Annotated in this window: 51 protein-coding genes and 5 tRNA genes (1 of these 56 running past the window's edge); 23 read left to right on the top strand and 33 right to left on the bottom strand. The window is 52.1% G+C overall.

Annotated elements, in window-relative coordinates; translation table 11 throughout:
* A protein-coding gene (locus H5T67_08720; protein MBC7245398.1) for a helix-turn-helix transcriptional regulator crosses the window boundary here: on the top strand, window positions 1–268 show its 3' portion. It extends 212 nt beyond the left edge of the window; the window shows 268 of its 480 coding nt (coding positions 213–480); its start codon lies beyond the left edge, outside the window; the stop codon is at window positions 266–268.
* A gap of 86 nt (window positions 269–354) precedes the next feature.
* Here the strand turns inward: H5T67_08720 and fusA are convergent, their stop codons facing one another.
* Window positions 355–2,427, bottom strand: a complete 2,073-nt coding sequence (fusA, locus tag H5T67_08715; protein MBC7245397.1) for an elongation factor G — start codon at window positions 2,425–2,427, stop codon at window positions 355–357.
* A 405-nt stretch (window positions 2,428–2,832) separates the two neighbouring features.
* Here fusA and H5T67_08710 point away from each other — a divergent pair, with 405 nt between their 5' ends.
* The 6 genes from H5T67_08710 to H5T67_08685 all read left to right on the top strand — a co-directional run bounded on the left by H5T67_08710 (window position 2,833) and on the right by H5T67_08685 (window position 11,114).
* Window positions 2,833–3,753: an ABC transporter permease gene (locus H5T67_08710; protein ID MBC7245396.1), complete on the top strand. Its 921-nt coding sequence runs from the start codon at window positions 2,833–2,835 to the stop codon at window positions 3,751–3,753.
* A gap of 11 nt (window positions 3,754–3,764) precedes the next feature.
* The gene (locus H5T67_08705; GenBank protein MBC7245395.1) at window positions 3,765–4,820 is read left to right on the top strand and encodes an ABC transporter permease; all 1,056 of its coding nucleotides are present in this window, start codon (window positions 3,765–3,767) and stop codon (window positions 4,818–4,820) included.
* A gap of 233 nt (window positions 4,821–5,053) precedes the next feature.
* Complete coding sequence (locus H5T67_08700; GenBank protein ID MBC7245394.1) at window positions 5,054–6,559, top strand: peptide ABC transporter substrate-binding protein; 1,506 nt, start codon at window positions 5,054–5,056, stop codon at window positions 6,557–6,559.
* Between the two features lie 82 nt (window positions 6,560–6,641).
* On the top strand, window positions 6,642–7,625 hold the full coding sequence (locus H5T67_08695; protein MBC7245393.1) for an ABC transporter ATP-binding protein: 984 nt from the start codon (window positions 6,642–6,644) through the stop codon (window positions 7,623–7,625).
* 1 nt (window position 7,626) lies between these two features.
* Entirely contained in the window at window positions 7,627–8,613 is a 987-nt protein-coding gene (locus H5T67_08690) for an ATP-binding cassette domain-containing protein (protein MBC7245392.1), read from the top strand.
* A gap of 158 nt (window positions 8,614–8,771) precedes the next feature.
* Window positions 8,772–11,114: an alpha-galactosidase gene (locus H5T67_08685; protein ID MBC7245391.1), complete on the top strand. Its 2,343-nt coding sequence runs from the start codon at window positions 8,772–8,774 to the stop codon at window positions 11,112–11,114.
* Here the strand turns inward: H5T67_08685 and H5T67_08680 are convergent.
* The 3 genes from H5T67_08680 to H5T67_08670 are packed head-to-tail and all read right to left on the bottom strand — an operon-like array spanning window position 11,100 to window position 13,551.
* Window positions 11,100–11,981, bottom strand: a complete 882-nt coding sequence (locus H5T67_08680; protein ID MBC7245390.1) for a hypothetical protein — start codon at window positions 11,979–11,981, stop codon at window positions 11,100–11,102. The genes H5T67_08685 and H5T67_08680 overlap by 15 nt on opposite strands.
* Before the next feature lie 2 nt (window positions 11,982–11,983).
* Window positions 11,984–13,024: an AmmeMemoRadiSam system radical SAM enzyme gene (gene amrS, locus H5T67_08675; protein ID MBC7245389.1), complete on the bottom strand. Its 1,041-nt coding sequence runs from the start codon at window positions 13,022–13,024 to the stop codon at window positions 11,984–11,986.
* The gene (locus H5T67_08670) at window positions 13,024–13,551 is read right to left on the bottom strand and encodes a gamma carbonic anhydrase family protein (protein ID MBC7245388.1); all 528 of its coding nucleotides are present in this window, start codon (window positions 13,549–13,551) and stop codon (window positions 13,024–13,026) included. The genes amrS and H5T67_08670 overlap by 1 nt, the downstream gene beginning before the upstream one ends.
* A 197-nt stretch (window positions 13,552–13,748) precedes the next feature.
* Between H5T67_08670 and lon the strand changes: the two genes are divergently transcribed.
* Both lon and H5T67_08660 read left to right on the top strand, forming a co-directional pair.
* Entirely contained in the window at window positions 13,749–16,193 is a 2,445-nt protein-coding gene (gene lon / locus H5T67_08665; protein MBC7245387.1) for an endopeptidase La, read from the top strand.
* Window positions 16,168–17,280 carry a hypothetical protein gene (locus tag H5T67_08660; protein ID MBC7245386.1) on the top strand — a complete coding sequence of 371 codons (1,113 nt, stop codon included), beginning with the start codon at window positions 16,168–16,170 and terminating at the stop codon, window positions 17,278–17,280. Before lon ends, H5T67_08660 begins: the two co-directional genes overlap by 26 nt.
* Here H5T67_08660 and rsmD read toward each other — a convergent pair.
* From rsmD to H5T67_08645, 3 genes are read right to left on the bottom strand one after another with little or no spacing between them, the layout of a single operon-like run.
* Entirely contained in the window at window positions 17,277–17,840 is a 564-nt protein-coding gene (rsmD, locus tag H5T67_08655) for a 16S rRNA (guanine(966)-N(2))-methyltransferase RsmD (GenBank protein MBC7245385.1), read from the bottom strand. The two genes, H5T67_08660 and rsmD, sit on opposite strands and share 4 nt — an antisense overlap.
* 13 nt (window positions 17,841–17,853) lie before the next feature.
* Complete coding sequence (locus tag H5T67_08650) at window positions 17,854–18,534, bottom strand: 1-acyl-sn-glycerol-3-phosphate acyltransferase (protein ID MBC7245384.1); 681 nt, start codon at window positions 18,532–18,534, stop codon at window positions 17,854–17,856.
* A 9-nt stretch (window positions 18,535–18,543) separates the two neighbouring features.
* On the bottom strand, window positions 18,544–19,431 hold the full coding sequence (locus H5T67_08645; protein MBC7245383.1) for a glycosyltransferase: 888 nt from the start codon (window positions 19,429–19,431) through the stop codon (window positions 18,544–18,546).
* A 114-nt stretch (window positions 19,432–19,545) separates the two neighbouring features.
* Between H5T67_08645 and H5T67_08640 the strand changes: the two genes are divergently transcribed.
* Window positions 19,546–20,172, top strand: coding sequence for a hypothetical protein (locus H5T67_08640; protein MBC7245382.1), 627 nt, complete (start codon window positions 19,546–19,548; stop codon window positions 20,170–20,172).
* Between the two features lie 69 nt (window positions 20,173–20,241).
* Here the strand turns inward: H5T67_08640 and H5T67_08635 are convergent, their stop codons facing one another.
* Together H5T67_08635 and H5T67_08630 are read right to left on the bottom strand one after the other, a co-directional pair.
* Window positions 20,242–20,877, bottom strand: coding sequence for a deoxynucleoside kinase (locus H5T67_08635; GenBank protein MBC7245381.1), 636 nt, complete (start codon window positions 20,875–20,877; stop codon window positions 20,242–20,244).
* A gap of 15 nt (window positions 20,878–20,892) precedes the next feature.
* Entirely contained in the window at window positions 20,893–21,918 is a 1,026-nt protein-coding gene (locus tag H5T67_08630) for a deoxynucleoside kinase (protein ID MBC7245380.1), read from the bottom strand.
* Between the two features lie 306 nt (window positions 21,919–22,224).
* On the opposite strand from H5T67_08630, the gene H5T67_08625 reads away from it, so the two are divergent.
* From H5T67_08625 to H5T67_08600, 6 genes are all read left to right on the top strand, one after another.
* Window positions 22,225–22,632, top strand: a complete 408-nt coding sequence (locus tag H5T67_08625) for an SCP2 sterol-binding domain-containing protein (GenBank protein MBC7245379.1) — start codon at window positions 22,225–22,227, stop codon at window positions 22,630–22,632.
* A 115-nt stretch (window positions 22,633–22,747) separates the two neighbouring features.
* Window positions 22,748–23,911, top strand: a complete 1,164-nt coding sequence (locus tag H5T67_08620; GenBank protein MBC7245378.1) for an iron-containing alcohol dehydrogenase — start codon at window positions 22,748–22,750, stop codon at window positions 23,909–23,911.
* Between the two features lie 94 nt (window positions 23,912–24,005).
* Complete coding sequence (locus H5T67_08615; GenBank protein MBC7245377.1) at window positions 24,006–25,835, top strand: aldehyde ferredoxin oxidoreductase family protein; 1,830 nt, start codon at window positions 24,006–24,008, stop codon at window positions 25,833–25,835.
* A 49-nt stretch (window positions 25,836–25,884) separates the two neighbouring features.
* A tRNA-Glu gene (locus tag H5T67_08610) sits at window positions 25,885–25,957 on the top strand.
* A gap of 42 nt (window positions 25,958–25,999) precedes the next feature.
* A complete protein-coding gene (locus tag H5T67_08605; GenBank protein MBC7245376.1) occupies window positions 26,000–26,866 on the top strand; it encodes a thermonuclease family protein in 867 nt (288 codons plus the stop codon).
* A gap of 64 nt (window positions 26,867–26,930) precedes the next feature.
* Window positions 26,931–27,212, top strand: coding sequence for a hypothetical protein (locus tag H5T67_08600; protein MBC7245375.1), 282 nt, complete (start codon window positions 26,931–26,933; stop codon window positions 27,210–27,212).
* A 24-nt stretch (window positions 27,213–27,236) separates the two neighbouring features.
* On the opposite strand, the gene H5T67_08595 is transcribed toward H5T67_08600, so the two are convergent.
* Window positions 27,237–27,986: a lysoplasmalogenase gene (locus tag H5T67_08595; GenBank protein MBC7245374.1), complete on the bottom strand. Its 750-nt coding sequence runs from the start codon at window positions 27,984–27,986 to the stop codon at window positions 27,237–27,239.
* A 387-nt stretch (window positions 27,987–28,373) separates the two neighbouring features.
* Between H5T67_08595 and rpsF the strand changes: the two genes are divergently transcribed.
* The 7 genes from rpsF to H5T67_08560 all read left to right on the top strand — a co-directional run bounded on the left by rpsF (window position 28,374) and on the right by H5T67_08560 (window position 30,811).
* Window positions 28,374–28,673, top strand: coding sequence for a 30S ribosomal protein S6 (gene rpsF, locus H5T67_08590; GenBank protein ID MBC7245373.1), 300 nt, complete (start codon window positions 28,374–28,376; stop codon window positions 28,671–28,673).
* A 100-nt stretch (window positions 28,674–28,773) separates the two neighbouring features.
* Window positions 28,774–29,031 (top strand): 30S ribosomal protein S18, encoded by a 258-nt coding sequence (locus H5T67_08585; protein MBC7245372.1) that lies wholly within the window; start codon window positions 28,774–28,776, stop codon window positions 29,029–29,031.
* A gap of 469 nt (window positions 29,032–29,500) precedes the next feature.
* Window positions 29,501–30,271 carry a peptidylprolyl isomerase gene (locus tag H5T67_08580; GenBank protein MBC7245371.1) on the top strand — a complete coding sequence of 257 codons (771 nt, stop codon included), beginning with the start codon at window positions 29,501–29,503 and terminating at the stop codon, window positions 30,269–30,271.
* Window positions 30,272–30,403: 132 nt separating this feature from the next.
* Window positions 30,404–30,476, top strand: a tRNA-Phe gene (locus H5T67_08575).
* A 5-nt stretch (window positions 30,477–30,481) separates the two neighbouring features.
* Window positions 30,482–30,556: transfer RNA gene (locus tag H5T67_08570), tRNA-Gly, on the top strand.
* 54 nt (window positions 30,557–30,610) lie between these two features.
* A tRNA-Cys gene (locus H5T67_08565) sits at window positions 30,611–30,682 on the top strand.
* Window positions 30,683–30,727: 45 nt separating this feature from the next.
* Window positions 30,728–30,811: transfer RNA gene (locus H5T67_08560), tRNA-Leu, on the top strand.
* Window positions 30,812–30,825: 14 nt separating this feature from the next.
* Here H5T67_08560 and H5T67_08555 read toward each other — a convergent pair.
* The 23 genes from H5T67_08555 to H5T67_08445 form a co-directional block, all read right to left on the bottom strand.
* Window positions 30,826–32,097 carry an iron-containing alcohol dehydrogenase gene (locus tag H5T67_08555; GenBank protein ID MBC7245370.1) on the bottom strand — a complete coding sequence of 424 codons (1,272 nt, stop codon included), beginning with the start codon at window positions 32,095–32,097 and terminating at the stop codon, window positions 30,826–30,828.
* Between the two features lie 22 nt (window positions 32,098–32,119).
* Entirely contained in the window at window positions 32,120–33,847 is a 1,728-nt protein-coding gene (locus H5T67_08550; GenBank protein ID MBC7245369.1) for a hypothetical protein, read from the bottom strand.
* Between the two features lie 52 nt (window positions 33,848–33,899).
* The gene (locus tag H5T67_08545; protein MBC7245368.1) at window positions 33,900–35,372 is read right to left on the bottom strand and encodes a tagaturonate epimerase family protein; all 1,473 of its coding nucleotides are present in this window, start codon (window positions 35,370–35,372) and stop codon (window positions 33,900–33,902) included.
* 1 nt (window position 35,373) lies between these two features.
* Window positions 35,374–36,810, bottom strand: coding sequence for a glucuronate isomerase (gene uxaC, locus H5T67_08540; GenBank protein ID MBC7245367.1), 1,437 nt, complete (start codon window positions 36,808–36,810; stop codon window positions 35,374–35,376).
* Window positions 36,807–37,859, bottom strand: a complete 1,053-nt coding sequence (locus tag H5T67_08535) for a uroporphyrinogen decarboxylase family protein (protein ID MBC7245366.1) — start codon at window positions 37,857–37,859, stop codon at window positions 36,807–36,809. The genes uxaC and H5T67_08535 overlap by 4 nt, the downstream gene beginning before the upstream one ends.
* Before the next feature lie 5 nt (window positions 37,860–37,864).
* Window positions 37,865–38,932, bottom strand: coding sequence for a hypothetical protein (locus H5T67_08530; GenBank protein MBC7245365.1), 1,068 nt, complete (start codon window positions 38,930–38,932; stop codon window positions 37,865–37,867).
* Between the two features lie 21 nt (window positions 38,933–38,953).
* Window positions 38,954–40,108 (bottom strand): hypothetical protein, encoded by a 1,155-nt coding sequence (locus tag H5T67_08525; protein MBC7245364.1) that lies wholly within the window; start codon window positions 40,106–40,108, stop codon window positions 38,954–38,956.
* 20 nt (window positions 40,109–40,128) lie between these two features.
* Window positions 40,129–41,313 carry an AGE family epimerase/isomerase gene (locus H5T67_08520; GenBank protein MBC7245363.1) on the bottom strand — a complete coding sequence of 395 codons (1,185 nt, stop codon included), beginning with the start codon at window positions 41,311–41,313 and terminating at the stop codon, window positions 40,129–40,131.
* 29 nt (window positions 41,314–41,342) lie between these two features.
* Window positions 41,343–42,128, bottom strand: coding sequence for a glucosamine-6-phosphate deaminase (locus tag H5T67_08515; protein MBC7245362.1), 786 nt, complete (start codon window positions 42,126–42,128; stop codon window positions 41,343–41,345).
* An 18-nt stretch (window positions 42,129–42,146) separates the two neighbouring features.
* Window positions 42,147–42,494: an AraC family ligand binding domain-containing protein gene (locus H5T67_08510; protein MBC7245361.1), complete on the bottom strand. Its 348-nt coding sequence runs from the start codon at window positions 42,492–42,494 to the stop codon at window positions 42,147–42,149.
* A 107-nt stretch (window positions 42,495–42,601) separates the two neighbouring features.
* Complete coding sequence (nagA, locus tag H5T67_08505; GenBank protein ID MBC7245360.1) at window positions 42,602–43,801, bottom strand: N-acetylglucosamine-6-phosphate deacetylase; 1,200 nt, start codon at window positions 43,799–43,801, stop codon at window positions 42,602–42,604.
* A gap of 25 nt (window positions 43,802–43,826) precedes the next feature.
* A complete protein-coding gene (locus tag H5T67_08500; GenBank protein ID MBC7245359.1) occupies window positions 43,827–45,098 on the bottom strand; it encodes an anaerobic sulfatase maturase in 1,272 nt (423 codons plus the stop codon).
* A 59-nt stretch (window positions 45,099–45,157) separates the two neighbouring features.
* Window positions 45,158–46,549, bottom strand: a complete 1,392-nt coding sequence (locus H5T67_08495; protein ID MBC7245358.1) for a sulfatase — start codon at window positions 46,547–46,549, stop codon at window positions 45,158–45,160.
* Window positions 46,546–47,763 carry an AGE family epimerase/isomerase gene (locus H5T67_08490; protein ID MBC7245357.1) on the bottom strand — a complete coding sequence of 406 codons (1,218 nt, stop codon included), beginning with the start codon at window positions 47,761–47,763 and terminating at the stop codon, window positions 46,546–46,548. The genes H5T67_08495 and H5T67_08490 overlap by 4 nt, the downstream gene beginning before the upstream one ends.
* A gap of 16 nt (window positions 47,764–47,779) precedes the next feature.
* Window positions 47,780–49,273 (bottom strand): DUF3604 domain-containing protein, encoded by a 1,494-nt coding sequence (locus tag H5T67_08485; protein ID MBC7245356.1) that lies wholly within the window; start codon window positions 49,271–49,273, stop codon window positions 47,780–47,782.
* Between the two features lie 4 nt (window positions 49,274–49,277).
* Window positions 49,278–50,330, bottom strand: coding sequence for an ATP-binding cassette domain-containing protein (locus H5T67_08480; GenBank protein ID MBC7245355.1), 1,053 nt, complete (start codon window positions 50,328–50,330; stop codon window positions 49,278–49,280).
* Window positions 50,327–51,370 (bottom strand): ABC transporter ATP-binding protein, encoded by a 1,044-nt coding sequence (locus tag H5T67_08475; protein ID MBC7245354.1) that lies wholly within the window; start codon window positions 51,368–51,370, stop codon window positions 50,327–50,329. The genes H5T67_08480 and H5T67_08475 overlap by 4 nt, the downstream gene beginning before the upstream one ends.
* A gap of 61 nt (window positions 51,371–51,431) precedes the next feature.
* On the bottom strand, window positions 51,432–52,568 hold the full coding sequence (locus H5T67_08470; protein MBC7245353.1) for an ABC transporter permease: 1,137 nt from the start codon (window positions 52,566–52,568) through the stop codon (window positions 51,432–51,434).
* 40 nt (window positions 52,569–52,608) lie between these two features.
* Window positions 52,609–53,598 carry an ABC transporter permease gene (locus H5T67_08465; protein ID MBC7245352.1) on the bottom strand — a complete coding sequence of 330 codons (990 nt, stop codon included), beginning with the start codon at window positions 53,596–53,598 and terminating at the stop codon, window positions 52,609–52,611.
* Between the two features lie 96 nt (window positions 53,599–53,694).
* Window positions 53,695–55,710 carry an ABC transporter substrate-binding protein gene (locus tag H5T67_08460; protein MBC7245351.1) on the bottom strand — a complete coding sequence of 672 codons (2,016 nt, stop codon included), beginning with the start codon at window positions 55,708–55,710 and terminating at the stop codon, window positions 53,695–53,697.
* A 118-nt stretch (window positions 55,711–55,828) separates the two neighbouring features.
* Complete coding sequence (locus H5T67_08455) at window positions 55,829–56,290, bottom strand: cupin domain-containing protein (GenBank protein MBC7245350.1); 462 nt, start codon at window positions 56,288–56,290, stop codon at window positions 55,829–55,831.
* A gap of 48 nt (window positions 56,291–56,338) precedes the next feature.
* Window positions 56,339–57,340, bottom strand: a complete 1,002-nt coding sequence (locus H5T67_08450) for a LacI family DNA-binding transcriptional regulator (GenBank protein MBC7245349.1) — start codon at window positions 57,338–57,340, stop codon at window positions 56,339–56,341.
* A 139-nt stretch (window positions 57,341–57,479) separates the two neighbouring features.
* Window positions 57,480–57,671 (bottom strand): transposase (locus H5T67_08445; protein ID MBC7245348.1); only part of this gene is annotated, 192 nt, incomplete at its 5' end.

The following is a 57,671-nucleotide window of genomic DNA, read 5'->3' as shown; positions in this document are numbered from 1 at the left end:
TTTCTTTGACGATGAAAGCACAGTGGAAGATGAGGATATGGAGATGGTTTATCGAGCTGTCCCGCGCATCCAGCGCAAGATCATCGGAGCATTGCTACGCCAGGCAAGGCAGCAAGCAGGCAAAACGCAAAAAGAATGTGCGGAAAAGTTGGGCATCTCCGCCCGGCGCATCGCGCAATACGAGGAGGGCGAACGCGATATCCCTCCCGCCGAGTTCGAGGTTTTAGGCCCCTATCTTGGCGTTGACCCAGGCTATTTCACCGTTTGAGCCGGACTAGCTGAATATTACGAGTTCCAAAAGAAAAACAGCCACTGCTTGCAGACAGTGGCTGTTTCCCCCTCCTGAATAGGGCGTTAGGCCCCTTCTTCTTTTTCTTTCCTGGCTTGTTCGATAATGGTCTGCGCGATATGGGCAGGGACTTGGTCATAGCGCACAAACTCCATGCTGAAGTAGCCTCGACCCTGCGTCATCGAACGCAAATCGGCAGCATACCGTTGCATCTCAGCCAATGGGGCCTCTGCACTGATGATGCTGTTCCCCTTTTGCTGTTCCATGCCCAGAACCCGTGCCCGTTTCGTGTTCAGGTCGCCCAACACATCGCCCATGAACTGCTCCGGCACGATAATCGTCACCCTCATGATGGGTTCCAACAGGATTGGGTTGCCTTCCTCCATGCCTTTCTTGAAAGCCAGATGTGCCGCGAGTTTGAAAGCGATTTCCGAAGAGTCCACAGGGTGGGAGGAACCATCGTACAATGCGGCGCGGAAGTCGGTGACTGGATAGCCAGCCAACACTCCTTTTGTCATCGCTTCACGCAAACCCTTTTCCACAGCCGGGATGAAATTGCGTGGCACATGCCCGCCAAAAACTTCATCTACAAACTCGAAACCGGCGCCGCGCGGCAATGGTTCAAAGCGAATCCACACATCACCAAACTGACCACGCCCGCCCGTTTGCTTCTTGTGTCGCCCCTGCACTTGTACTGTCTTGGTGATCGTCTCTTTATAAGGTACTTTGGGCACGGAGGTAACCACGTCAACGCCAAACTTTTGCTGAAGACGCTTGACGGCAATGTCAATATGTGAATCCCCCATGCCCGAAATAACGGTCTCACCGGTATCCGGGTCGCGACTCACCACCAAGGTTGGGTCTTCCTCGACCAATCGTGCCAGCGCGCTGCCCATCTTGTCCAAGTCGGCTTTGGTCTTTGGGCTAACTGCAGCGAAAGCCACTGGGTGCGGGAAAGTAATACCTGGCAGAATGAGAGGATGATCCTTATCGCAAAGCGTATCACCCGTCGTGGTAAACTGAAGTTTTGTTACCGCACCAATGTCTCCAGCGATAACCTCCTTCGTAGGCGTCTGCTCTTTGCCGAGAAGGAAGAAAAGCTGTCCGATCCGCTCTTCTTCGCCCTTGTTGGCATTCCAAACACGAGAATCGCTCTGGAGAACGCCAGAATATACACGGAAATAAGTGAGTTTCCCTACATATGGATCTGCCATGGTCTTGAAAACTAGCGCAGCAAAAGGCTCTACCATCGTAGCCCTAATAACTGCTTCGCTATTATCGCGTACATTCGTGGCTCTTGCTTCGGTCGCAGCCGGCGAAGGCAGATAACGCACAATAGCGTCTTGCAGCAGACGGACGCCGATATTCTGAGTCGCTGAGCCGCATAGTACCAGCACAATCTTACCAGATGCAACGGCTATGGCTAGGCCTCGTTGGATCTCCTGAATACTGAGATCTTCGCCATCGAGGTACTTCACGATCAGCTCATCATCCGTTTCAGCAGCCACTTCAACAAGCTGTTGGCGCATAGCTTGTGCTTCATCGCGCAACTCGGCAGGGATATCGCTCCCTTTCTTTCCATCGCCAAGAAAAGCTTGCATAGACAGCAGGTCTACTACGCCTTTGAAATTAGCCTGAGAGCCAATCGGCAATTGCAGGGGAACAAAGTTAGCAGAGAACTTGGCCCTCATCTGCTCAAGAGTTCGTTGGAAACTGGCGTTTTCGCGATCCATCTTGTTGATGAATGCCAAGCGCGGCAATTTGAGCTCATCCGCATATTGCCACACCAGTTCGGTGCCTACTTCAACTCCTGAAGCTGCGCACAGCGTGACAACCACTGCGTCGGAAACCCGGATTGCACCCTTGACCTCGCCAACAAAATCAGCATAACCAGGAGTATCCAGCAGGTTTACCTTGTGTCCCTCCCATTCCCAGGGGGTAACCGATGTATTAACCGAGATCTTGCGCCGGATTTCTTCAGGGTCGTAGTCGGACACTGTGTTGCCCTCATCCACTCTGCCCAAGCGAGTGATCACCCCAGCATTGTACAACATCGCTTCGGTCAGGGAAGTTTTGCCTGCCCCACTGTGTGCGATGAGGCTGACGTTTCTCAATTCCTCGACCTTGTAACTCTTCATCTATCCTCCTGAATTATGAGGGTGATGCTTCGATGACTCCTCAGCACCCTCTAGATAATGTAACTTGCAAAACTGGCCCATTGTCAACTCGCATCTCGCTCTACAATGGCTTCCTTGCACAGCAACTCTTACCAACTCAGCTTTTCACAACAGGGCTATTGTATGATAGAATTATAGAGGTGTCAATTTACACCTCTCCTGCAAGTGTTAAAAAGGAGAAAAGCGCCCTCTAACAAGGATAGATATTGTGTGGACTGGTGAACGCTTCTGGTGAGGAATTCTAGGGCTAGATGTGATCTAGTAGTGTAAAAGGGCACTCTTGGTTATGGTTTACAATGAGAATTTGACTATATGCGTTTTTGATATACAATTTACTAAGTTAGGGTTATTTAAGAGGAGGAACGAATGATCCGTTATATTGCGCGTCGGTTGCTGTGGATGATTCCCGTGTTGTTTTTCATCTCAGTGATCACATTCGCTTTGGCACATGCTGTTCCAGGGGGGCCCTTTGACCGCGAAAAAGCATTGCCCGCTGAAATCATCGCGAACCTAAACAAGTACTACGGGTTGGATCAACCAGTCTGGAAGCAATACGTGAAATATATAAGCGACATTATATTCCATTTTGACTTCGGACCAGTGTATTCTTCCCGCAGTCGTAGGGTGAACGATATCTTTGCTGACCATTTGCCAATCTCGGCGCAGTTAGGAATTTTGGCCTTGCTCATTGCACTGGGCATCGGGGTACCTTTGGGCATTCTGTCAGCGTTAAAGCAAAATTCGTTCTGGGACTATTTGGGTATGGCTGTGGCTATCTTTGGCGTCTCAGTGCCTGGTATTGTCCTAGGGCCATTGCTGATACTGATCTTTGCCTTGACATTGAGATGGTTTCCAGTGGCTGGTTGGGGCACGCCTGCCAAGATGGTTTTGCCTTCTCTTGCACTGGGAATGCGCGAGTCGGCCATTATTGCACGCCTGACAAGGGCGAGCATGTTGCAGGTAATCCGCGAGGATTACATCCGCACAGCGCGAGCTAAGGGCCTAACTGAGCGAGCAGTCATGGTCCGTCATGCGTTGAAAAATGCCTTTATCCCAGTAGCGACTATCCTAGGTCCTATGTTTGCAGTACTGGTGACAGGGACATTCGTTGTTGAACAGATATTCGCTATACCAGGAATGGGCAAGTACTTTATTACCAGCATTACGAACCGCGATTATCCAGTAGTGATGGGCACAATTTTGCTCTACGCAGTGTTTCTGGTCATTGCCAATTTGGCTGTAGACATTACTTATGCCTTTCTGGATCCGCGTATTCGTTACACGTGAGGTTTAGTTATATGGCAATACAAGAACTAACAGCACAACAGAAAGCCGCATTGCGCCTGAGCGAGCGGCAAGGTAAGCCAGCTAACCTGTGGCGGGATGCGTGGGAGAGGCTGATACGCAACCGGGCTGCAGTCTTGGGCGGTGTCGTTGTGATCTTGCTCATCCTTACCGCGATTATGGCTCCCGTCATTGCGCCTTACCATTACGCTAAAGGAGATTCGGCCGAAGCGTATACCGTTCCTGAGTGGTTGATCGGCCTGTTGCCGGGGAACATCTCTGCCTATGCCAAAACGAGTTCCAAGTTCCTGCTCGGTTCGGATTACCTCGGACGTGATATGCTCAGCCGGCTGATCTATGGCACGCGCGTTTCACTGCCTGTCGGGTTTATGGGTGCCTTTACTGCGCTGATCATTGGCTTGGTCTATGGCTGTATCTCAGGCTACTACGGCGGTAAAGTGGACAACATCATGATGCGCATTGTGGATATCATGTACGCTTTTCCTACGATGTTGTTGATCATCTTGATGATGGCTTTCTTCAAATCCACCTTTGCTAAAGTAGAACCTGGGACAGTGGCCTATACGTTCAATCAGGTGAACCGCGTGGTAGACCGCATCCTAGGTCTGCAGGGCGGTGGGATGCTGTTCATCTTCATGGGCATTGGTATCACGGCCTGGATGGGCATGGCGCGGCTAGCGCGGGGCCAGATTTTGTCGCTGAAAGAGAAAGAGTTCATCGAAGCAGCGCATATGATCGGGGCTGGCGACATACGGATTATTGTACGCCATATCCTGCCCAATATCATTGGCCCATGCATCGTAGCGGAAACGCTGGCTATTCCAGGCTATATCACCACGGAGGTGTTCCTCAGTTTTATTGGGCTGGGGGTGGATCCACCAACACCAAGCTGGGGCGCAATGATTTCAGAGGGCGCACAATCCATCCGTGCCTATCCACACATGGTATTGTTCCCAGCATTGGCCCTGTCTCTGACCATGTTCGCCTTCAATTTCCTGGGCGATGGTCTGCGGGATGCGCTCGATCCTAAGATGAAAGGCACCAGTTAGTGCACATTGGATGCCATCGCGTTGTCGTTCAAGCGTCGTCCCTCAGTCCAACGGGATTGAAGAGGAATAGAGATACTGCCCCTCTATGGAAGAGCAGGGACAGATTCTTTTATTGAGCCTAGGCAAGAATGTTGCAAAAGCACTGGCCTATTCTTGTGATTGTTCTGCTGCTCTGCCTTGCGTTGTTTCTGTGCCTTGGCTGTGCAGCAGTGGCATGGTTCTGGATACGCTCTGTGCCGAGCTCTGGGATAGCCCCGATCGTGCGCTCTACCGATGGCGGCACATTGCGCCTTTTTGGCAGCGAACCGCTCACACTGGACCCGGCACTGGTTGAGGATGCCATATCTGCAGAGTACGTGGTGGAGATCTTTGGCGGGCTGGTAACGTTGAACGAGAAGCTCGAAGTTATACCAGACCTGGCCAAGCGCTGGGAAATCAGCGAAGATGGGAAAACCTATACATTCTTTCTACAGGAAGGAGCTCGTTTTCACAATGGGCGCCCTGTCACAGCTGCTGACTTCAAGTATTCTCTGGAGCGTGCCTGTGACCCGCGCACGGGCTCCACTGTGGCTGAAGTTTATTTAGGTGATATTGTTGGTGCTAAGGAGAAGCTGGCAGGACAAGCAAATGAGATCCGCGGTGTCGAAGTATTGGATGAGCGCACACTACGGATCACAATTGATGCACCGAAGGCGTACTTCTTAGCTAAGCTGACTTATTCCACCGCATTCGTGGTGGATCAGGAAACCGTGGACCAAGCTGATTGGTTCAAGCGGCCTAATGGCACTGGGCCATTCAAGTTGCAGGAGTATAGCAAGCAGCGGATTGTGTTGCAGCGTAATGACTATTATCATCGCGGCAAACCCAAGCTAGCACAGGTGGTTTTCTTGCTTACCGGTGGCTCACCCATGAGCATGTATGAAAATGGCGAACTGGATATCGTTGGCGTAGGCCCCGCGGATATTGAGCGCGTGCGCGATCCGACCAATCCCTTACATGCCGAGTTATCTATTGTGCCACAATTAGATATACAATACCTTGGTTTCGACGTGAGACAGCCGCCATTTGATGATGTGAAGATCCGCCAAGCGTTTAACTTGACGGTTGACCGACAAAAGATATGCGATGTGGTGTGGAAAGGCATGAGAACGCCTGCGCAAGGCATTGTACCTCCGGGCATGCCTGATTACAAGCGCGAGACTTCGCTACTAAGTTATGATCCACAACGGGCGAAGCAACTCATTGTGGAATCCCGATACGGAGATGTAACACATCTGCCTCCGATAACGCTCAGTATCAGCGGACGTGAGGGGCAGCTTCCTAGTTACATGGAAGCCATCGTGGCTATGTATCGTGAGAACCTCGGTATCGAGATCGCCGTGGAACAATCGGAGGATGTGCTTGCAGCGGAGCCGCAGTTCTTCAACCTAGGTTGGATAGCCGATTATCCAGACCCAGAGAATTTTTTGGATATTCTCTTCCATAGTCAGAGCGGACTGAACCATACTCGCTACGCAAATTCCCAAGTGGATCGGCTCTTAGAAGAGGCACGTATCGAAACAACTACACCGCGTCGTATGGAATTGTACAGGCAGGCAGAAGAAATTATTGTCGCCGAGGCGCCTTGGGTGCCTTTATGGCATAGCGTGGACTATGTACTGACCAAGCCCTATGTCAAGGGGGCACTCTATGCTCCAGCCATTTTCCCGTGGCTGAGCAACGTGTATATTGAACGATAGGGAACAGCAACCGGGTTGTTCCCTCCAGAAAGTTTTTCACGTCTCGCAATAATTGGATTATAGTTGGAAGGGAGGATGTGTTATGGGTACGTTGTTGCAGGTGAAGGGGCTCAAAACACAGTTTTTCACGCAGGATGGCGTGGTCAATGCTGTCAATGGAATTGACTTCGACCTGAACGAAGGCGAGACTTTAGGCATTGTAGGCGAAAGCGGTTGTGGAAAGAGCGTCAGTGTTCTGTCTCTGATGCGTCTAGTCCCTTCACCGCCAGGCCGAATCGTAGGCGGAGAAGCCTGGTTTCAAGGACGAGACTTGTTGAAGATGAGCGATGAGGAGATTCGCTCCGTGCGGGGCAACAAAATAGCCATGATTTTTCAAGACCCCATGACTTCTCTGAATCCAGTTCTCACCATCAATCAGCAGGTAAGCGAAGCACTGGAGTTGCACCTTGGCATGGATAAACGGCAAGCCCGCAAACGCACGATTGAACTTCTGGAAATGGTGAGAATTCCTGACGCGGCCAATCGCATTGATGACTATCCTCATCAGTTCTCTGGAGGCATGCGCCAGAGAGTCATGATTGCCATGGGCCTGTCCTGTAACCCACAATTGCTGATTGCTGATGAGCCGACCACCGCTCTGGACGTTACAATTCAGGCCCAAATTACGGATCTTGTCAGGCAACTGAAAAAGGAAATCGGCATGGCGGTGATTTGGATCACCCATGATTTGGGTGTTATCGCTGGACTAGCCGATCGTGTCAATGTGATGTACGCTGGCTACATTATCGAAACAGCGGATGTGAAGGATCTGTATGCGGATCCGCGACACCCTTATACGCTTGGACTTTTGCAATCCATACCGCGATTGGATGCCGAGCGTAAGAAGAAACTGACACCTATAGAGGGCTTACCACCAGACTTGATTGATATGCCTCCAGGGTGTCCATTCGCACCGCGTTGTCGTTATGCTATTGATCGGTGTCTCGAGGAGAACCCCAAATTGGAAACGGTCGCTCGGCGACACAGCGTTGCCTGTTGGGTTGATGTTACTGGAGGGAAAAGATAACATGCCTGAGAATGAGATTCTACTGGATGTCAAGAATCTAAAGATGTGGTTCCCAATCACCCAAGGGATCATATTCCAGCGCCATATTGGTGATATCAAGGCGGTGGATGGAATTAGCTTTTTCATTCGCCGAGGCGAGACCCTGGGCTTGGTAGGTGAAAGCGGTTGTGGCAAGTCTACTACTGGTCGCGCTATTCTGCAACTATATCGCCCTACGGCGGGGGAAGTGTACTTCGAGGGCAAAGACCTATGCAAACTTAAAGGTGAAGAGTTGCGTCGCATGCGACGCAAGATGCAGATGATTTTCCAAGACCCGTACGCTTCGTTGAATCCGCGCATGACGGTGGGCGATATCATTGGCGAGCCCCTCGAGGTGCACAATATCATGAAAGGCAAGGAACTGCGCGAACGCGTAATGGACCTGCTGGAAATCGTCGGACTGAATCGCTACTTCATCAACCGCTATCCCCATGAATTCTCCGGCGGACAACGTCAGCGTATCGGTGTGGCCAGGGCTTTAGCAGTACAACCCGATTTCATAGTCTGCGATGAGCCCATTTCAGCGTTGGATGTGTCCATTCAGGCACAGATTATCAATCTATTGGAAGAACTGCAGGCCAAGTTCCACCTGACTTATTTATTCATTGCCCATGACCTATCGGTAGTACGACATATCAGCGACCGAGTGGCTGTCATGTACCTAGGCAAAATCGTGGAACTGACTTCACGGGATAAGCTATATGCGGATGCACGCCATCCTTATACCCAGGCATTGCTATCTGCTGTACCCATTCCAGACCCCGTGGTGGAGGAAAAACGCAAACGCATTATCCTGGTTGGCGATGTACCTAGCCCAGCGAACCCACCTAAAGGATGTCATTTCCACACACGATGCGGGCTCAAGATCGAAGGAGTATGCGATGTCGTCGAGCCCGAATTCAAGGACATCGGTGGAGAACACTGGGTAGCGTGCCATAGAGTAACGTAGTGGATGCGTCTCGATGCGTCCAACTGCAGCCTTTATGGTGATAGGAAGAACATGATTTTCTCGAGAGAGGCCAGTCAAATCATCTGGCCTCTTTTTATCTATTTGTACATAGCTAAACCCAATACAGCAATAGGCCAAAGACTAGAAGGAGGGTTATGATGTCTGAGCGGGAGATTTACATTCGTGATCAAGTTGTTTTGCAGCCCGGCGTTGGCCTAGTCAAATTTGTTCATCAAGGCAAGGTATTGCTCGATCGAGCCACAGCCAAAGTGATCTATACCGGCACAAAGGGGCAGAAGAAAAGCCTCGCTCTAGCTGGCCATGCTGTATCTTACGGACTGGCTCAGGACAGTGTTAGCTTGAGCGCTGCCAATGACGAAGTGCAGCTAACCTGGCAATTGTGGCTTGGTAAAGAGATGCGCCTAAGCCTCGAAGTCGAGAATGTCGGCTCTCAAACAATTCGCATCGCTGAGTTGCACGTGCTCGATGTGGACGCGCAGCGCGGTGCTTCGCTGAACTTTGCCTCCCCACCCCGAAACTGGCGTTGCTACCAGAATGGCTGGCAATCATGGACACCCACATTTGCTCGGCAGGTAGCGGATGGCCTGTGGGTTGATCCAAACACCGATGATTATCGTACAAAGCACCAACCTCATTCCCTACTGCAAGCCAGAAAGACCATCAGCAGCGAATGGTTTACAGTCATCGTGCCGGCTGTAGAAAGTGTAGCCCCTACCACGATTTCCGCGAGGAGCTCCGCAGGCGTTTCATTGGATCCTTCTCTGCTACTGGGTTTTATCACGACCGCAGATCAACTTGCTGAGTTGCGCCTGGAGGTCTCAGATAGATACCAATTCCAAAGACTAGAAGCCATTTCTTACGCGGATGGAGTTTCCTTGGCTCCGAGCGAAAAGCTGTGCTCAGAGACACTCCTTTTTACCGTTGACCCTGATCCTCTGAGGCTCATAGAATTGTACGCCACACGCTTGGGGGAAACCATGCATGCACGAGTGGCAACTGATATCCCCACTGGCTGGTGCACTTGGTACTACTTCTTTGGTGAAGATACGGAGAATGATGTCTTGGCCAATTTGAACTGGATTGAGAGAAGGCAATTACCTCTGGATGTTATCTTGATTGACGATGGCTATGAGACGGCCATTGGTGATTGGTTAGATGTCAACAGTGCCAAGTATCCGCAAGGCATGAAACACATCGCCGAACAAATCGCTGCAACGGGCCATCGGCCAGGTATCTGGACAGCGCCGTTTGCAGCGAGTTCCGCTTCCAAGCTATATGCTAAGCATCCTGATTGGGTGCTGCGCAACGAGCAGGGCGAGCCAATTGTTGCTTGGCAGCACTGGGGTATGGATATCTATGGGCTAGACCTATCCTTGCCCGCCGTACAGGATTGGCTGCGGGATCTATTCCATATCCTCAGTGATGAGTGGGGCTTTCGCTTTTTCAAAGTGGATTTCTTGTATGCGGCAGCCCTCCCTGGAGTGCGTCATAATGACCACATCACCCGGGCCCAGGCAGTGCGACGAGGATTGGAGATTATCCGTTCTGCCATTGGTGATCATGTCCTGCTGGGCTGTGGTGCACCTCTTGGGCCCTCTGTGGGCATAGTGGATACCATGCGCATAGGCCCTGATGTCCACGTGGATTGGGAGCCATTTTGGCAAGATTTATCGGCGCCATCAGCCGCAAATGCCATCCTCAACGTCATCACCCGCAGTTTCTTGCATGGCAAGCTCTGGTTAAATGATCCGGATTGCTTGGTGCTTAGGCCACGGGGCGATGATTCCAACCTGGTCCTGAATGAGATGCGCACCCTAACAACTATTGTTGGATTGAGTGGTGGTCTAGTGCTGAGCAGCGACAATTTGCCGACCATTCGTCGTGGACGGCCTAAATATTTGCAGCGAGTCCTGCCACCCTATGGCCGCAGTGCTATCCCACTAGACCTCTTTCAAAACGAACGCCCTCAGGTATTGGTTCTCCCGATAGAGACCCCTTGGGATTCTTGGGTGATTGTCGCTTTGCTCAACTGGGATGACCATTCACGTGTTACCAAGCTCGATCTAGCTCAGCTTGGACTGCCCACCAGATCCTATCACGTGTTCAATTATTGGCGGCAACGCTATTTGGGTGTAGCGCAAAACCAGGTGGTTATTGAGCCGCATCAACCGCACGAAACGGTGTTATTGCTGTTAAAACCTGTATCTGAACAACCGCAATTGTTAACCTCGACGTTTCATGTATTGCAGGGAGCGATGGAAGTGAAAGAGGTGTATGCCTCACCCCACAGGCTTGTCGTAGAGTTGGAGAAGCCCGGAAGACAGTTCGGCCGATTGGTTTTCTCCGTTCCTGGTAAGCATGTTGTGTCCAAAGCGCTGGTCAACGGCCGTCCACAGCGTCCGCGCCAGATAGCCGCTGGCATTTGGCAAACCGGCTTCCTGCTGAACGAGAGAGCTACCGTAGAGCTATTGCTCGGTTGAGATCCTGTTCACAAACAGTGCCTTCTGAATCTGTGTAGCAAACACGCCCCATAGTGTGGGGGGCAACTGTGCGCCAATAGCAGCCATCACTTGACTGCTCGCCTGGCGGTCCTGTTCCTCTTTGCTTAACTCAGGCCATGAGCCGAGAGTGAAAGGTGGACCAAAGCTAGCGGTTAGCACCCCATCCACCTCTGCTACGCCAACAGGCAACACTTTCAGCCCCAAATTGGCCATATGCAGCAAGAGCCGCCCACTGCCTGGCGGGGGTTCGATCAAGCTACCATCAGGGCTATCGCGCCCTTCAGGGGCAAGACCAATCAACGGTTTACGTTCGCTATGCGCATTGCTGAGCAAAAAGAGCACTTGCCTCACAGAGCGCACCCCCTCTTGCAGGTACTGTGGCTGGGGTGGCATAGGCGGCATGGAGACAAAACCGTAAATTTGGGCGAGTCTAGTGAAGAGCAAGTGCGTTATCGGAGTCAACAGCCGACGGCGCAGAGCATCGGGATAAGTCCAGCGATTGGTCATTAGCCAAATCACTTCATCGGATGTAGCGCGCGCTTGGACAATGGCTGCTGTGATGAGAGCAATGCCCCACCATACTCCGTAGCCCGGCTTGTAGTAATGATTGGTGACGACGACAAAGGCATCCTCTGGAGGGATCAGATGCGCATTTTCCACGCGGGGTTCCGGTTGGATCCCAACAAGCAATTGCTTTGCATCGGCGCTGAACGCACGCTTTTGGCCCAAGAGGATGGATGCAGCGATTGATAATGCCAGCCGAGGCGAATAGGAGTAGCGTGTCCCGGTCTCAGCGGTTTTAGTGCGCGGCAATAGACGAGGCAAGGATATTGCTCGCCAGCTCATCTTCAGCCTTTAAACGCGCTTTTGTTAGATAATCCTACTCCGTCAATCGTAGTGCCGCAATGAGGGCATTTGGAATCCGGGAGGACGAGGTTTGCCAGGACATTAAAGCCAAAACGGCGGATCAATAGGTTGTGGCAGTTGTAACAGTAGGTGTTCTCACCTTCGCTTCCGGGCACGTTGCCTTCATACACATAACGCAGGCCCGCTTGCAGACCGATCTCACGGGCACGGTGTAAGGTTGACAGCGGTGTAGGGCCTACATTGTGCATCTTGTAATCGGGACGAAAGCGGCTAACATGCCAGGGGGTGTCCACCCCCGCTTCTTTGGCAATGAACTCTGCCAACTGGCGGAGTTCTTCTTCTGAATCGTTCTGTCCTGGTACTACTAGAGTGGTGATCTCCACCCAGATGCCTCTCTTCTTCATTGCCTTGATGGCATCGAGCACCGGTTGCAGCCGTGCCCCGCAGATCTTGCGGTAAAAACTATCGCTGAAGGATTTGAGATCCACATTCGCCGCATGTAGATAGCGTCCGAATGCATCAAGCATTTCCTCCGTCATATAGCCATTGGTGACGTAGATGCTTTTGATGCCCCATCTATCTGCCCTTACCGCAGTGTCATAGGCGTATTCGAAAAAGATAGTAGGCTCGGTGTAGGTGTAGGCGATGCTCTTGCAGCCGTAATGGCGCGCAGCAGCGGCAAGGTGGTCTGGTGAGGCTTCATGTCCCTCAATCTGTCCCCCATCCCGCACTGTCTGTGAGATTTGCCAATTCTGACAAAAGGAACAACGGAAATTACAACCCACTGTAGCAAAGGAAAAGGTGGACGACCCAGGATAGAAGTGGAAAAGAGGCTTCTTTTCCACAGGATCAATAGCTTGGGAGATGGACAAGCCGTACACCAGTGTGTAGAGCGTGCCATCTCTGTTCTCGCGCACCAAGCAAACCCCTCGTTTCCCCTCAGCGATAGTACAGCGGTGTGCGCACAAATGGCATTGTACCTTCCTGTCCTCTAGTTTCTCATAGAGCCTTGCTTCTTGCATCACGAGACCTCCTTTAGACCCAGCGGATACCTTCGTGCCAGGTCCTGGTAGATGCTCTTGAACCTTGACCACTCAGCCTTGTATTCCTCGCTGACCTGTTTGTCCAGCAATCTAGCCGGAACGCCCACAGCAATACAGCCGTCAGGAACCTCTTGCTCCTGTCTGACAACTGCTCCCTCACCAACTACGGCCCACTCTCCGACCTTTGCCCAATCGCTGACAACCGAACCCATGCCAATCACAGCGTGGTCTTGAATAGTCGCATTGTGAATCACGCAGCCATGTCCTATCGTTACATTTTTGCCGATGCTCGTGACCTCATCAGGGCGAGCATGTATTACACAGTTATCCTCAATGCTGGTACCATCCCCGATGATGATCATGCCATAGTCGCCACGCAGGCGTGCTCCTGGCCCAATCCAGCAGTTATCACCGATAGACACAGCACCGATAATATCTGCGGAAGGATGGACATAAGTCCCCTGGCCCAGCTTTGGTTTGCGCCCTTCAAATTCGTAGACGGACATTCTCCGCGCTCCTTTGACTCACTAGATTTCTCTTTGTCTCATTTTAGCGCACAGCCCCTAGGGAAGCAAGTTGCTCCGTGCGATGGTGTACCTGTCCGAATATGGCTAGAAGCTTGCCCTTCTTTCAACGTAGCTATGCATTTGACACAAAATGTGGTATAGTAAAATAAAGTTCTGCGGAGGCTGCTTTAGTTATGATGGATGATTGGGAACCTGGTCCTTTTCCAACGAAACCCGCATTTGATGACAATATGGAACCCGAGGCTCTTCCGTTATTGCCTGTACGGGATACTGTGTTGTTTCCGTATGTGGCTGCTCCTCTCTTTGTGAGCCGCGATCGCTCTATGAAAGCCGTGGAAGCGGCAGTTGCCGGTGATCAGCGCATTGCTGTTTTCACCCAAAGAGATCCCGAGGTGCAGGAACCTGGCATTGACGATCTCTATGAATTAGGCACGGAAGCAGTTATAGGTCGTGTCTGGCGCATGCCGGATCAAACTACTAGTGTCTTTGTCCATGGGCGCAGGCGCTTGCGCCTTTTGAAGCTAATCAAGACAGAGCCGTATTTGATCGCATACGTGCAGCCCGTTCTCAAGAACGTTGAGCCTTCCATCGCCACGGAAGCGCTTATGCGTGCTGTATTGACACTGTTTGAGAAGGTAGTACGGCTGAGCCGGAACATACCAGATGATGCTTTCGTCATGGCGATGAATGTCAATGAGCCAAATTGGCTGGCCGACCTGGTGGCCTCAAATCTAGATCTGGATGTAGCCAGCCGGCAAGAGCTATTGGAAACCGTTGACCCCTTGGCCAGGCTGGAGAAAATCAGTGTGTTATTAGCGAAGGAACTGGATGTGCTGGAACTAGAAAGCCGCATCCATTCGCAGGTGCAGCAAGAGGTGGACAAGAGCCAGCGTGAATACTTCCTGCGCGAGCAGATGCGCGTCATCCAGAGCGAACTAGGCGAAAGCGACCCCCTGGCTCGCGAAACTGCTGAATTGCAGCAGAGGATAGCCACAGCCCAAATGCCCGACGAAGTGCGCGAGAGGGCGGAAAAGGAACTCAGCCGCCTGGCAAGCATGCCCTCTGTCGCTCCAGAAGCCAGCATCATCCACACCTATATTGACTGGCTGCTCGATCTGCCGTGGGCCCAATGTACGGAAGATAATCTGGACATTGCCCATGCTACCGAAGTGCTAAACAAGAATCACTATGGATTGACAAGGGCCAAGGAGCGTATTCTGGAGTACATCGCAGTGCGCAAGCTTGCGCCAGAAAAGATCGGCACCACTATTCTCTGTTTTGTAGGGCCACCGGGAACTGGCAAGACCTCATTGGGCAAGTCCATTGCCGAGGCCCTTGGGCGAAATTTTGTGCGCGTTAGCCTGGGAGGAATCCGCGACGAAGCCGAAATTCGAGGCCATCGTCGTACCTACATCGGAGCATTGCCAGGTCGCATTATCCAGACGATGCGCCGCGCAGGCACAATCAATCCTGTCTTTATGTTGGATGAGATAGATAAATTGGGCATTGATTTCCGAGGTGATCCATCGGCAGCATTGCTAGAGGTCCTGGATCCAGAGCAAAATTATGCTTTCTCCGATCACTATCTGGAGGTGCCCTACAATTTATCCAAAGTGATGTTCATCACGACGGCGAACATTCTCGATCCCATTCCACCTGCGCTGAGGGATCGCCTGGAAGTCATTGAGTTTCCAGGGTACATTGAGGAAGAGAAGATCGAAATCGCGAGACAGTTCCTCGTGCCACGCCAGCTTGAGCAGCACGGGTTAAGTGGCCTTCACTTCCCTCGTCAGACATTGCGGCGCATGATCCGGGAGTATACATTTGAGGCTGGCGTGCGCAATCTCGAACGCGGAATCGCGACTATTTGCCGTAAAATCGCAAGACGGGTAGCAGAAGGCAAACAGCCGCCGCGTTATATCCTACCACAGAGTTTGCACAAGTACCTGGGCCCACCAGAGTTCTTGTATGGCGAGGCCGAAAAAGCGGATGAGGTAGGGGTAGCTACCGGTCTTTCCTGGACCGAAGCGGGTGGAGATACCATGGCCGTTGAGGTAACCGTAATGCCCGGTAAGGGCAATCTGCTGCTCACTGGCCAATTGGGAGAGGTGATGCAGGAATCTGCTCAGGCTGCATTGAGTTATGCGCGAGCACATGCGCAGGAATTGGGCATCAAGAACGTTGACTTTGATAAAGTAGATATCCATGTGCATGTACCCGAAGGCGCTATCCCCAAAGATGGGCCGTCCGCTGGCATCACTATTGCCACGGCGATGATCTCTGCCTTGACGCGACGGCCTGTCCATCGTGAAGTGGCGATGACTGGTGAGATCACCCTGCGTGGTCACGTATTGCCCATTGGTGGCTTACGTGAGAAGGTGCTTGCCGCATATCGAGCTGGACTAAAAACTGTGCTTCTGCCAAAGCGCAACCGAAAAGACCTCGTTGATATCCCGCGCAAAGTACAACGGGGATTGAATTTTGTTTTCGTGGAACGGATGGAAGAGGTTGTGCCAATAGCGCTAGTTTCATTAGAGCAGGACCAGAGACAGAAGCGCGTTGCTTCAGCTAAGAATAGGCGGAGTGTGGAAAGACATGATGCAGAGAGCAAGCCGTCGTAATCAGCCTTTGCGATCCATCCTTACCATCGTGCGGTTGACCAGTTGTGCTATGTTCCTTCTTGTTCTCACACTGACAGCCTGCGGCACAACGCCCACGCCAACCCCGCCAGCGAAGACGATTAGCTTTCCCGAGGACGTATTTGGCAGAGGCTTCTTGCCTGGCAAGACCTATTTGGACATCAAGCGAGAAGACACTGATTCCGATGGTCAGTTAGAGTGGGTGGTCTTCTATCGCTTTGATCAGGTGGGAGGGGGCGGACCGGTAGCAGCCCTGATTTACGATATTGTCGTTGACCCCGAAGTGCAATTGCCCATTGCTTACCCGTACAAATTGCGCACGCCCGATCAGAACTATCTGTCGCAGGATATACCTAACCTATCTTTAGCTGAGATTGTCCGAGAAGACGGCAATGTTCGTAAGGAGTTGGTTTTTAGCACCGAGACGGAACTCGTCTTTTTCCGTGTAACTCGTGACCCGAAGGGCCCGCCTGTGGACAACCCTCCTTTGTATCGCTGTATTGGCTTTTTCCGCAGCGATGGCGGCGTGAGTTTCAACCCTGGGAATCTCCAAGTTACTGTCACCAGTCGCGCTGGCTACGAGCGCAGTCAATTGGTTACAAGGCGTGAGTACAAGCCAGGCACTTTACCAGAAGCGGATGGCTATTTCCTGGCCAATACCACGACCTTGGTAGCGCCATTTGAATCGCGTGTTGACTTCCCAGAAGGGATACCAGCCACGATTCTAGATACCCCATACCCGGAGAAAATCGTCCTCGCTTTCTACCAGACGCTGGGCAAGAGCGATGCCCAGCCGGCTCTTGCGGACTATCTGAGTCCCCAGGCGGCAACCGAATTGACGCAGCTCAAGCTCAGATATGGCTCGCCGCTTCCTCCGGATCAAATACAGCGCGCGATCGTGCAGGAACTCAGTTATTACCCCACCCAGGAAGATTCCACGACGGCTCTTGTGACTGCTAAGGTCATCTTCCAGCCTAAGACCGGCCAGCCCAGCCCACTTATTGAGGTACGCTGGAGACTGGTCCGTATTGGGAATCGCTGGAAGATGGACTATGCTGAGCCTTCTTAACCGTCAGCGTGGTTTGGACGCATTTCATAGAAACAGAGCAATGTGCTCCCATACTTGCGCTGATCGGATAAGACTAGTTGGCTCAATTCGAGTGACGCGTATTCCTTGGGATGAATTTGTGCTATGACCAGTGCGCCCGGCGCCAATAGTGCCGAATTGTCCAACGCGTGGAGTGTCCTTGCCCACAATCCCTGGTATTGGGGTGGCGCAACGTAGATGATGTCAAAGGGGTCGCCCTTGTAGCTAGCGATGAACTTGAAGACATCGCGCCGCACCACCTGAGCGAGACTGGCTAGTTGCGTAGCGGCCAGATTGCGGTGGAGAGTAGCCAAAGCACGTTCGTCTCGCTCGACAAAGGTTGCCTCCTGTGCTCCACGGCTCAGCGCTTCAATGCCAACGCTCCCCGTTCCAGCGAACAAATCAAGGAAGCGTGCCTGCTGCACTCGTTCTGCTAGGATATCGAACAAGGCTTCCTTAACCCTGTCCGTGATGGGTCGTGTGGATTGCCTCGGCACGGAGAAAAGTCGCCGTCCTTTTGCTTCCCCCCCAATTACTCTCATTGCTTTTCGCTCTTTACTCTATGTCACTGGGAAAACGCAGATAATGCTTGGTAGCTGCCGAGTTGCTGTACACGCCGCGGTACTCGGGCGGGAGCAGCGCCGCGATCTGAGCCATGATTTCATCGGTTATCTCTTGGCGTATTTGGTGGGTTATCTGTGCGTTTCCAGGATTCAGGTAGAATCCCTGTCCTGCTACGATTCGCACCTCGGTACGGCGCAGATGACGTAAGTTCTGGAAGAACCGCTCTTGCCCATACACAACCAGGGGCAGGATAAGCATGCCAGGCGCACGGGAGGCAAGAAGCACGATGCCTGGGCGACCTCTTTGTAGACGGCCATGATGGCTGCGCGTGCCTTCTGGTGCCAATCCCAGCATCCCACCTCCGCGCAGCACGCGAAGCGCACTGCGCACGGCATTGAGGTCCAACTCGCCACGACGTATCGGGATAGTTCCCCAGGAATCGGCAATGAGCCTGGTAAAGGGGTTGGACCAGAGCTCTTGCTTGGCAAGGCCAGTGACCGAGCGTGGTAGTATCGTGTAGATCAGTAAAGGGTCAATGAAATTGATATGGTTTATAATTAAGAGGACCGGCCCAGTGCGCGGTATGCGCTCTAGTCCTTCTGTTTTCACTTTGAGCAGAATCTTGGTTGCTAATTGGATGACTTTGACCGAAATCCAGCGCACTATTCTCATTTTACTTCTCTACTTGGTGCTGTTCACTCGCTGCCAGAGAGCAGCAAAGGGTTTCTTGCGCAGCTTGACTTCCCACCAAACCCGCAGCCAGACGTACGTTCTGGCTATGAACAATAATAGCGTCCACCACAGTTCTCTGCCACTGCGAGCATATCGGAGAGCACTCCAAGCCCCGGCAATTGCTTCACGGCGAAATGACCTCATGCCTCTTGAGCTGTTCACATAGCGCTGTACATACCCACCCATAGAGCGAATTTTCTGTATCATCCAATCCCGGTAGGTGGTTGGATATTTGACATACACTAGAGCTTCTGGAGCATAGGCAGTGCGCCAGCCCTGTTCCCAGATGCGATGCGAGATGAGTCCGTCCTCTGCGAGCGAATCGGCGGGGATTGGGCTTACCAATGAGCGACGGAAGGCGTAGAGGTATCCAGAGCATTCTAGGAATTCCCCACAGCTGGCCCGCAATAGTCTCTGTTGGTGTGCTCCAGCATCTACGAGCACATGCGACCAATAGCCCAGCATCGTGCTGCGTGGGTTCACGGAAACCGGTCGCCCGCTCACAATGCCAACTTTGGGATCCGCGAATGCGGCTAAAAGCGCACCCACAGCGCCAGGGCCAACATAGACGTCGCCATCGCTCAGGATCATAATCTCCCCTTTTGCAGCGCTTAAGGCCAGGTTCAATGCGGCTGGCTTGCCCTCTGCATGGTCACGCAAGAGTCGGATATGTGCGTTCTGCGCTGCGTACTCTGCTACTACGGCAGCCGTCTCGTCGTCGGGACAAACCACCAACAGTTCGTAGTCGTCAGGCAAATCCTGCGCAAGAAAGGCTTCAATTGCCCGTCCGATGGTCTTTTCTTCGCGATAGGCAGTAATAATAATCGTGAGTTTCATACCCATTGTCCAAGTCAGTTGGTAGTTTAGCATACAATAGCAGCAGCACCAAGTACAGGTGAAGAGGGTTGGCATTCTATTTAGCTACAGGTATAATCGCATTGGCAAAAAAGGATGGACAAACAGACCCTCGAACGGCTTAAAGTAGATAGAATACATATTGCTCCCCGAGCACTTGAGCGGTCGCCTTTAGAAGTTCAGCATCATTACTCTCACATTTGGGCCCCACTCGACGAGCTGCTGGGTCAGTTGCGCATCTTCCCCTCCGGGTTGGCACGCTTCTGGCTTCAGCAACCCGGTGGTCATGTCGTGCTCACGCAATTGCCCTCTGGCTACGTGGTCGGAGAGCAAAGGCTGAAGCAGAGTATGTTGCTTCATGTCGCTTATGTAAGGCTGTCTGATTGGGTCAATGACCCACTGGAAGCGCTGGTTCCTATAGGGCATTTGGTTGACCACTTGCTGGGGAGCGCGGGAAGCGAGGAAGGACCTTGGCTTTCTGAAGGGGGAGGAATTAACCCTGCTTTGCAGAAGGTTGGCGCCAGTATAGTCGAATTGTTCTCGTTGGGATACAGCTTTGACGCAGAAGCGTGTCGCGATGCTCGTACTTACTTTGCTCGTTCCTTGGCCCTGTATCTGCGCGATCGACGCGCCTTAAATATAACTGACCCGGTGATGGAGAGGCTGCTGCGAACTACCCTGTTTGCAGATGCTTTTTGGCGTTGGCTGGAGAAAAGGAATTAAACTCAGCAATAGCCCGCTCTTTGCCATTACATCCGCTTTTACAGTACGTATATGCCAGACCTCTGGCCCTCAGTCAAAGACGACTACCTCCTTCCCTGTGAGTTTCTCCACAATCTTGGCCGCGATGAGCTCCATGTGCGAGTTATACTTGACAAAATCTAAGTTGTCAGAAGGTACGGTCAGCACTGGACATAGCGAGAAATGCTCAATCCACTCCTCGTAAAGCTGATTCAACTGTTCGAGGTACTCAGAGGAGACGTCCCGCTCGAAATCGCGTCCACGCATGCGAATGCGCTGCATCAGGGTGGGAACGGAGGCACGCAGGTAAACCACCAGGTCTGGCGGAGGTAGAAACAATGTCATCGCTTCGTACAGTTCGCGATAGGTGTGGTAATCGCGCTCGGTCATGTGCCCCTGACGGTACAGGTTTTCGGCGAAAATCTCGGCATCTTCGTAGACGCTGCGGTCTTGTACCACCGTGCCTGGTCTGTCGAGGATTTGGCGAAGGTGGCGCAGGCGGCGCGAGAGGAAGAAGATCTGCGAATGAAAACTCCACTGGCGCATGTCCTTATAAAAGTCAGCCAAATAAGGGTTGTCATCTACGGCTTCGTAGAAAGCTTCCCAGCCCAACCTTTCGCTCAGCAGTGCGGTGAGCGTTGATTTACCCACTCCGATATTCCCAGCCACGGCGATAAACTTTTTCATCACCAACCTCCTCGCTTATGCATGCGGTGGGTTGCAGCCTTTTCGAATCCTGGCCAGGTAGGCTTCTTCCAAACTGATGCCCATGTCATTGGCCAATCGGAGCAAGCAAGCCAAAGAACCAGCCAAGCGCTCCTTCAGAGTGGCGATGCGCTCTTGCAGAGCGCGAGCCTGAGCTTCCTCGTGATTGCCAACTTGCTCCAGCCATTTCTCTTGTGTGGCCCAGACTTGCCCCAATTCGTTGGCGATGTTGCCTACCTCTGCCTGCAGAGCAATGAAATCACGGTATAGGTTCCCTTTGGTTCCAGTTTCTTGATCTGCTGCACGATGCCAGTATTGCAAATCGCTCAAGCGGCGACGCCGTCCTTCGATGATAGCTCTGCCTCGCTCCTGTGCTGGTGTCTCTATCTCCAACAGGGGACGTTGATGCGTGCCCGTGCCCAGCGCTGACCTGATGCGTTCCAGCACATAGGCTAGGTCTTCTTCCTTGCGCACGATATTGAGCTCGTTTGTGTCAATGGTGAGCACTGGTGCTTGATTATAGTTGGCAAAGAAGGACTCATACGCTTGCATCACAGCGGCTAGGTACTCGCTCGACATGGCACGCTCGTAGGTACGGTCTCGCACAGCGATACGCTCTAACAGCACATCCAAGTTTGCCCGCAAATAGACCACTAGGTCGGGCAGAGGTATTTTTTCGGCGAGCACGCCATGGAGCATTTCGTAGACTGCTAGTTCGCTGCCGGCAAGGTTCAAGCGGGCGAAAAGTTGATCTTTGGCGAAGGTGTAATCACTGACCAAAGAGGAATGCTGTAGCACTTTGGCAATGACATCATGCTGCTGGCGATAGCGACTCAATAAGAAGAAAATCTGCGTTTGAAAGGCATATTTCTCGCGGTCAGTATAGAATTTGCTGAGGAATGGATTCTCTTCAAAGACCTCGAGGAGCAATTCTGCATCCAGTTGCTTGTGAATGAGTCGCGCCAGTGTGGTCTTCCCTACACCGATGGGGCCTTCGATAGCCACGTAATATCTCTCGGGCACAGAAATCTCCTTCCCAAATGCGATCGTTGGCTGAATCGAGGAGGCATCCGTAATTTAGTATCCTCCCTGGTGGTGATTCTCTGACACATAGGATAGTACACCCTCAGGCAAATGTCAAAAACACTGCACTCACTGCATTACTCATGCCACATCGCTTATTCCTTAGCAGTACAGTCCTGATCCGACTTTAGAAGGGAGAGGACGTACCCTTGATGTCTGAGGTCAGGAAGCTTCGTCAATTGACATGTATGTGCTGAAGTGTATAATGTGCAGCAGCGCGTCTCAAATCTGACAAAGGAGGGTCACATGTACAAGTTTGGATCCGAGGAGTGGGTCAAAGCACTGCAAGAAGCGATTAACGCCAGCGAGGCCTATGCAGAAGCGGCTAAAACCTGGGAAGGGGATTTTTATTTCATCGTTGAACCAGGCGGACCGATTGAAAAAGAGCTGGTCATGTATATGGATTTGTGGCATGGCAAGTGCCGCGAAGTCGGCGTATATGAGGACCGTTCGGCCAAGACGCCCGCGTTCGTGATCAGTGCCCCGCTCAGCGTATGGCGTAAAGTGATTGATAAGAAATTGGATCCCATCCAGGGCATGATGACGCGGCAGATGAAGCTCCAAGGTGACATGGTCAAGATCATGAAAGCGGTCAAAGCAGCCAAAGAATTGGTTGAATGTACGACCAGGGTCCCGACCGAATTCCCCGAGTAACCTCAGTTTTTGATTGCTAAGGCTGGTTGTAGAACAGCAGTAAGGAAAACCAGCAGGGTGCACAACAACCTAAGGTGTTATCCTGTAGCGATGTACTTCTAGGAGGGAAAGCAGAGTGTGGTACTTTAATAGCCCCTTGATTGTCTTCGGCGAAGAGGCATTAAGCGAATTAACCCGCATCGAAGGGAAGAAAGCATTCATCGTGACCGATGCCAATATTGCCCGGTTGGGCTACGTGGAGATGGTCGCGCAACAACTGCGCGCAGCGGGATTAGAGTATCGAGTCTTTGCCGAAGTAGAGCCTGATCCTTCGCTGCAGACCGTGAGAAGAGGTGCAGACCTCATGCGCGAGTATGAACCGGACTGGATTATCGGCTTGGGGGGAGGATCTTCCATGGATGCGGCGAAGGCCATGTGGGTACTCTATGAGCATCCCGAGTTGGTGCCTGAGGGAATCAATCCGGTCGAACCGCTCAAGTTGCGCCAAAAAGCGCGGTTGATCACGATCCCGACTACGAGCGGCACTGGTGCTGAGGTCACCTGGGCGATTGTGCTGACCGATACGCAAGAGCAACGCAAATTATCACTTGGCTCACGTGAAAACATGGCCGACATGGCAATCGTGGATCCGGTGTTTGTCGCCGGATTGCCTCCGCAGATCACTGCCGATACTGGTATGGACGCCCTGACGCATGCAGTTGAGGGCTACACGACTGCCTGGCATAATGACTTCTGCGATGGTCTGTGCCTGATGGCGACCAAGCTGGTTTTTGATTATCTGCCGCGTGCGGTAGCCAATGGCAGGGACACGGAAGCGCGGGAGAAGATGCACAACGCTGCTTGTATCGCTGGCTTGGGCTTTGGCAATTCCTTAGCAGCGATGGCTCATGCAATGGGGCACTCCTTAGGCGCCGTTTTTCACATGCCCCATGGACGCGCTGTGGGTCTGGTCCTGCCCTACACGGTCGAATTCACAGGCAATGTGATAGCCGACCGCTACGCAGATATCGCTCGTTTTATCGGCCTCACCGTAGCATCACCAGAGGAAGGTGCGCGAGTACTGGCAAACCAGATCCGCAATTTAGCCAGGAACATCAACCAACCGCTGTCACTGCAAGATGCTGGTATTACCACACAGCAATTCGAAGCCGCTTTACCCAAATTGATCGAAAATGCCGAAAGCGATGCCACATTGGTGGCCAGTGCACGCATTCCTGACAGAGCAGAATTAGAGCGCCTTTACCACTATGCGTTTGCAGGCAAGCCAATTGACTTCTGAAATGTAGACCACGGGATACTGGGCTGTTTGTCTCATGCCTCATATCCTTTCGTTTGGCTTTGTGGCATCCTGACCATTTGCCAAGGAGGACAACATGCACGGTTTCATGGGCAAGTTGCTGGTCGTAGACCTAAGCAACGGTCATATTTCCACTTTACCACTGGATGAACGAGCCGCGCGGCAGTTTGTTGGTGGAGCCGGTTTGGCTTGCCACTACCTTTACGATCGTGTTGACCGCAATACCGATCCACTTGGTCCAGAGAACCCACTGATATTCATGACTGGGCCACTCGTTGGAACGGCAGCTCCTTTGTGTGGGCGCTATGTGGTCTGTGCCCGCTCCCCCCTAACTGGCCTTTGGGGTGAGTCAAACTCTGGTGGCCGCTTTGGTCCGTACCTGCGCTTCTCCGGATACGATGGCATATTGTTCACCGGCAGAGCGCCTTATCCAGTGTACCTTTTCATTTGGAATGGAGGGGCAGAGCTCAGGGATGCCAGGGGGCTCTGGGGCAAAGACTCGTATGAGACGCAAGCCGCCATCCGAGATGAGCAAAAGCAATTCCAACTTAGTATTGCCTGCATCGGCTTGGCAGGCGAGAATTTGGTCAAGTACGCTGCCGTGATGAATGATTGGGGCCGCGCAGCGGGACGCACTGGGATGGGTGCGGTGATGGGCGCAAAGAACCTGAAAGCAATCGCTGTTGGCGGTGATTTCCAGGTGCCGCTGGCCGACGAGGCGAAATTCAAAGCCGCAGCCCAGGCAGCGGCCGAGGAAATCAAAGCGGATGTCAAGGCACAATTTCTCGCTGCAGGCGGTACAGCTTCTGCGATTGACACGACGATGTGGATAGGCGATGTGCCCAGCAAGTACTTTACTATGGCCTTGTGGGAACCTGTGTCCAATCTAAGCGGTGCAACAATGGCCGAAACCATCCTTATGGGCAGAAAAGCCTGCTATCGCTGCGTCGTGGGCTGCGGTCGGGTGACGAAAGTAACAGGCAAACACGTGACAGAAAGGATTGATGGACCAGAGTACGAGACGGCGGTTGCTTTTGGCTCGTTGATCCTCAGCGATGACCTGCCCGGAGCGGCTTATGCCAGCCATTTATGTAATGTATACGGGCTGGACACAATTAGTGCAGGCGTAACGATTGCCTTCGCTTATTATTTGTACGACCAAGGAATTATTTCCAAGGCCGATACTGGCGGCCTGGAATTGAGATGGGGCGATATCGAAACCGCTTTGACCCTAGTTGAACAAATTGCTAGCCGTAAGGGTTTTGGAGCAGTGCTGGCTGAAGGGTCGCGTTACTTAGGTCGCAAGTATGGCGTTGAGGATTTAGCAGTGCAGGTTAATGGGCTGGAAGTGCCCATGCATGAACCGCGTGCGTTTACAGGTATGGCCTTGGTCTATGCCACTTCGCCCCGAGGCGCCTGTCACAATCAGGGTGATATGTACCTGGTAGATCTGGGTGCTCCAGTGCCTGAACTCGATATCCAGATTGGCAACCGCCTGGAAAGTTCGGAGGAGAAAGCACTGATGACCGCTCGGGTCATGAACTGGCGTAGTCTTTACAATTCGCTGATTATGTGCGTTTTTGGCAATCCGCCAGCAAACTATATCCTGGACATGCTCAATAGCGCTACCGGTTGGGACTTGCAGCTAAGCGATCTCCTGCCTCTTGGGGAGCGCGCTTTTAACCTCAAGCGTCTGCTCAATGGCAAGTTGGGCCTGACGGCTGAGAATGACCGCTTGCCCAAACTACTGCTACAACCGCTGCCCGGCGATGCCGTAGAGACACAGGTGCCTGATATGGATGTGCTGCTACCTGCATACTATCGGGTGCGCGGCTGGGACCGACAAACAGGTATGCCTACTCGTGCCAAGTTGCAAGAGTTGGGCTTGGAAGACCTAGCTTGGTAAGTTCGTGAGTTTGACCAAGTGTCCCATTTCGAGTACAATAATTGTGTCTGCCCCCATCGTCTAGAGGCCTAGGACACAGCCCTTTCAAGGCTGCGACGGGGATTCGAATTCCCCTGGGGGCATTTTTCGTATCACTACGCGCCGTGGCAGAGAGGACAATCCCTGTGCGGAAGATTCTTATTTTGATAACCCTCATCCTTTTGCTCACGGCCTGTGGAGACGAGGCGAGACCAACCACAACTCTGCAGCCTACCTATACCCCTTTGCCCACCTACACACCCTACCTCTCCAACACACCAAGCCCTACCGACACCCCAGTGTTCTTGCCCGCTTTGCAGGGCTGGCAGGAAGCGCAAGTTGTGCAGGTCCATGATGGGGATACAACCGAGGTCCTGATCCTTGGCCAGGCATATCGAGTGCGATATATTGGCATCAATGCGCCTGAAGAGGGTGAATTATGTTTCGAAGAAGCGAGGCGTTTTAATACCTATTTGGTCACACGCCTGGGCAAGATTGTTTACTTAGAAAAGGATATCAGTGAAACCGATCAGTATGGCAGGTTGCTGCGTTACGTGTGGGTTGCAGGATCGGATGAGTATATCATGGTCAACGCCGAACTAGTGGCTATGGGCTATGCCAGGGCCATCGCATATCCGCCGGATGTAAAGTACCAAGCACTTTTGACGCAGATGGAGCAACAAGCACGCCAGGCGGGTCTCGTAGGGTGCTGGCCCACAGCAACTCCTACGGTTACGCCCTCGGCTACGCCTCAGAAAGCCACGGCTACCGTTACAGCTCAGGCAGCTACAAGTACACCCACACTTTCAGCGGGCTGTCCTCAAGGATGCATCACGCCACCACCGGGCTGCGTGATTAAGGGTAATATCAGTTCAAGCACGGGAGAGAAGATATATCATATGCCCGGCCAGCGTTACTATGACCAGACGACTATCGATCCCAGCAAGGGAGAACGCTGGTTCTGCACTGAGGAAGAAGCAATCGCCAACGGCTGGCGGAAAAGCAAAAGATAGTATGGTGCACTTTGCTTTTGCGCTTTTATTACTATAATTTGCGTTAAGCAAAGGAAAGCCAAGCATGGACGCCCTATATCGACTTGTGCTGAGGTTCTGTGATCTTCTTGGACTTGATCCAGCCACCAGCGCAATGGTGCTGGCGGCGACAGGATTTGTGGCGCTGGTTGCGGCAGGGATGCTTCTCCTGGCCCGCGGCATGACCAACGTAGGGGAGGGTCTTGATCGCGTCCTTGAGGGATTGCAACGCCTTTTGATGGGGCTCTTTATGTTGGGCACGGCGCTGCTGCTTGCTCTGGCTATCTATTGCCTCACCCGGGGCACACTCGTCCATATCGGACGCTGAGCGCGCAAATTCCTTCTCTTGGTGTTATTGCCACGTATTTAATGCTGCTGCCACCGAATAAACGATAAGCAATTGCCCACAAACATACGCAACCCAGATGACATCGTTCACTGACCTCCAGGTATGACCACGGATAACCCAGTTGCCCAGGATAAGGTCAGAGGACAGAAATAGCCATGTCCCCAGCGCCAGAGGCACGAAGCGCGTATTGCCAATCGCCAAGATCATGGCTAATGCAACCATGAGCCCAATCAGCAAACTGTAGGCCAAACTGCCAATATTAATTGCTTTGCTCCCACCAGGTTTGCGCACATAGGCATACCATGCCCATAGGCAAAATCCGAGCATTGCGAGCAGTAGAATGATAATGTAAGCGCTTATGTGGATCAAGCGGGAATGGAACCCTAGGTTCAGAAACGCGGCAATGTAGAATAGGTGGCCAATGCCGAATTCGATCATGCCAAAGATAAGCCGGTTGGGCACTGGTATCAGTTCTGCCATGATCAAATCACCGACAAAACCGGCAACCATGCCCAAGAAGATTAGGGTGGCGTAGCTCTGAAAGGGTGTCTCGCGTGCGCCTACCTGCCAACCCAGAAAAGCGGCCAACACCAACAGTGCCGACAGGAGCATCCGCAATGGGCGTGGCAGGCGACCTGTTTCCTCTTTGTTCAGTTTGCCAAAGAAAAGTCCACCCGCAAGCAAAGCAAGTTCTAAAGCGAACAGCGCGTACAGAAACCAGTTGAAGGGATAGCGATAGGGTAATGGGAACATGCGGCACCTCCCACAGCGCAAGTGTAGATCTTACTGCGTTGAGGCAACGCACTAGACGCTCAACTTTTAGGGAATATATTATGCGAAAATTATACACCGATCGTGTTAGGCATGTAAAGCGCCAATGAGAGAGTTGAAAAAGTCCTTTCTTGTCAACCCAAACCACAATATGTATTAGCCATTCATTAACTATCACGCAACATGAAGACATTTCTTCAAGTAACTGATATGTTTTTCAACACCTCCTTTTCATGGTTTTGCATTTTCTTGCATTTGTGCTAAAATGAAATCCTTAAAGGTTTGCTATAAGCAACCTTTCCGCCCCAGGCTGTTCTGTTCGCCCAACAGGACAGACCTGCGGCAATCCCGAGGAAAGGAGGTGTGACGATGCCAGAATACGAACTGGTCTTTATCGTCCAGCCTGAGATGGAAGAAGAACCCCTTACCACGCTGGTAAACAAGGTTTCGCAAACCATTAGCGATCTCCAAGGCCAGGTTCGCCAGGTCGAGCCTTGGGGCAAACGTAGGCTGGCGTATCCCATCAAAAAGCATCGGGAAGGTTTCTATTACTTGATGCTACTAGAACTGCCTGCATCGGCTGTGCGCAGCCTGGACAGAGCTCTACGGTTGATGGAAGACGTGATTCGCTATCTGATCGTACGCAAAGACGAAACGAGCACACCATAGTTCGTGGTGATGTTATCCTAAGGAGGTTAACTTGACTACCAATACAGAGGGGGAACAGCGAGCAGCACGAACACGACGTCCTGCTCCTGTACAACAAGATATGGAAAGAGACCAACGCCCAGGGTTTTACCGACCGAGTCCTCGTCGGCAATGCCCTTTTTGTGCGAACAAGTCTCTGACCATTGACTACAAAAAGGTTGATCTGTTGCAGAACTATATCACAGAGCGGGGTAAGATTGCGGCCCGGCGTAGCACTGGCCTTTGTGCTAAGCACCAGCGTTGCCTAGCTGTGGCCATCAAGCGTGCACGGCATCTGGCGCTACTGCCCTTTGTTGCTGAACTAGTTCGCAAAGGTTAGCACTGGGCGAGCTTGAATGTGGGTTCGCAGCCACCGTTTTGCGGCTGCGAACCCGATCTTACTCTTAGCATAAATTCGAGGCAAATGAATGGCCAAAAAAGGTAAGCCAACCGAGGTCTTGACGAGAAAACAAATGTCGAAAAGGGAACGCGAAGCACAACAGCGGCGAATTCTGTATGCAATTGCTGCCGTAACTGCCCTCACTGTGTTGGCAGTGCTAGGTTTTGGCTTCTACCAGGAATACATAGCGAAGCCTTCCGCACCCATCGCTTTGGTGAACGACAAGCCTATCTCCACGAGGGACTATCAAGCGATGGTCAAGTATCGGCGTTTTGAATTGGCAAGCATGGCCAACAGGATACAATATCAATTGTCGCTTCTAGACCCTACTGCGGAGGAGCAGCAATTCCTTGTCCAGTATTTCCAACAGCAGCTTCAGCGAATCCAATTGGAACAGGCAAACGTACCGATGGCCGTTTTGGACAGTATGATTGATGATGAGTTGATCCGGCAGGAAGCTGCCCGTCGCAATATCACCGTCACGCCTGAAGAGCTACAGGAGGAAATTGAACAGCAGTTCGGCTACCAACGCAACCCACCTACTCCAACGCCGACACCAATTACTGCAACCCTCACGATCACAGTAACTCCGACCCCTACGGAAGCACCAATGACCTTGGAGGAATTTCAGACGAACTACAACCAGTACGTCATTGCCGTGCGCAAGAACGCGGGGATGAGCGAAGCAGCCTTTCGTCGTCTGTTCGAATCAAGCATATACCGACGCAAGCTTGAGGAGGCGCTTGCTGCGGAAGTACCCACGACAGCGGAGCAGGTCCATGCACGGCACATCCTGGTGGAAACAGAGGAAGAAGCACAGAAAGTGAAGGAACGCCTTCAGGCAGGCGAGGATTTTGCCGCTTTGGCCAAGGAACTTTCAAAAGATACAGGCTCTGCCAGCGAGGGTGGCGATCTGGGTTGGTTCCCACGCGGCGTGATGGTCACTGCATTCGAGGAAGCAGCGTTTGCCCTTCAGCCAGGGGAAATCAGCGATATTGTACAGACAAGTTTCGGATACCATATCATCAACCTTATCGAGCGCGATCCCAACCGGCCCCTGGATGAAGACTTTCTGGCACAGAAGAAGGCCTCTGCGCTGGATGATTGGCTTGAGCAACAGCGGAATTCAGAGGCGGTCAAGCGGTACTGGTCTTCCGACAAAGTACCGCCGATCAAGTAATGCAACAGCAAGCCAGAAAATGAAGAGGATAAGGCACCCTTAACCTGATACGTTCAGCAGCAGAGACAACTTCTGTCAGATGCATGGTCATTTTGACAATACGAGCAATCTCGTATAAAATAGAATTGGTTCGCCGAGGTAGCTCAGATGGTAGAGCACTTGACTGAAAATCAAGGTGTCCCCAGTTCGATTCTGGGCCTCGGCATGCAGGCGGAAGTGGCTCAGCGGTAGAGCATCTCCTTGCCAAGGAGAGGGCCGCGGGTTCGAATCCCGTCTTCCGCTCCAGGAATGCTTCAACGCAGAGACTGTAATGAACATCTCTGTGGTAAGTTCTTCCAAGGCGACGTAGCCAAGTGGTTAAGGCAGGGGTCTGCAAAATCCCGATCGTCGGTTCAATTCCGACCGTCGCCTCTGTGATAGTGGCTGATAGCGTGTACGCTATCAGCCCTTTGCTTTGGGGCGGTGGCGAAACGGCAGACGCTGCGGACTTAAAATCCGCTGGACGTTGAGTCCATGAGGGTTCGATTCCCTCCCGCCCTACTGAAAAACTCTTTCTACGGAACGTTCTTGATCAGGGTCAGGTCGCCTGTGCGGGCCGCTTCCAGAATGGGCGCCATGTACTCGTCAACCATCTCTGCTGTCAGTGGCACAGGCATGTTCTCCAACTTCATCTTGAGTTGTGGATCTTTGGCTGCAGTCAGCGCACGCTCGATATGCTCTTGGGTGAAGCCCTTGACCTCTCCCAAAGTGGTCGGGAAACCAATGCGTCGGCTGAGCTCCATCATCGCTTTGGCCACAGCCATGCCCAACTCGCGTCCACTGAGCGCATCTATGTCGGCATCGGTCAGGCCAGCCTCCTTGAAAATGTTACCCACAATGCGCAGTGGCTCCTCCACGGCTGGAGCGAAGAAAACGACATAGTAGGGGTTCATGATCGCACACGCTCGACCGTGGCTGAGGATGTCCACGAGCGAGAAACTGGTGAGATGCCCGCCATTGGTGCCACCTAACATAATGGAATAACCACCCAGATCGGTGGCCAGACCCAACGCAGTGCGTGCCTCCATATCATGGGGATTCTTCACCGCGCGCTCGACATAGTTCACCACCAGGCGAATAGCCTCGCTGGCTACCTCCACCATCTTGGAGTAATAGGGTTTCCCCACTGCTCCTATGAGTACTTCCAGCGCATGCGCAACGCCATCCAACGCCCCATCCGCTGTGAATCCTGGCGGCATGGTCTTGGTCAGTTCGTAGTCAAAGAGCGCTCGGACGGGCACAATCGCATCATCCACGATCAATTTCTTCTGCCCAGTGTGCACATCCGTGATATTGGAATATTTGGTCAGGTGCGCCCCGGAACTGGCCGCTGTCTGGATGGCAACTACCGGGGTGAGTTTCTTGCCGGTCTGGCGCAGCTTCTCCGTTACCCTGCCCGTGCCAAAGTACTCATCAATTTCACCACCTAGAGTACGCAATACTTCGGCAGCCTTGGTGGCATCCAGGGTACTACCACCACCCAGGCATACGATGACGTCGGGATTCAGCGCCTTAAGTTCGGCTGTGATACGGAAGAGGTCCTCGCGCGGCGCATTGGGTGCAGCCCCTTCGATTGTTCCAAGCAGCTCAACACCGGCTGCCTTCAGCGAATCTTCGATCCTCTGGATGAGCACTTCATTGCCAGGGAACACAGTATACACCAGAGCAGCCCGCTTGCCTAGCTCGGCGGTCAGGCTTCCTATTTCGTCCAGCACGCCCAAGCCGTATACGTAGCTATCCCCCTTGAACTCGCGCATCAATTCTCTTGCTTTCTCAAAATCTGACATGTTTTTCCCTCCCTTATTCCTCTCAGCGGCGGCTCACTAGCCGCTGCACAAAGTGATCGTAACTATCTGCGAACTGCTTTAACGTATTGTAAACAGGCGGCCAAGCAGCTACCGCTGCCTCATCTTCCAAAGTCAAAACCTTACTGGGTTGGAAACATTCCTCTTCATCCCGTACCCAATTTGTATCCGCTACATAATAGGCCTGTTTGAAAATCTCGCTGTGAGTCAGGACATCGAGCACGTGGGACGGCACCGGCTCGTGAATTCGATCGGCATCTAGTTCTATCTCGGGTTCCCTATCGAAAGCATGGCGCACATCGGGAAAGACGGTAATGATGCTGGTGCCGACTGTCTCCGTCACGTCTGGACATGCACTGGGCAGGCGCTCGTAGCCTGGGCTATCCTTATAGACTCGCAACGATGCGACAAGGGGTTTGATACGCTTTAGGTCATAGCCTCGCTCTTCGAGCAACTTGTGAAGTTTCTTGACCACTGCTACGCCCGACCAGGCGGCTGCTTCTAATGCATCGGCTTGGCTGATGCCATGCGCAGCCAATTCGGGGAGTTTCCCCAACAACTCGTCGCGCACAGGATAGGCCAAGCGACCATTCATCTCGGTCAGCGTAGCGAAGATCGCCTGCCCCTCGCGAATGGCAGCCGCGAAACGTAGTTGCTGGAAAAGGCCAAAATTGACCGTGATATTGACGCCGATGCCCTTGCTGGTAAGAGCCCGACACGCTTCCAGGCCAGCCAGCGTACCCGGCAATTTGAACACGACATTGGGCACCCCACCGTCCAGTCGCGCTCTCAATTCCTCGTAGATAGCCGTCGCATCTGCGATCATGGCCTGTGCATCGCCGTGCTTCTTGGGATTGACTTGCAAGCTCACGCAACCCATACCGCCTTCCGTCACGAGGAAGATGGGACGCAAGAGACGCATATTCGCCAGTACGACCTCCAATGTAGCCAGCCGCGCTAGTTCTTCGGCACTGGCCTGGGGATTAGCCATGACGAGCTGATCCATGATTGGATCCCAATAGGCAGGGTCTGCATCCCACGCAACATCCACCAGGACAGGATTTGTCGTCACAAAGGAGGCTCCTAGGTACATCGTGTACTTGAGGAAAGCAGCATAGTCATTCCCCAACTCAGTGCAATTGAGTCCTGTTACGCGCATCTCGGCCATCCTGCGCAGATTGCTCTGGCGGAAAGCCTCAGCCATGTTGCGGATGTATTCACAAATCGCGCCACCCACCAACTTCTCGGCCTCCGCCTCCGGCTGCACTGCCTTCTCAGCTACGAACCTGGCCTTGGCCATATTTCTCCATTCAGCCTGGAGTTCACGCGCTGCTGACGGGCACAGAGCCTCCCAATCGGTCAAAAGCCGTAAGTTGGCAGTGATTTCATCCTGAACCTCTGCATCCGTCAAAACCTGTTCCCCATGAAGGTCTGCGTTCTGCAAGTTCCACTTTGTCAGCATAGAGCTCAAGTCAAGTATTAGATGGGTCAAAAACGAGATACAGTTTCTCTGGAAGTCTTGACCATCCTCGGCAAGCCGGCCGGAGAGAAGCTGACGCAACTGGCGCAATTGCGCAGGTAGTTCCCTTGGGCGCGAGAAGAATAGCAAGTAATCCGCGGCTTCTTCGCTCTGCCCAACCTCAATCATGTGCACAACGTCGCTCAGGGCAAAAGAGCGCTTTTGCTGTAATTCCTGTGCAATTTGTGCCTCTAAATACGTTCGAAGTTCCATGTGTGATCTCCTTTGTATTAGAAGTCGAGTATGACGCTTGGTACTATTCCCATCACCTCGCAAATGGTGCGAGATGCTTCGCAAAATGAGCCTGCAATAATGCGAAATACTGCTCTTCTTTATTTCGCAGCGCACTCAGCAAGCGCTCGCGGAAGCGATAGCTCCCGTCCGCGTTTCTCTCGGTCAATACAGAACCAAAGGTGACATGCAGCACCTGCCGCCCATCGAAGAGGTCTAACACGCTGGCAAGCTCCATATCTGGCAATTGATCGGCTATGGGCACCTTGCTTACATCAGCGGACACGTGGTAGGTCGCCTTATCCGTGGCATAGCGTTCCCGCGCAAAGGCCAGTATTTCCCTGAAAAGTGCCGGAGCAATATCCGCTATTGCTCGCAGAGCCTCCAAGTAGCTCGTGCCAGCCGTCTTGACATGGGCCCGACCACCAGCGCATTGCGCGATGATCAGATAGATGCTGAACTTATCTGAACCAGAGTGGAGGCTGAGCTTGTAAGGCCCAAGGGCTTGGGCAACTGCAACATGCTGCCTGAACTCTGCCTCAAAAGCACCCAAATCGCCGATATAGTCTACGCCTTTCTCAAAGCGCCCCACGAAGCGCGGGGCCAGGCTCACCCAACGCACTCCCAGCCGCTGCAATTCACTGGCCACAAAAAAGTGTTCCTCGGGCGAAGTGGGGGTTTCCGTCTCATCCACGGAAATTTCCAATTCAAAGCCTCGCCCCTCGCGTTGGTTTACTCTTTCCACAAGGTAGCGGTACATCTGCACAGTATGGGCGATGGCTCGTCCATACTTGGCCGCCGCTCGCCAGAGACCTGCTCTGTCGAACACAAGTACAGTATCCTGCAAGCTAAAGGACCGCCCCAGATAACGCCGCTCCATATCCTGCAGTGTGTCCTCGAGAATGTCCCAGGGTAGGGTATGTACCTTGGTCGTCAGCTCTGCGGCTGATGCTCTTTGCGCGTCATTGTCCACATGGTCACCGGGATCGATGGTAAAGAAAGTATAGCCAGCAGCAATAAATGGATCAAAATCGGCGGCGTTTTTAACGTGGTCGGCATCTGCACCCCAAGGTTCCCGCCAGCCTTCCTGGAAGGTGCCCCACATTGCCTCATCGAGCACCTGCTGGGGATTACGTCCGGTGCGCGTATTTTCGCGCACCGATTGTTGAGCAAAGATCGGTGCAATGTCCTTACCATAGACAGCACGCACATGGCCTGGAGTAGCCAGGCCGAGGCGGTCACCTAAACCGAATGACATTTGCAGACCTAGCGGTACTGGCTGCAACCAGGGCAACCGTTCGCGTAGAGCCGCGGCATTCGCTGCTGAGAGCGGGCAAAGCCAGGTGTCGTTTGTCTTCGCTGTGGCTTCAAATTCAGATGCATCTCCGCGAACGCCAAGCCATTTCTGCCCTGTGTGGTCATCGCGGGCAAGGAAGAAAACAGTCTCAGCAGCTTCGACGATCGAGCGCGGATACACAGTGAAAGCGTTCATTCCCTCCACTCCCATGTCAATCCTCCATCTGATCAAAACGATAGGCGCGCTTGGCCAGGCCGTACGCCATCTCCCTCATCATCTCCGCAGCCTCATCTTCCTTGATAATGTGTCGCGCGACGAGACCTGCCAACCAGTTCGCGCTGGCTCGACGCCACAGATCATGACGCGCCGGGATGGAGGGAAAAGCACGCGTGTCGTCGTTGAAACCAACCGTATTGTAGATCCCAGCCGTCTCCATTACCTGATCAAAGTAGCGCTGCATGCCATTGGGACTGTCGTAGAACCACCAGGGAGGCCCGAGTTTCACGGCGGGATAAAACCCAGCCAGAGGCGCCAACTCCCGCGCGTAGGTCGCTTCATCAAGGGTGAACAGGATCAGGGTTAGCCGCGTGTCGTGGCCATATTTGTTCAGCAAGGGACGCAAATTCCGTGTAAACTCGCTTGAGATAGGAATATCTGCTCCCTTGTCCGGACCAAAGCGGGTGAAGATGACAGTACTATGATCGCGGAGAGAGCCTGGATGGAGCTGCATCACCAAGCCATCTTCTACGCTCATACGGGCGCTTTCGATTAACATGTGCGCAATGAAGCGGCGGCTATCGTCGGTTGTGGCCTGGCCACGCAGGGCGCGTTGAAAGATCGCCTCGGCCTCAGAGGGGCTTAGCTCGGCAGTGTAGGCTGATTCAGCCGCGTGGTCAGTCGCTTTGGCTCCCATGCGCTTAAAAAAGGCCCGGCGCTCCTCCAAGGCTTGAATAAAGGTGCTGTAAGAATGCACGGTGATGCCACTGACTTCGCTCAGTTCGTTGATATGAGTCTGCCAGTCGGGTGCTGCCAGATTGATCACTGCGTCGGGGCGGAATGTGGGTCGGATGTCGCCCTTCCAGCCAGAAGCTCGAATGGTCTGATGGTGCTGCAAGGTATCCGTGGCGGCATCAGTGGTACAGAGCACCTCGATATTGAATTGTTCAAAGAGGGCTTTAGGACGAAACGCGGGGGTTGCTAACTTGGCCTCGATCTGGTCATAGATACGCTGTGCAGTCTCGCCATTCAATCGCTCTTCGATGCCGAAAACGTCGTGTAGTTCCTGACTGAGCCAGATGCCCGTGGGCGTACCACGGAAGAGATAAAAGTGCTCAGCAAAAATCTGCCAGATCCTGCGGTGGTCCTTTTCCACCGGGCCACCGTCCGTGCGAGGGATGCCCAGGGCTTCCAGAGGAATACCTTGCGAATACAACATACGGAACACATAGTGGTCGGGGATGATCAGCATCTCGGCCGGCGAGCCGAAGGTAGCATTCTCATTGGCGAAGAGTTGGGGAGATACGTGGCCGTGTGGGCAGATCAAGGGCAAATCGGCCACCAACTTGTACAACCCTCGTGCAATGCGTCTCTGTGTTGGATCAGGATCAAAAAGTCGGTCTTCGTGTGGTTGCCATTCAGAATGCCTCATAATTGTGCCTTCCGTTTCGTTTGTGACCATTCGCGTGCGGCTTGTAGCATGGCATCAATGTTCTCAGGCGGAGTGCCTGGCGATACCCCACCGCCGAAGGAAAGGATCATGCCTCCTGCACCGCCTTTGTCCAGACATTCTTTAGCACATCGCATCACATCTGCGGGTGTGCCATATACACCTACCTCCAGCGGTGGTACGTTGCCCATGAGCGCGACGCGATGACCAATCCTGTTTTTGACTTGACCGATATCCATCTCATGGCTGAAATTAAATACATCAAAGTTGGCTTCGACCAGGCTATCCAGTAAATGCGGGCAAGGAGTATCGTTATGATAGACTCGGATCAGCCCTTGAAATTGGTCGAAAATACGGCGCAAGTGTGGCGCGATCAACGCCTCGTAATCCTGTTTCGAGACCATCCCAATCACGTCATCTAACACCATAATGCCTTCTGCCGCCCGAAGCATGTCGAGTTGCGCCTGCAACCAGTGGATGATGGTCGTGGTTAACACATCCAGAAAACGCGCGACCAAACCACGTTCTATTGCCACTCCGATCATGAGTGAAGTCATTCCGACCAGCCAAGATGCCACGGTCATCGGTCCGCGCGCACAGACCATTTTGATGCCCAAACCTTCAGCTTGCAAGCGTTTTTCCATAACTTGGTAAAGGTGGAGTACCAAAGGCATCAGTCCATCTTCTTTTGGATTAGCTGGTTTCACGGCTGCCCAAAAAGCAAGGTCAGTTACCAAAGGCTCGATTGAAGGAGGGCGATCTGGATAAAAGCGCAGCCGAGCACCAAAGGCGGAGGGTTCAGTAGCCATTCCAAATTCAACCCAGAAACCAGGAATCCAGACGGCATCGGGAAAGCGTTCCAACAAGCCTTTATTAATTTCTAGCCACTTCTCAGGGAAGAGAAAATAATCTCGTGTGTCAATGCCCGCATAGCCTGGTAGCCAAGGGCTATCCACGATGAAAGCAACAGGAATTTGCTCTGGCGATCGCAGTTGTGCTGCTTGCTTAAATCGCTCCCAGGGTGCATCCATTATATCTATGCTCCGTAATGTCGATATCTTTGGACGACCTCAAACATCGCAAATATGTTGTCATCGGGGGTGCCATAGTCCATATTGATGCAGCAAATTCCAGCTTGTTCTAATGGGCCAGCAGCCAATAACAGCTTCTCCGTATCTTCAGCAATCTCCTTGGGGGTACATTGCAACATGCGTATCGGACTGAGCCGCAGGCTGAAAAAGGCTTGGGGCAGTACTTCGCGGCAGCGTCTTACGTCAGAACCCCATCCAACATCGAAAAATATCGCGGGCAATCTTGCGTAGTCAGGCGCAAAGTAGTGCATGTTATCGCCACAGTGATGGATGCCAAAAGGCTGGATCCGCTCAGCCATGCGTTGCTCTACAGGCAGGTGCAGTTCTCGGTAACTCTGAGGTGAGATCATCTGCACTGAGCAGTTGGCATGAAGGAAAAGCCCTCGCTCTACATGTTCTACCATGCGGTTAACTGAAACAGAGCAACTACCCGTTCTCTCGCGTACATATAAAGCAACATCTACAATCAGTTCTCCAATGATATGGAGCAGGTGCTGGATGCGCCTAGGAGCCTGATAAAAATCCACGAAAAGATCCTGACTATATAGATGGTAGGCTGCATTCAGGAGTCCATCGGTATTGACATCGCCGATTAAATAGCCATACTCTGCTTCGAGTTTGTCCATATCCGCAATGAGGCAGGCCATAGGCCACATCTTAGGCCAATCAGGCTTTTGCATGGTTTCAACCTGTGCACTTGATAAGCCAAGTGTTTTCGGTTGAGGGGCAGCATTGGGTGCAAAGAGGATATCCACTCCGAGCAGCGCAGGGATAACAAAGCCTCCCGCAACATGTAAAGAACCTACTATAGGACGAGGTTGTGGGGTGCACTCGCCCATGCCCAAATCGCTATAGCGCTCGTAGAGCACACGTCGCATCGTTATGTCATTGCGGATACGGGTTTCAGCGTCAAAATAGAACGATTCGTCGAATGAAATCCCTGCTATGTGATACCACCAATTGGAATTGAAAACTAGTTCAACTGGCAGGAATTGATCAGCAGTGACACCCATTTACATTACATAGCCCTCAACTCAGTATACCCCATACTCTTGTAACGCCTCCCACATCGCGATGATATTTTGGGGAGGGACATCAGCCTGGATGTTGTGTATCGTATTGAAAACAAAACCACCACCAGGAGCAAATGCCTCGATATTTCGCCGCACATCGTCTTTTACTTCTTGTGGCGTACCTCTAGGTAGAACTCCCTGGGTATCCACACCGCCGCCCCAGAAAACGAGTTCCTTACCAAAGTCACGTTTGAGTGCAGCTGGTTCCATTCCCACTGCCCGAATATGTACAGGGTTAATGATCTCGACACCAACCTCGATAAAATCGGGTAACAATGATCGAACATTGCCACATGAATGAAAGAATCGTTTAGCATGCGGAGCCAGCTGCTTTACTCGATCAAACAAGATCTTTAGACGTGGCTTGAGCAGTTCGCGAAACATGCTCGGAGAAATCAATTGCGACGATTGTGTGCCGTAATCATCGAACTGGGCAACTACATCCACCACATCGGCCAAGACTGGCAACGCTACCTCCCAGAAAGACAATTTGAGTTCGAGCAGCTTGTCAAAGAGTGCGCTTGCCAGCTTCTTTTCCAAGGCCATGATAATCAGGCAGTTCTGCATCCCTACAATACGCTGTGCCATCTCAAAGATGCCAGCAAATGGGTCTTTGAGCACTACCGCATAGCCAGCAACACGGTAGCGCTCGGCCAATTCCCGCAGCCCCGCAATACGTCGCCGGTCGGCCATATCAGGCCAGGAGTGCCGTTCGATATCTTGCACAGATAGATCTGGATTGTCCAAAGGCACTTGAACAATAGTATAGTAGAGCCCGTCTGGCTTAGGCCTGCGGTAGGTTATGCCCCACTCGTCATGATAAATCCAATATGCACCCCTCTCCTCCTCATGGACATTCCAGTTATGGCTGTTGAGCGGGAATAATCCGCGTACATCCACGCCAAATCGTTCGACCAAATCGTCATCAGGGAGTGCCAACTGCTGGATATAGTCGCATAGCTCTACTTGAACTGGTGATAGCCCCAATGCCTGGCGCAGGTTGCGGTAGGCAACCACGTGGATGCCGCTTACTTGCGTGCTGCCCAGATCAAAGGGAACGCGATCTGGCTCTTGGTGACATAGAGCTGTTAGCAAACGCTCCCTAGAGCTTAACATGCGCCCTCCTTAAGCGCATCTTATTGTTCATCTACCAGTCTTTGCAGCACTTTACTACAGTAGATTAGCGCTCTCGGCAGATGGAAGGGGTCTTTCACCGGCAAAGCCACGGTCTCGGTGAACTTGTTCCCTTTTCGATCCAGCCTTTGGGTCCACTCCCCATACTTGGCAACAGGATAATGGGTAAAAGCATAGTTGTGCACTCGCTCGAACCATTCCAGGCACCAGGGCGCTCTCGCTATTTCGTAAGCGAGCAAAAGGGCATAAAGAGCTTCGGTGTGCGGCCACCAGAGCTTTGCATCAGCAAATTTCCACCATGGAGTCTGTCCCTCTGCATCTCGCGCTAGCAGAATGCCTCCATACTCTGAATCCCAACCCAATTCGATATGGCAGCGAAGTATCTCAATAGCCTGCCGAACTCGTTCGTCGTTGCCTTCACGCTGGTAGATGTGCATTACAAACCACATGCTTTCAATCGCATGCCCAGGTACAACACTGCGGCCCTGTGGTGAATCTATCAATGTATTGTCCAGAGAGACAAACTCGTAGAGCATCTTTCGCTCAGGTTGCCAGTACACTTCCATAATTTCGTTTGCATGAAAGAGGCTGGCATCAATAACCTCGCGGTCGTTCAAATAATGTCCTAATTCATTAAAAGCAAGAGCAAATAGCATGGACACACCATGCGCCTTGCCATGCTCGGGTAGCGGATAGGGAGCTGTGCCATACGCTCCTGGACAAGACAATCTGCGTTGCACACTTTCGTATGTTTCCAACGCCAGCGTGATCGCCTCCTGGTTCCCAGTAGCCTTAGCCAACTCAGTGAGCCCATAGATGGCAAATCCATCAGTGTAAATACTGATAGCTCCCTGCAAAGGCTCGCCGTTCTTACTGACCGCAAAAAGCCACTGCCCTTTTTGATCACGGCCATGCTTTTTGACAAAAGCGAAGATGTGTTTTGCTACGTCAAGCCACTCCGGTCTAGGCTCAATCATGTTATACAAGGCGGAGAAGGTCCAGATCGCTCGAAGTTGCGACCACATATATTTGTCCGTGGACAAGACCTGACCTTCATCGGAGATGCAGGTAGATATGCCTCCATATTCCCAGTCTACAGCGTATTTGAGCCAGAATGGCACAACGCGTTCAAGAAGTTCTGAGCGATACATCGCGAGCAAGTCGCAGAACCTGGCATGAATCATCATGTAATCAACCCTCCAGGGCAAAAGCTGCGTTAAACAGCATTTGGGTATACTTTCGCCGCCGAATCCACATCCAAGAACAAATGTGCGTGGGCTGTTTGACGCAGGATAGAAGCGGGACAAGCCTCACTCAGCGGGCCTCTCAAGGCTCTGTAAACGGCTTCGGCCTTGCGTGCTTCCGGCACAATTGCTAGCACCCGTTTGGCAGCCAATAGTGCGGGGATGGTTAGCGTGATAGCATGGGTTGGAACTTCCTGGATGGCAGCAAAATGCCCTTCCTTAACCTGTTGTTGCCGGGACACCTCATCCAGCTTTACTACTTTTACCCATACTGGGTCATTGAACTCAGCAAAGGGAGGGTCATTGAAGGCCAGATGACCATTCTCGCCAATCCCCAGGGCACACAAATCCGCTGGATATGCGCGCAACAGTTCTGCGTACTCTTTACATACTGCCTCCAAATAGCCCACTTGTCCTCGGATAGGATAAAAAGCTCTGACATTGATGTAATCAAGGAAATGCCGTTTCAGGAAGCCAGGAAAACTCGCCGGATGGTTGGGATCAATGCCCACATATTCATCCATATGGAAGACGTTAACTTTTGACCAATCAATCTCTTCCTTTCTTAATGCAGCCAGAAAGGTAAGCTGAGAATTGCCTGTGGCCAGAATGATATTGGCGCGCTGTCTCTCATCGATGGCCTGCTGAATAATCCCTGCTGCCTCTTCTGCTGCTGCCATACCCAATTCCTCATTGGTGCGGAAGATGCTAATAGGCAAGTTCTGTAGTTTCGTTTGATAAAGTGGTTTAGGGGACATACAGATCCTCCTCTAGAGTCAATCCTCCGTAATGAACTCACTGATGTAAATGTATTGCATTGTCTCACCTTCAGTCAGTTCAACCGAGTGGGCCGTGTCGCGTGGTATCACTGCGATCGTTGGGCCTTGTACGTGTGTTGTATGCTCTCCAATCTTTACTGTTCCGCTACCCGAGATGATCAGATAGACCTGATGAAAGTCAGCATGGCGGCGCGGCTTGGTATAAGTTGGTCCTTGCAGCGTGACCAACCCAATAGCCAGGCCAGGCACTACCCCAGGTCCTAAAAGCCTGCGGAACTCGACGTTCGGACCATCATCTTGATCATAAGTCGGACATTCCTCAAATTTTTTTAGATACAGTTCCATTGTCAACTCCTTTCTCCTTTTAATAAATTAGACTAGACTAATCAGCGAACCAAGCGTTTCAAGGCCAGACCTTGACCAAGCTGTCCCAAAAACTAAATGAGCAGGGTCTATGCTGCGTATACCCACTGCCCACCGATCATAGTACGCCAAGCCGTGAAATCCTCATCGAAGATAGCGAGATCGGCATCTTTGCCCACTGCAATGCTCCCTTTACGGTTATCAAAACCAATCACTCGCGCTGGTGTCAGCGTTGCCATCCGGATTGCTTCCACCAGCGGGATACCGACAGCTCGTACTAAGATGGGCACCATCTGGTTGATGAGCGTAGTACTGCCTGCAAACGCCGTGCGATCTAGCATCATGCCCACCCCGTCATGGACTTCATACTCCATATCTCCCATACGAAAACGAGTACCTTCTGGCATCCCTGCACCGCTAGTAGCATCTGAAATCACACATAAGCGATCAGCCCCAATGCATTTGTATGCGAGTTTCATCAAGGTGGGAGGCAAGTGCTTGCAATCCGAGATCATTTCCACAGTCAACCCATCAAAGACCAACGCTGCTTCCAAGAGGCCGGGCTTGCGCCAGGGGCCTTCGCGCACAGTGCTTGATTGCCCACTCCAGATATGGATGATGTGGCGCAGTCCAACCTGCATCGCTGCTAGCACATGTTCTTCCTTGGCAGAACTATGCCCCGCTGCTGGAACAATGCCTAGCGCTGCTATCTTCGCTGTGAGTTCTAGCGCTCCCGGCAACTCTGGCGCATAGGTCATGATTCTAATTACATCAGAGTGCCTCAGGAGAATATCAGGCGTGTCATCATCCGGAGTGCGGATGTTTTGCGGGTCTTGGGCACCTTTCTGTGCCAAGCTGAAATAGGGCCCTTCTAGATGGACGCCAAGCATTTGAGCGCCTTCATGCCGTGCATGCATCCAATGCCGACTGAACTCCAAACATTGCACCAGGTTTGGGATTGGTGCCGTCGATAGAGTTGCGAGCAACGAGGTAATACCGTGTCTCGCGTTCTCCTCGGTAATAGCAGAAAACGCCACTGCATCCGGTTCATTGAAAGTATGGCCCAATGCACCGTGCGTGTGAATATCGATGAGACCTGGTGCAATATAGCGCCCTCCCACATCGATCCTTTCTATATCAACGCCCAGAGAGTCGATATCGGCAAGGCCTGCGATCTTCTTTCCTTCCACGACAACTGCCTTGTCAGTCACGATTTCCTGGGGCAGAATCACCTGTCCATTACACAGTGCAAACCGTCCCTTTGGCTGCTCTATCCCTTGGCCCATCATTTTGATCCTCCTCTCAAATCCGTTGTTAAGACATCCGTTGGGACATTTGATTGAGGCGGACCCTGACCAGGTTATTCCGGAGTTTCGCAGTCAGAATCCGCATAGGTGTGTCAATGTACGCGAAGAATGCTTTGAATCCCTCGCACAAGTAATTCAACCCTGGCTCACCGTCAGGCGTGCGGATAAAGCGATCCTTAGGGCAGCCACCATTACAAACAAAACGCACTTTACACCCACGACAATAGCGTGGCAGCGTAGTACGCTTGGCCTGTCCGAATTGCCATTGTCGCTCCGAGCCCACCATTTCAAGCAGGGGAACCCGCTGAATGTTGCCCAGAAGGTGCGTGGGTTCTACAAAATGATCGCATGCATAGAGATCACCATTATGCTCCAAGGCCATAGCCATACCGCACGTTTTCCCAAAAACGCACAGGCCAGGCTGTTCACCTAGCCAAGCAGCCAGTGCCACATCAAAAATCTGCACGGAGACACGACCGATATCTTGACGTATCCATTCGTCAAAGATAGCGATAAGAAAGTCTCCATATTGCCGCCCTCCTACCGAGTACCCAGTAACCCGAACGTTTTCCTGGCCATCTAGGGCATTCATTCGTGCGACGATGGGAATGAACTGAATGAACTTAGCGCCCACTTCATCCCGCAGAAAGCGGTATACCTCCAACGGATGCGCAGCGTTAGCCGCATGGACAGCGGCCAAGATATTGAACTCCACGCCGTACTGTTTTAGCAGCGCCAACCCATTCATTACGCGATCGAAAGTCGGAGCATCCCTCTTGTCACGCCGATAAGCATCATGAAGTTCGCGAGGGCCGTCCAGGCTCACGCCAATCAGAAAGTTATGTTCTCGAAAAAAGCGACACCACTCACGGGTCAGGGTGGTACCGTTAGTTTGCAGCGTGTTACAAACGCGCATCCCTGGCTTGCGGTATTTTTTCTGCAAAGTCACAGCCAGGCGAAAGAAATCTAGCCCCATTAGAGTCGGCTCGCCTCCCTGCCAGGCAAAGGTCACCTCGGGAACGCTTTGCGCCTGGATATACTGGCGGGTAAAGAGCTCTAACATTTCGGTGGTCATCCGAAAACGACTCTCAGGGTAAAGCATCTCTTTAGATAGATAATAACAATAACTACAATGTAGATTGCAGAGCGCACCACGGGGCTTCACCATGACATGGAAAGCTGGGGGTAGCACCGACGGCGCAACGGTAGCTACTGACCCCTTTCGCTGATTCACACTATAACCTCGCTGTGCGTCTATCAGTTTATATACAATATTCATATATATGTTATACAGTCTCTCCCGCCACAAAACACTATAGTTTCTAAGCAATTGGCCAGTTACAGTGGCTCTTCACCAAAATCTCTTGTGCGTACAATACCAAAACGGAACTCCTCCTTCAGGGGGTTGTGAGGTGGGAACTTGGCCCACACACAGCCAGAGCCAACTTTTGTCGCATCCGCGGGTAGGACTGGCCCTCGCAAAATTGGGTCATCAACCTCTCTCTCCCATGAGGAGAGACGGTTGGCCAGCTCCTCCTTCAGCGGTTGATATGCGGCATCTTCTGCCAGGTTATTCTGCTCCCAGGGATCTGCTTGCAGATCATATAGTTCCTCTTCTGGGCGCGCATGAGCAAAGTGCTTGTTGATGAATGCTTCGCCATATCGCTGAACGCAGGGACCTCCGATCTGCACCGGCCAGCCAGGCAAGAAGTTACGTATATATTTGAACTGACTTGTTCGTATACAGCGCATTGGATCATATTCACCCCCATGCCAAGTCATCTCTGCAAAAATTGCACCTCGGGCCTCGTATGGCTCACCCCTCAAGAGTTTGAGCATTGAATGACCCTGGACATTGGGGGGAATAGGCACATTGGCTACTTCCAATAGAGTAGGCAATATGTCTACATGGCTGGTCAGGGCTCGTACTCGAGTGCCAGGCTGTATAACGCCAGGATACTTAAAAACGAGCGCCACTTTCAGTCCTGGATCGTACAGTGTCATTTTAGCGCGAGGGAATTCAGGCCCATGATCAGTAGTGAAGTAAACGAGCGTGTTATCCTCCAGACCGACTTCTCGGAGCGTCTGCAATACCCGTCCTGTGGACGCGTCTGCCTTGTGAATGCATTCATAGAATGAAGCCAAGTCCTTACGCACGACAGGCTCATCTGGCAAGAAAGCAGGGACATTGAGTTGTTTAGCAACCTCAGCATCATACTTCGTACCAAATGGACGATGCACATCGAAGAAGCCAATCGATAGAAAAAAGGGTTGACAAGCTGCTGCGCGGCATTTGAGGAACTCCATCGCTCGATTAGCCACTGATTCAGCGTCCGTCTCTAAACTGAGCCCAACTGCGTTGGCGAGCTCGGTCCAACTCTCGTTATACGTCAGTTCCGCCACATTATCCCGCTCATGCTGGAAACCAATGAGAAACGTCTGATAGCCAACCCGGCGTAGGATAAGCGGCAAATCTTCCTCGCCTTCTTTATAACGCCAACCCCGGTGAGTCAGGCCAAGAATTCCATGAGATTGGGGATAACGGCCAGTCTTAATAGAGGCGCGGCTGGGAGAGCACTGAGGGGCAGGGCAAAAATGGTTCTCAAATACTGCCCCCTCGTCCGCTAGCGCCTGCAAGCAAGGAGAGGACAAATCAGGTCGGTTGTAGCAGGATAGCCAGTCTCCAAGATCATGCCAGATGAGTTCAATAATATTGGGCCTTTCTATCATATTGAGTTTGCCCTTCTATCGTTTCTTGTCAGCCTTTCCAAGGTCTCAATAGCAACAATTAAACCCCGTGGCAAGTGAAACGGATCCTTGACCGGCAAAGCGATCACTTCATCGATCTTGTTGCCCTGACGATCCAGTTTTTGCGTCCATTCACCATGCTCTTTATCCGGGAAATGAGCAAAAGCCCAATTATGAATTTTCCAATACCATTCAAGGCACCATTCGTCGCGCACCTGCTCGTAGGCGAGCAGTGTGCCACAGAGCGCCTCCGTGAAAGGCCACCATAGCTTCTTATCGGCGTGCTTCCAATAAGGAAGCTCCTTACCCTCTACATCTATACCTAGAAACAATCCCCCATAGAGAGGGTCCCACCCTTTTTCAAGGCAGGGGCGCATTGCTTCCGCAGCATAATGTGCCCTAGCAGTATCACCAACGCGTGTAAAGTTGTGAATCTGAAACCAGAGGCTCTCAATGGCATGCCCTGGCACCATTACTCGCCCGGCTGGTGTATCCCACACACTATTATCCATACCAAGATATTCTAACAATACCCCACGGTCAGCGCGATAAAAATGATCCAGCACTTCTCGCCCGTACCTCAAGCCCTCTTCAAGAAAGGAGTCATCTCGCAATTCATGTCCAAGCTCCGAGAACATCAATGAAAACTGCATGGCTTCTCGATGGGCCTTCATTCCCGATGGAGTCGTATAGGGTGCTGTCTTGTAGCTTCCGGGATGCGCGAGTCGTTCGCGGCAGGAAACAGCCGTTTCGCGAGCAATTGCCAAAGCTTCCTCATCTCCAGTCATACGAAAATATTCAATGAAACCGTAAATAGCAAAGGCATCTGTAGCGATGCTGTTTTCTCCAACCAGAACATTGCCCACTTCGTCCACGACAAAGACCCAATATCCATTGGCATCACGGCCATAACGTTTCAAGAAGTGATATTGATTCATGGCGGCACGTCGCCATACATCTTTAATCTCCTCCCTAATGGAGTACTTGTTTGTGATCCGATTGACCAAAGCAGAAAAAGTCCAAAGCGCCCGGGCGTTCGACCAGATGTATTTGTCGCGGCTCAGAATAGAACCGTCATCAGCTAGACAGGTCCACATCCCTCCGTTTTTCCAGTCCAGGCTATAGCGAATCCAGAAAGGCATTACCTCTTCTGTTAAGTGATGGAGGAGAAACGCGTGTAGTTCTTGCAGATTCATCTTTCCAAACCTTCCTTTAGTTGCGATTTTCATTACACCAGATAGGAGAAGACCAAGCCAAATGGCCGTTCTTCTGCACTACTTTGATAAAATAGAAATCTTTATCTCCTGGATTAGGATCAACAAACTCTGATACTAGGGAGACCTTATCCTTCTCAATGACAGGCCCAATGCGCACCTTAGGAGCCAAAAAACTGTCAAACACCGACAATGACACATTGTTGTCCCGTAATTGATTCAGTACCACATCACAGGATACTCGAAACGCTCCTCCTTTCGGATGCTGTCCAAAAATGACGAGTGCCAGTTGGCATTCCTGACTAGCTTCCACCTCAAGAACTACCGAGTTGGTCGGCAATGGGTTCATTCTAGACGTATAAGACTCGACGATGAAGTGAGTCGCGTCCAGCACATGCATCAAATTGACACGATCAGTCGAAGCTCCACCGCCAGCGAGACAAGGTATCATGCGCATTAGCCGACCGCCCTGAAGTTCGCCTTGGATTTCCCAAGTAGTGAGATGTACAGAGGACAGAGCATCCCAGCCCCATTCAAGGCGCAACAAGTGCTGTGTGCTACCTGTAATATTCGAACGATCACCCCACCAGCGTGCAAGTGCGTAGCCATTTTTGTTCAGCTCCACGTAATCAATCTCATCCAGTGCCTCGATTTCGAGCCTTATCTCCCTGGAGACGCTAGCAGGTAACACATCACCCATTATGCCGGTGCCTAGAGCAAACCATATCTTGATCCGATCTCCAGTGATAGCATAACTATGTCGACGGCGCAATGCATCAAAAATGGCCTGCCTGGTCAGTTGGGATGCCCAGACTCCAGTTAACCCCTCAGCGTAGCTCCCTGGATAGCCAAAATGATTATCTGTTCCGGCTGTAAATCCAATTATGCGACCGATTTTCAGCTGCTCGATCACCGTCTGTGACCGGTTGCTCCCTCCCATCGAATGAGCATACATGCCCCAATACGATGGTGTTTCAAAAGAGTTGCCATGTTCCGAATAGATTTCACACACTGGGGATATCTGCTCATCGTGTTCGGCCCACTTGGTACCACGCCACCCCTGCTTGTATGCTGAATGATGTGGAATTGCCAGTGCTCCGTTTTCCCGCGCAAATTTCAGCAGGCTAGCTAAATCAGGAGCATGAAAGAGCTGCCCAAAAGAGTCAGGGAAAATAATGTGATAGTCTCCCCAGTTTAGCGAATGCCATTCATAGCCGATGTAGCTTACAAAGGTTCCATCCCGATTGGCAGCATTAGCCTGTGCTATCACTTCTGGCCAATGTTCTTGCACACGCTCAAAAGCTTCTCGATGCGCTTTACAAAGTGCCTCATCCTGTTCTGGCATATCAGGCCACCAGCCATGCGGTGTAAAGGCATAGAAATCCAGGGTATTCTGGGCCAAACGATAAGAACGCTCCAGCGACCCTCGACCATAGCCAATTTCATTGTGATTATGGATATCCCCCCAATACAGTGTCAATGGCTCGGTCATATGGCTACATTCGATTGACGCATCTGTCCAGACTGAAATCGGTAAGGTCTAGTTCATCGGCCCGGTGACAACTGACCCAGTGTTCTGGAGCGATCTCCCTCAGAGTTGGCACTTCCATTTGGCAGAGGTCAATAACAAACGGACAGCGCGGGTGAAAATAGCAGCCTGAAGGTGGGTTAGCCGGGCTTGGCACTTCTCCCTGCAATTCAATTTTGCCCATCCGTCGATGCGGGTCCGGTGTAGGCACTGCTGCCAGCAGTACTGCAGTATAGGGATGTTTGGGACACTGGAATAACTCTTGAGTTCGCGCAGTTTCTACTATCTTGCCCACATACATCACGACAACCCGGTGGCTGATGTGCTTGATAACGCTTAGGTTATGAGCAATAAATAGATAGGTCAGGTGTAATCGATTCTGTAGCTCCAACATCAAGTTCAGGATTTGTGCTTGAACAGACACATCCAAAGCAGAGACTGGCTCGTCTGCAACCACCAACCGCGGATTCAGCGCCAGTGCACGAGCAATACCTATGCGCTGCCGCTGCCCACCACTGAACGCGTGAGGGAAACGCTGCATGTATTCAGGACGCATCTCAACCAGGCGTAACAATTCTGCGACGCGTTCAGCACGTTCTTTACGATCTTTCATGCCGTTGACCAAGAGCGGCTCGCCAACGATATCAAAAAGCGTCATGCGCGGATTGAGCGAACCATAAGGGTCCTGAAAAATCATCTGTATCTGCGGACGAAATGGGCGTAGTTCTTGACGGGATAGACACGCTAAATCTACAAATTGATCGTCTTTCGTGCGAAAGAGGATCTGTCCACTCGTTGGAGTAAGCGCCCGCAGGATACAACGCGCTGTTGTCGTTTTGCCACAACCGCTTTCGCCGACCAGGCCGAGCGTTTCGCCTTCGTTAATGAAAAAGCTAACATCATCGACTGCTCGTACATATCCAATCACTCGCCTGAAAAACCCCTTCTGAATTGGAAAGAACTTGGACAAATTCTTGACCTCTAGCAATACCCGTTTTCTAGCTGGCGCAATGTCTGTCACTCTTGTCCCTCCGTCTCAGAATAACGGAAGCAACGCACCGCTTGTCGGTTGCCAGTAAACTGAAGAGGCGGGATCTGCTGATCGCAGATGCCGGGTTCACATTGTCGGCAACGCGGATGAAAGGGACATCCCGAAGGCCGATTGAAAGGATGTGGTATGGATCCGCTGATGGAAGGAAGCCGCGCCCGTGGGATGGACTGAATACTCGGAATGGAACGCAGAAGAGCTTGTGTATAGGGGTGCTTTGGCGCATGAAAAATTTGGTCTACCGGCCCCTCTTCCATAATTAATCCCAAATACATCACTTGAACATAGTGCGCCATCTGTGCAATTACACCCAGATCATGGGTGATGAAAATAACGGCAGTATTGCGTTGTTCCTGCAAGTCACGCAGGAGTTGCAGAATCTGCGCTTGTGTCGTTACATCAATTGCTGTCGTCGGTTCATCCGCAATCAATAGCCGTGGATGACATGAGAGTGCCATAGCGATCATAGCGCGTTGCCGCAGACCGCCACTCAACTGCCAGGCATATTCGTGAAGACGCTGTTCTGGCATTGGGATGCCTACACTACGAAACATCTCAACAGCGATCTGGCTAGCCTCGCGTTTGCTCACTGCTTGATGGAGCATAATGGCTTCTATGATCTGCTCGCCCACTGTGTGCACCGGACTAAAAGCAGCTTGTGGTTCTTGTGGGATGAGTGCAATCTCTGCCCCACGGATATCGCGCATTTCCTTGCCGTTTGGATCCAACGTAGCCAAATCAACCACTTCATTATCACCTGTTTGTCCCCGCTGCGAAGCTTGGCGCCGAAGGAAGATCTGCCCTTCGACAATGCGTCCCGGCGGTTCCAGGATGCGCAGGACCGCCTTCATGGCGACGCTTTTGCCGCAGCCGCTTTCGCCCACGATCCCCAAGACCTGACCAGGAAAAACGTCAAAGCTCACACCATCGACTGCCTTGACCGTCCCCTCATCGAGGAAAAAGTGAACTTTCAGATCGCGTACTGCTAACAATGGTTTCGCTTGGTTTTCCATGAATTTCCGTGCTGTCGTGACGTGAGTATCTTTAGTCATAAAACCTCAATACATTCAAGTTCTAATGACCGTAGGGATCAGCCGCATCTCGCAGACCATCGCCTACGAGGTTCCATGCTAGCACACTAACAATCACCACCACGCCTGGCAAAAGAAGCCAGGGGGCGTGTGCAATGGTCTGGATATTCTGCGCTTCCTGTAACAAGACGCCCCAACTGATCGCAGGGGGGCGTATGCCTAGGCCGAGGAAACTCAACGATGTTTCACTGATGATCATCACTGGAATGGCCAACGTGCTGGTAGCAATAATATGGCTCATAAATGCTGGAACCATATGGCGTGTGATAATGCGCATCTGGCTACATCCAGCCAATTCAGCAGCCAGGACAAAATCTTCCTCACGCAGAGCCAGAAATCGCCCACGCACCTCTCGACCCAGCGTAGTCCAGCCGACAAAAGCCAGGATGAGCGTGATGGTAAAGAATACTCGATCTGACGGCCAATCCCTTGGCATGGCAGCGGTCATCGCCAACCAAATCGGAATTGTCGGCAGCGACTGCAATATCTCGATCAACCGCTGGATGATCAAATCGGGCAACCCGCCAAAATAGCCAGAAATACCACCCAGTATTACTCCTAGGATCACGCTCAAAACAACGGATACCAGCCCAACCGTCATCGAGGTCCGCGTGCCATGCATGAGACGTGACCACTGGTCGCGCCCTAACCGATCAGTGCCCAAAGGATAGAGCCTGTCTTCAGGGTTGCCACTGGCAGGACCCAGCAAATGGATATCGGTCTGGAATCGTCCAAAGATCTTATAGGGATATCCTCTTACGAAGAGTCCCACCGGTATTTTCTTGGTTTCATCCACTTCCCATTCCATGCGCAATGTGACAGGATTACGTCTGCCTACTACTGCAGGAACCCATGGTCGGAAGCGGGTGCCATCAAAGAGACGAATGCCCTGCATGGGGATGAATGCTAAGCGTGCATCGGCTAGTTCTGGTTGCACAATACTGAAAAAATCGGGGAACAGAACGATCACATACAAGAAAAGGAGCACCACTGCACTGAAAACAGCCAGGCGATGCTTCTTGAAACGCCACCACACCAGTTTCCAGTTTGGTGCCACCGAGATACGCTCTGCAGCTTCACTAGTAACAAATTCGTTGAGCAAAGAAGTTTCGTCCACCATAGAATTCCCTCTGCAGGGCTTGTTTTCTTCAACCATTGTCTCACGAGCCTTCCATGCGGATGCGCGGGTCTAAGAGTGCGAGCAGGATATCTGAGAGCAAAGTTCCGAGAATAGCGAGGAAACAATAGATCAACAGGATACTGCCAGCTAAGTACATATCTTGGCTAATCAGCGCTCGCAGCAGCAATGGACCAATGTTGGGCAGGTTCATCACGGTAGCAACGATCAAACTACCGGAGAACAACTGAGGCAGATACCAACCGATGGTGCTAACCAGCGGATTAAGCGCTAACCGCACGGGATACTTCAGTACCAGTTTCCATTCCGATAGACCTTTGGCACGCGCAGCTACCACGTAGGGCTTGTTCAGTTCATCAAGCAGATTGGCCCGCATCACGCGGGTGAGCCTAGCCGTACCTCCAATACCAAGGACAATCATGGGCACCCAAATGTGCTTGAGCAAGTCCGTTACACGGGCCCAACTCCAAGGCGCATCGACAAACTGGGGAGAAAACAGGCCGGTGACGCTCATGCCAAAGCGGGAAAACGCGATCCACATCAGGATCAGGGCCAGCATGAAATTCGGTGTCGCAACACCAATGTAGTTCAAAACGGCAAATACGTAGTCAAGCAGGGAGTGTTGATGGGTGGCCGCATAGATACCCGCCGGAATAGCGACAAGCCATGTAAAACCAAAAGAGAAAGCGGCTAGCACCACGGTCAACACCAGCCTATCCCCAATCAGTTCTTTATTCGGCCGCTGGAACTCGAGCGATAGACCCAAATTGCCTTGCAGAATATTCCACATCCATCTACCGTACTGCACGTAGAAAGGCTTATCAAGGCCGTAAGTTCTCCTCAGTGCATCTAATTGCGCTTGGTCAATAGATGATCCAGAAGAAGCAAGAATCGCCGCATAATTGGTTAAAAAGTCTCCCGGTGGTGCTTGCACCAGTGCAAAGACAAGGACGGAAAAAATGAACACCAGCAATGGCAACAGCAAAAGTCGTTGCAGAATATATCTGAACATTAGATTACCTCTCACCTCACAGAACAGTTGGAAAAGATAGCACGGAGACGCAGGATCCCTGCGTCTCCGTGTTGCCAATCATCTTGCCCTTGCTACTTATTGTTTAAAGAAGAACTGCTCAGTCCGGGCGTTGCCGGGTGTGCGCAAGGGCCAGTCGTTGCCCAGGGTGGTAGGTACATTGCGGAAATTGTTGCTGACCACTACCACTCCTTGAACCATAGGCGTCAAGCCAATAGTGCCGACCTTCCAGCAGTTGTCAACCCAGTATTTGAACAGCTCTTGAGCGGGCTTGACCTGCTCTTCAGGCGGAAGCAGCTCAGCGGAGTCGATAATTTCCACGATCTTCTTCACCTCTGGTGGAGGCTCAACACCTTCCTTGCCGTCGGTCGCGTACCAGCGCTGGTAGAGTGGGCCAAAGGCTGGCTGCGGATAATCACGGGGATCAAACTTGGAGTTGCCAGTGAAGGGGAAACCGGTGGTATCATCGTTCCACATCTCGACTTGCAATTCGTTGTTATCACGCATCTGCCAGGTCAACGCACGCTCCCTGATTTGGACAATGGTCTTGATACCCACTTGCTCCCAGTCCCTAGCGATCAATTGTGCCACATCGGGCCAAGGACCAAAGGCTGGCGTCACGTTGATTTCCAGGATAACCCGCTTGCCGCTCGGCAGCAATCGGAAGCCCTCTGCATCCTTCTTGGTGAGACCAATGCTATCCAGCAGCCTGTTAGCTTCATCGGGCCTGTACTCTGTGTACTTCTTAGCCCACTCATCGCCAGGATAGTACGGATGCCAAGGTGCAGGAACACACTGCCGAGGTTCACCCAACCCCAGGAAGACCGACTCTTTGATTTGCTCTCGGTTAATGGCATAGGAGAGAGCAATGCGGAAATCCTTTGTGCGCAGCAGTGTAGCGATTTCCGGATCCGCGTCATAGGTTTGGTTAAACCATACGGCCGCATCGGAACCGCCGAACGTTGGCCAGGTGATCACTCGATATTTACCCTTCGCCTCGTTCTCCTTTAGCACTGGGTAATTGGCCATGTTGATATGCCGTGCCTGTAGATCGAACTCACCAGCGATGGCGGCCAGGTTCAGGGCCTGCGCGTCAGCGAAGAAAGTGAACCGCACCTCATCGATGTAAGGCAGTTGATTCCCAGCCGGGTCTACGCCAATGTAATACGGGTTGCGCTTCAAAACAAGTACGGGGTCGCTGACGCGGGTTGTCGGCACCCAGGCAGCCATCGTGGGCCGCTCTGGGTTCTCAGGTGGAGCATTCTTGGCAGCAAACATCTCGGCCCAGGTGTTAAAGCCCTCTGCCTTCACGATCTTGTCAATTTCTTCCTGGGGGGTGTACTTGGGATGGAACTGTTTCAGATAGTGTGCGGGCAAGAAGACCGCATAGGTCCGGTCTCCTCCATCCTTGTTGGCCAACTCCGTCAGGAAGAAACCATTGGGTTGCTTATAGACCCAACGCACGGTGTAGTCGTCCACCTTCTCGACCAATGCGGGCGAGCCGTCCTTATTCTTCATCCAGCCTGGAAGGGAAGGAGTGAGGTCCGTGTTGAGGAGCACATCGTTGTACCAGAACATGATGTCATCGGCGGTCATAGGCGCACCATCTGACCACTTGGCCCCTTTGCGTAGCTTGATGGTCCATGTGGTCAGGTCCTGAGAGACCTCCCACCCTTCAGCGATCTTGGGTTCTATCGAGCCACCATCGGGCGAGAAACGCACTAGTGAATCATACACCACACGGACGTAGTTGTTGGCATCCGCAGGGCCAAGGAACGCGCGTCGCCACACACCACCATATTGGCCGATTTCTTCCACTACGGGGACAACTAAAGGATTCTCTGGTAGACGCTGCTCAACCGGAGGCAACTTGCCTGCCTTGACCAGCTCGGCTAACATCGGTGCCTCGTTGTATTTCACGGGCACAGGCGTGGGGGTCGCCGGAACAGGAGTGGGTTGCGCTGGCACAGGTGTCGGTGGCATAGGCGTAGGTGTGGGTGTTGGTTGGGGAGCACAAGCGCCAAGCGTCAAAGAAAGCACCAATACCCCCGTCAACAGCGACGTCCATAAATATCCTCTTCCTTTGAGAAACATCTCTATCCCTCCTTTGTTACTCTATTTTTGGTTGACAATGAGATGTAACACACCGTTTCTCCACCCGCTCTCGAGGATTCTGTATAGTATCTCCGCTGTCTCACCTCCTTTTTCATATTTAGAGCGCTCTGACCGAACAGGAACTAGCATTTCGAATCTGCGCAAAATCCCAGCCCATTTGCTCACAGAGTCGCTGCACATGACTGTCCCAAGTTGGTTCATCCGCAGGTTTGCCAGAAATGAAACAGTCCACACTTAAATAACGAAGTGGTTGCTCGCCATCGCAGCGGGTGCTGTGGAATGTGTGGCACGGGATATACACAAGATCACCAGATTTGATGGCATAGTACTGTGGATTATCGCTGCCAATCTGTAGTATGCCAGTCCCTTCAAGTACATAGAAGATCTGCTCTACGTCATGGTGGACGTGTAGCGGCGCTGCAGTGCCCGGTTCCACAATGACGAAGAATGCTTCAGCAGCGTCTGATTCTGCACGGTCGAGGATCAGGTCGTTGATATGAGTTGGAAAACGATAACGTGTTATGAATGCCGGACCATAAACATAATTTCGTTTGGACATAGATGCCCTTTCTTTGGCCCTCATTCAGGATAAACTAATCTTTACTCCTTACGGTGCGCTAGCACGAACGACCAGTTCTGGTTGCAGTACGACCTCCTCGCATCCTGAGAAGCGACCCGATATCAGATCCAGCAACAAACGCATCGCTCGACTGCCCAGTTCATAGCGGGGCGCACGGCAAGTAGTCAAAGATGGGGTAACCAGAGCAGCCAGTGGGATATCATCGGCGCCTACAACTGCCAGGTCATGTGGCACTCTTCGCCCCAGGTCAGCGCTAGCCCGTAGCGCACCGATTGCGACCAAGTCATTATAACAGAAAAGGGCAGTCATTTCTGGAAATTTGGTAAGCAGCTCTCGAGCTGCTTTTCGCCCCCCCTCCACCGTGGGGGAACAGTGCGGCATCCAATCAGGACGACAGGATAGTCCAGCCAGTGCCAAGGCGGAACAGTAGCCTTTAAGCCGCAAACGACCACTGCGCGAAACAGGTGGGCCGGCTAGGAAACCAATCGCTTGATGGCCAGATTGCAATAGATGCTGTGTCGCCATCCGACCACCAGCTTCATCATCTACCAGCACTGCGCTCACATTGTCCCCTTCCAAGCGCCTATTGACCAGGACAACCGCCGAGTGATGGACTAGGGCTGCGCGCAATTCTGCATCCTCGAGCCTCGAGCTGCATAGCACAATACCATCCACCCGTTTCTCTTCCAGCGAGCGCAATACCGCTACTTCTCTGGCGAGGTCTTCGTCTGTGTTGCACAGAAAGACATTGTATCCCTCAGCATAGGCCACGTGCTCTGCTCCGCGCGCTACTTCGGAGAAAAAGGGATTAGCCACATCAGGCACTACCAGACCGATCGTACCTGTGTGCTTGGTGGCCAATCCACGCGCAATGCTATCAGGCCGATAGCCCAGACGTTCAGCAATTTCAAGCACCCGTTGGCGGGTGGCTGGACTTACATCAGGTTTGCGATTGATCGCTCGCGAGACGGTCATCACAGAAACGCCAGCTTGTCTCGCGACATCGGTCATCGTCACGCGCTGGGACAACAGAAGGTCTCTCCCAAGATTTTTGTTAACGCTAACGGTAGCGTTAACAACAATATAGCATGAATTCCATGCTTTGTCAAATGGTCCTTGCCTCCGTCGTAACTGTTCAGATTTGAGGTAAGAAATTTCAGCTTCGAGGTTAAGGGCCTTGAGCAAGCATACTGAAGCACTGCGTAAGGGGATTGAGCCCACGTGCTTTCCACGTCTCAAAGAGACTGGCCAGGGCCAACGTGATCCTGCTACCGCGGCTACTCCGCGTACCCCCGCTGATCTTGCGCGCTACCACCAGCGGACGAAGGCTCCGTTCGGCCAGATTGTTGTCCGCACTCAG

The organism is Chloroflexota bacterium, from assembly GCA_014360905.1.
Taxonomy (GTDB): domain Bacteria; phylum Chloroflexota; class Anaerolineae; order UBA2200; family UBA2200; genus JACIWX01.
Note: the sequence above shows the minus strand (reverse complement) of the source record. Positions and strands in the feature narration are given on the sequence as shown.

Bases quoted from the DNA above. Each gene is read 5' to 3' on its own strand.
- H5T67_08680 (MBC7245390.1), bottom strand. From the start codon at position 11,981: ATGAGCTGGCGAGCAATATCCTTGCCTCGTCTATTGCCGCGCACTAAA.
- H5T67_08525 (MBC7245364.1), bottom strand. From the start codon at position 40,108: ATGTTAAGCTCTAGGGAGCGTTTGCTAACAGCTCTATGTCACCAAGAG.
- rpsF (MBC7245373.1), top strand. From the start codon at position 28,374: ATGCCAGAATACGAACTGGTCTTTATCGTCCAGCCTGAGATGGAAGAA.
- H5T67_08645 (MBC7245383.1), bottom strand. From the start codon at position 19,431: ATGAAACTCACGATTATTATTACTGCCTATCGCGAAGAAAAGACCATC.
- H5T67_08470 (MBC7245353.1), bottom strand. From the start codon at position 52,568: ATGGTGGACGAAACTTCTTTGCTCAACGAATTTGTTACTAGTGAAGCT.
- lon (MBC7245387.1), top strand. From the start codon at position 13,749: ATGGATGATTGGGAACCTGGTCCTTTTCCAACGAAACCCGCATTTGAT.
- H5T67_08670 (MBC7245388.1), bottom strand. From the start codon at position 13,551: ATGTCCGTCTACGAATTTGAAGGGCGCAAACCAAAGCTGGGCCAGGGG.
- H5T67_08555 (MBC7245370.1), bottom strand. From the start codon at position 32,097: ATGTCAGATTTTGAGAAAGCAAGAGAATTGATGCGCGAGTTCAAGGGG.
- H5T67_08455 (MBC7245350.1), bottom strand. From the start codon at position 56,290: ATGTCCAAACGAAATTATGTTTATGGTCCGGCATTCATAACACGTTAT.
- H5T67_08635 (MBC7245381.1), bottom strand. From the start codon at position 20,877: ATGAAAAAGTTTATCGCCGTGGCTGGGAATATCGGAGTGGGTAAATCA.
- fusA (MBC7245397.1), bottom strand. From the start codon at position 2,427: ATGAAGAGTTACAAGGTCGAGGAATTGAGAAACGTCAGCCTCATCGCA.
- H5T67_08510 (MBC7245361.1), bottom strand. From the start codon at position 42,494: ATGGAACTGTATCTAAAAAAATTTGAGGAATGTCCGACTTATGATCAA.
- H5T67_08580 (MBC7245371.1), top strand. From the start codon at position 29,501: ATGGCCGTTTTGGACAGTATGATTGATGATGAGTTGATCCGGCAGGAA.
- H5T67_08545 (MBC7245368.1), bottom strand. From the start codon at position 35,372: ATGGGAGTGGAGGGAATGAACGCTTTCACTGTGTATCCGCGCTCGATC.
- H5T67_08535 (MBC7245366.1), bottom strand. From the start codon at position 37,859: ATGGATGCACCCTGGGAGCGATTTAAGCAAGCAGCACAACTGCGATCG.
- rsmD (MBC7245385.1), bottom strand. From the start codon at position 17,840: ATGAGAGTAATTGGGGGGGAAGCAAAAGGACGGCGACTTTTCTCCGTG.
- H5T67_08705 (MBC7245395.1), top strand. From the start codon at position 3,765: ATGGCAATACAAGAACTAACAGCACAACAGAAAGCCGCATTGCGCCTG.
- H5T67_08650 (MBC7245384.1), bottom strand. From the start codon at position 18,534: ATGAGAATAGTGCGCTGGATTTCGGTCAAAGTCATCCAATTAGCAACC.
- H5T67_08520 (MBC7245363.1), bottom strand. From the start codon at position 41,313: ATGATGATTCATGCCAGGTTCTGCGACTTGCTCGCGATGTATCGCTCA.
- H5T67_08615 (MBC7245377.1), top strand. From the start codon at position 24,006: ATGCACGGTTTCATGGGCAAGTTGCTGGTCGTAGACCTAAGCAACGGT.
- H5T67_08690 (MBC7245392.1), top strand. From the start codon at position 7,627: ATGCCTGAGAATGAGATTCTACTGGATGTCAAGAATCTAAAGATGTGG.
- H5T67_08600 (MBC7245375.1), top strand. From the start codon at position 26,931: ATGGACGCCCTATATCGACTTGTGCTGAGGTTCTGTGATCTTCTTGGA.
- H5T67_08695 (MBC7245393.1), top strand. From the start codon at position 6,642: ATGGGTACGTTGTTGCAGGTGAAGGGGCTCAAAACACAGTTTTTCACG.
- H5T67_08710 (MBC7245396.1), top strand. From the start codon at position 2,833: ATGATCCGTTATATTGCGCGTCGGTTGCTGTGGATGATTCCCGTGTTG.
- H5T67_08475 (MBC7245354.1), bottom strand. From the start codon at position 51,370: ATGGAAAACCAAGCGAAACCATTGTTAGCAGTACGCGATCTGAAAGTT.
- H5T67_08660 (MBC7245386.1), top strand. From the start codon at position 16,168: ATGATGCAGAGAGCAAGCCGTCGTAATCAGCCTTTGCGATCCATCCTT.
- H5T67_08515 (MBC7245362.1), bottom strand. From the start codon at position 42,128: ATGTCCCCTAAACCACTTTATCAAACGAAACTACAGAACTTGCCTATT.
- H5T67_08550 (MBC7245369.1), bottom strand. From the start codon at position 33,847: ATGGAACTTCGAACGTATTTAGAGGCACAAATTGCACAGGAATTACAG.
- H5T67_08530 (MBC7245365.1), bottom strand. From the start codon at position 38,932: ATGGGTGTCACTGCTGATCAATTCCTGCCAGTTGAACTAGTTTTCAAT.
- H5T67_08595 (MBC7245374.1), bottom strand. From the start codon at position 27,986: ATGTTCCCATTACCCTATCGCTATCCCTTCAACTGGTTTCTGTACGCG.
- H5T67_08490 (MBC7245357.1), bottom strand. From the start codon at position 47,763: ATGAATCTGCAAGAACTACACGCGTTTCTCCTCCATCACTTAACAGAA.
- H5T67_08640 (MBC7245382.1), top strand. From the start codon at position 19,546: ATGGACAAACAGACCCTCGAACGGCTTAAAGTAGATAGAATACATATT.
- H5T67_08465 (MBC7245352.1), bottom strand. From the start codon at position 53,598: ATGTTCAGATATATTCTGCAACGACTTTTGCTGTTGCCATTGCTGGTG.
- H5T67_08460 (MBC7245351.1), bottom strand. From the start codon at position 55,710: ATGTTTCTCAAAGGAAGAGGATATTTATGGACGTCGCTGTTGACGGGG.
- H5T67_08625 (MBC7245379.1), top strand. From the start codon at position 22,225: ATGTACAAGTTTGGATCCGAGGAGTGGGTCAAAGCACTGCAAGAAGCG.
- H5T67_08585 (MBC7245372.1), top strand. From the start codon at position 28,774: ATGGAAAGAGACCAACGCCCAGGGTTTTACCGACCGAGTCCTCGTCGG.
- H5T67_08485 (MBC7245356.1), bottom strand. From the start codon at position 49,273: ATGACCGAGCCATTGACACTGTATTGGGGGGATATCCATAATCACAAT.
- nagA (MBC7245360.1), bottom strand. From the start codon at position 43,801: ATGATGGGCCAAGGGATAGAGCAGCCAAAGGGACGGTTTGCACTGTGT.
- amrS (MBC7245389.1), bottom strand. From the start codon at position 13,024: ATGCAAGAAGCAAGGCTCTATGAGAAACTAGAGGACAGGAAGGTACAA.
- H5T67_08500 (MBC7245359.1), bottom strand. From the start codon at position 45,098: ATGAATATTGTATATAAACTGATAGACGCACAGCGAGGTTATAGTGTG.
- uxaC (MBC7245367.1), bottom strand. From the start codon at position 36,810: ATGAGGCATTCTGAATGGCAACCACACGAAGACCGACTTTTTGATCCT.
- H5T67_08685 (MBC7245391.1), top strand. From the start codon at position 8,772: ATGTCTGAGCGGGAGATTTACATTCGTGATCAAGTTGTTTTGCAGCCC.
- H5T67_08495 (MBC7245358.1), bottom strand. From the start codon at position 46,549: ATGATAGAAAGGCCCAATATTATTGAACTCATCTGGCATGATCTTGGA.